The organism is Chitinophaga sp. W2I13 (assembly GCF_050434005.1).
In the GTDB taxonomy this organism is placed as follows: domain Bacteria; phylum Bacteroidota; class Bacteroidia; order Chitinophagales; family Chitinophagaceae; genus Chitinophaga.
The window spans coordinates 2,651,542-2,709,212 of the sequence record NZ_JBNPWD010000001.1; the positions used below are offsets into that span (position 1 = coordinate 2,651,542).

At 44.9% G+C, this 57,671-nt stretch carries 36 protein-coding genes, 1 tRNA gene and 1 pseudogene (2 of these 38 only partly in view); 24 read left to right on the forward strand and 14 right to left on the reverse strand.

Features of this window, described 5'->3' with window-relative positions; genetic code table 11:
• The 6 genes from gltB to QFZ48_RS10845 all read left to right on the forward strand — a co-directional run.
• Positions 1-4,491: the 3' portion of a glutamate synthase large subunit gene (gene gltB / locus QFZ48_RS10820; protein ID WP_370908884.1), read on the forward strand. It extends 39 nt beyond the left edge of the window; the window shows 4,491 of its 4,530 coding nt (coding positions 40-4,530); its start codon lies off the left edge, out of view; it ends in the stop codon at positions 4,489-4,491.
• Between the two features lie 63 nt (positions 4,492-4,554).
• Entirely contained in the window at positions 4,555-6,030 is a 1,476-nt protein-coding gene (locus QFZ48_RS10825; RefSeq protein WP_079471497.1) for a glutamate synthase subunit beta, read from the forward strand.
• Between the two features lie 266 nt (positions 6,031-6,296).
• Positions 6,297-6,908 carry a hypothetical protein gene (locus QFZ48_RS10830; protein WP_429043160.1) on the forward strand — a complete coding sequence of 204 codons (612 nt, stop codon included), beginning with the start codon at positions 6,297-6,299 and terminating at the stop codon, positions 6,906-6,908.
• Between the two features lie 199 nt (positions 6,909-7,107).
• The gene (dinD, locus tag QFZ48_RS10835; protein WP_429062251.1) at positions 7,108-7,848 is read left to right on the forward strand and encodes a DNA damage-inducible protein D; all 741 of its coding nucleotides are present in this window, start codon (positions 7,108-7,110) and stop codon (positions 7,846-7,848) included.
• A 267-nt stretch (positions 7,849-8,115) separates the two neighbouring features.
• Positions 8,116-13,194: a translocation/assembly module TamB domain-containing protein gene (locus tag QFZ48_RS10840; protein ID WP_429062252.1), complete on the forward strand. Its 5,079-nt coding sequence runs from the start codon at positions 8,116-8,118 to the stop codon at positions 13,192-13,194.
• On the forward strand, positions 13,178-15,664 hold the full coding sequence (locus tag QFZ48_RS10845; RefSeq protein WP_429043153.1) for a BamA/TamA family outer membrane protein: 2,487 nt from the start codon (positions 13,178-13,180) through the stop codon (positions 15,662-15,664). The genes QFZ48_RS10840 and QFZ48_RS10845 overlap by 17 nt, the downstream gene beginning before the upstream one ends.
• A 46-nt stretch (positions 15,665-15,710) precedes the next feature.
• Here QFZ48_RS10845 and QFZ48_RS10850 read toward each other — a convergent pair whose 3' ends face one another.
• Complete coding sequence (locus tag QFZ48_RS10850) at positions 15,711-17,447, reverse strand: thiamine pyrophosphate-dependent enzyme (protein ID WP_429062254.1); 1,737 nt, start codon at positions 17,445-17,447, stop codon at positions 15,711-15,713.
• Positions 17,448-17,598: 151 nt separating this feature from the next.
• On the opposite strand from QFZ48_RS10850, the gene QFZ48_RS10855 reads away from it, so the two are divergent.
• Positions 17,599-17,991, forward strand: a complete 393-nt coding sequence (locus tag QFZ48_RS10855; RefSeq protein WP_429043150.1) for a septal ring lytic transglycosylase RlpA family protein — start codon at positions 17,599-17,601, stop codon at positions 17,989-17,991.
• Positions 17,992-18,028: 37 nt separating this feature from the next.
• Here the strand turns inward: QFZ48_RS10855 and QFZ48_RS10860 are convergent, their stop codons facing one another.
• Positions 18,029-18,625, reverse strand: a complete 597-nt coding sequence (locus tag QFZ48_RS10860) for a type 1 glutamine amidotransferase domain-containing protein (protein WP_429062256.1) — start codon at positions 18,623-18,625, stop codon at positions 18,029-18,031.
• A gap of 271 nt (positions 18,626-18,896) precedes the next feature.
• Here QFZ48_RS10860 and QFZ48_RS10865 point away from each other — a divergent pair, with 271 nt between their 5' ends.
• Both QFZ48_RS10865 and corA read left to right on the forward strand, forming a co-directional pair.
• Positions 18,897-20,156: a DUF3472 domain-containing protein gene (locus tag QFZ48_RS10865; protein WP_429043142.1), complete on the forward strand. Its 1,260-nt coding sequence runs from the start codon at positions 18,897-18,899 to the stop codon at positions 20,154-20,156.
• 304 nt (positions 20,157-20,460) lie between these two features.
• Positions 20,461-21,567 (forward strand): magnesium/cobalt transporter CorA, encoded by a 1,107-nt coding sequence (gene corA / locus QFZ48_RS10870; RefSeq protein ID WP_429043139.1) that lies wholly within the window; start codon positions 20,461-20,463, stop codon positions 21,565-21,567.
• Here the strand turns inward: corA and QFZ48_RS10875 are convergent.
• Positions 21,564-22,070 carry a DUF2480 family protein gene (locus QFZ48_RS10875; protein WP_370908872.1) on the reverse strand — a complete coding sequence of 169 codons (507 nt, stop codon included), beginning with the start codon at positions 22,068-22,070 and terminating at the stop codon, positions 21,564-21,566. The two genes, corA and QFZ48_RS10875, sit on opposite strands and share 4 nt — an antisense overlap.
• Positions 22,071-22,210: 140 nt before the next feature.
• Positions 22,211-24,301 carry a peptidylprolyl isomerase gene (locus tag QFZ48_RS10880; RefSeq protein ID WP_429043136.1) on the reverse strand — a complete coding sequence of 697 codons (2,091 nt, stop codon included), beginning with the start codon at positions 24,299-24,301 and terminating at the stop codon, positions 22,211-22,213.
• A 771-nt stretch (positions 24,302-25,072) separates the two neighbouring features.
• On the opposite strand from QFZ48_RS10880, the gene nadA reads away from it, so the two are divergent.
• Positions 25,073-26,074: a quinolinate synthase NadA gene (nadA, locus tag QFZ48_RS10885; protein WP_370908870.1), complete on the forward strand. Its 1,002-nt coding sequence runs from the start codon at positions 25,073-25,075 to the stop codon at positions 26,072-26,074.
• Between the two features lie 1,613 nt (positions 26,075-27,687).
• Here the strand turns inward: nadA and QFZ48_RS10890 are convergent.
• The gene (locus QFZ48_RS10890; RefSeq protein ID WP_429043131.1) at positions 27,688-27,924 is read right to left on the reverse strand and encodes a FeoA family protein; all 237 of its coding nucleotides are present in this window, start codon (positions 27,922-27,924) and stop codon (positions 27,688-27,690) included.
• Positions 27,925-28,086: 162 nt separating this feature from the next.
• On the opposite strand from QFZ48_RS10890, the gene ybeY reads away from it, so the two are divergent.
• From ybeY to QFZ48_RS10915, 5 genes are all read left to right on the forward strand, one after another.
• On the forward strand, positions 28,087-28,515 hold the full coding sequence (gene ybeY, locus QFZ48_RS10895; protein WP_429043128.1) for an rRNA maturation RNase YbeY: 429 nt from the start codon (positions 28,087-28,089) through the stop codon (positions 28,513-28,515).
• Between the two features lie 2,279 nt (positions 28,516-30,794).
• Entirely contained in the window at positions 30,795-32,663 is a 1,869-nt protein-coding gene (mnmG, locus tag QFZ48_RS10900) for a tRNA uridine-5-carboxymethylaminomethyl(34) synthesis enzyme MnmG (protein ID WP_429062258.1), read from the forward strand.
• Between the two features lie 351 nt (positions 32,664-33,014).
• A complete protein-coding gene (locus tag QFZ48_RS10905) occupies positions 33,015-33,602 on the forward strand; it encodes an RNA polymerase sigma factor (RefSeq protein WP_370908866.1) in 588 nt (195 codons plus the stop codon).
• Positions 33,595-34,956: an outer membrane beta-barrel protein gene (locus tag QFZ48_RS10910; RefSeq protein ID WP_429062260.1), complete on the forward strand. Its 1,362-nt coding sequence runs from the start codon at positions 33,595-33,597 to the stop codon at positions 34,954-34,956. Before QFZ48_RS10905 ends, QFZ48_RS10910 begins: the two co-directional genes overlap by 8 nt.
• Before the next feature lie 109 nt (positions 34,957-35,065).
• A complete protein-coding gene (locus QFZ48_RS10915) occupies positions 35,066-35,479 on the forward strand; it encodes a hypothetical protein (RefSeq protein ID WP_429043120.1) in 414 nt (137 codons plus the stop codon).
• Positions 35,480-35,482: 3 nt separating this feature from the next.
• Here QFZ48_RS10915 and cls read toward each other — a convergent pair whose 3' ends face one another.
• The 3 genes from cls to QFZ48_RS10930 all read right to left on the reverse strand — a co-directional run bounded on the left by cls (position 35,483) and on the right by QFZ48_RS10930 (position 40,204).
• Positions 35,483-36,961, reverse strand: coding sequence for a cardiolipin synthase (gene cls, locus QFZ48_RS10920; RefSeq protein WP_429043117.1), 1,479 nt, complete (start codon positions 36,959-36,961; stop codon positions 35,483-35,485).
• Between the two features lie 26 nt (positions 36,962-36,987).
• A complete protein-coding gene (locus QFZ48_RS10925; RefSeq protein ID WP_429043115.1) occupies positions 36,988-37,872 on the reverse strand; it encodes a carotenoid biosynthesis protein in 885 nt (294 codons plus the stop codon).
• Positions 37,873-38,056: 184 nt separating this feature from the next.
• Entirely contained in the window at positions 38,057-40,204 is a 2,148-nt protein-coding gene (locus QFZ48_RS10930) for an alpha-galactosidase (protein ID WP_429062262.1), read from the reverse strand.
• A 229-nt stretch (positions 40,205-40,433) separates the two neighbouring features.
• Here QFZ48_RS10930 and QFZ48_RS10935 point away from each other — a divergent pair, with 229 nt between their 5' ends.
• The 6 genes and pseudogenes from QFZ48_RS10935 (at position 40,434) to QFZ48_RS10960 (ending at position 47,877) form a co-directional block, all read left to right on the forward strand.
• Positions 40,434-42,839 (forward strand): ABC transporter permease, encoded by a 2,406-nt coding sequence (locus QFZ48_RS10935; protein ID WP_429062264.1) that lies wholly within the window; start codon positions 40,434-40,436, stop codon positions 42,837-42,839.
• A gap of 35 nt (positions 42,840-42,874) precedes the next feature.
• On the forward strand, positions 42,875-43,675 hold the full coding sequence (locus QFZ48_RS10940) for a lipid II flippase Amj family protein (protein WP_429062266.1): 801 nt from the start codon (positions 42,875-42,877) through the stop codon (positions 43,673-43,675).
• 181 nt (positions 43,676-43,856) lie between these two features.
• Positions 43,857-44,273 (forward strand): hypothetical protein, encoded by a 417-nt coding sequence (locus QFZ48_RS10945; protein ID WP_429062267.1) that lies wholly within the window; start codon positions 43,857-43,859, stop codon positions 44,271-44,273.
• Between the two features lie 91 nt (positions 44,274-44,364).
• Positions 44,365-45,519 carry an epoxide hydrolase family protein gene (locus tag QFZ48_RS10950; protein ID WP_429043101.1) on the forward strand — a complete coding sequence of 385 codons (1,155 nt, stop codon included), beginning with the start codon at positions 44,365-44,367 and terminating at the stop codon, positions 45,517-45,519.
• 204 nt (positions 45,520-45,723) lie between these two features.
• On the forward strand, positions 45,724-47,265 hold the full coding sequence (locus QFZ48_RS10955) for a Fic family protein (protein WP_429062268.1): 1,542 nt from the start codon (positions 45,724-45,726) through the stop codon (positions 47,263-47,265).
• 30 nt (positions 47,266-47,295) lie between these two features.
• Positions 47,296-47,877: pseudogene (locus QFZ48_RS10960) on the forward strand (plasmid pRiA4b ORF-3 family protein).
• Between the two features lie 247 nt (positions 47,878-48,124).
• Here QFZ48_RS10960 and QFZ48_RS10965 read toward each other — a convergent pair.
• The 3 genes from QFZ48_RS10965 to recQ form a co-directional block, all read right to left on the reverse strand.
• Positions 48,125-48,197 (reverse strand) — tRNA-Phe (locus QFZ48_RS10965).
• An 83-nt stretch (positions 48,198-48,280) separates the two neighbouring features.
• Complete coding sequence (locus tag QFZ48_RS10970) at positions 48,281-49,048, reverse strand: DUF3050 domain-containing protein (protein WP_429043095.1); 768 nt, start codon at positions 49,046-49,048, stop codon at positions 48,281-48,283.
• Positions 49,049-49,068: 20 nt separating this feature from the next.
• Entirely contained in the window at positions 49,069-51,270 is a 2,202-nt protein-coding gene (recQ, locus tag QFZ48_RS10975) for a DNA helicase RecQ (RefSeq protein WP_370908855.1), read from the reverse strand.
• Positions 51,271-51,426: 156 nt separating this feature from the next.
• On the opposite strand from recQ, the gene QFZ48_RS10980 reads away from it, so the two are divergent.
• The 3 genes from QFZ48_RS10980 to QFZ48_RS10990 all read left to right on the forward strand — a co-directional run bounded on the left by QFZ48_RS10980 (position 51,427) and on the right by QFZ48_RS10990 (position 54,731).
• Positions 51,427-52,401: a KpsF/GutQ family sugar-phosphate isomerase gene (locus tag QFZ48_RS10980; protein WP_429043091.1), complete on the forward strand. Its 975-nt coding sequence runs from the start codon at positions 51,427-51,429 to the stop codon at positions 52,399-52,401.
• Positions 52,402-52,403: 2 nt separating this feature from the next.
• A complete protein-coding gene (locus QFZ48_RS10985) occupies positions 52,404-53,495 on the forward strand; it encodes a mannose-1-phosphate guanylyltransferase (protein WP_370908853.1) in 1,092 nt (363 codons plus the stop codon).
• A 99-nt stretch (positions 53,496-53,594) separates the two neighbouring features.
• Positions 53,595-54,731, forward strand: a complete 1,137-nt coding sequence (locus tag QFZ48_RS10990; RefSeq protein WP_429062269.1) for a methionine aminotransferase — start codon at positions 53,595-53,597, stop codon at positions 54,729-54,731.
• Positions 54,732-54,853: 122 nt separating this feature from the next.
• On the opposite strand, the gene QFZ48_RS10995 is transcribed toward QFZ48_RS10990, so the two are convergent.
• From QFZ48_RS10995 to QFZ48_RS11005, 3 genes are all read right to left on the reverse strand, one after another.
• Positions 54,854-55,531 (reverse strand): carbonic anhydrase family protein, encoded by a 678-nt coding sequence (locus QFZ48_RS10995; RefSeq protein ID WP_429043085.1) that lies wholly within the window; start codon positions 55,529-55,531, stop codon positions 54,854-54,856.
• Between the two features lie 82 nt (positions 55,532-55,613).
• Entirely contained in the window at positions 55,614-57,263 is a 1,650-nt protein-coding gene (locus QFZ48_RS11000) for a SulP family inorganic anion transporter (RefSeq protein WP_429043083.1), read from the reverse strand.
• A 208-nt stretch (positions 57,264-57,471) separates the two neighbouring features.
• On the reverse strand, positions 57,472-57,671 hold the 3' portion of the coding sequence (locus tag QFZ48_RS11005) for a hypothetical protein (RefSeq protein ID WP_370908849.1). 94 nt of this gene lie beyond the right edge of the window; the window shows 200 of its 294 coding nt (coding positions 95-294); its start codon lies off the right edge, out of view; it ends in the stop codon at positions 57,472-57,474.

Below are 57,671 nucleotides of genomic sequence, written 5' to 3' on the forward strand. Positions count from 1 at the left end.
GAATTTGAACATGATGCCTGCGGAACAGGTTTTACTGCCCACATCAAGGGTCGTAAATCCCACCATATTATACGTGATGCCTTAACCATGCTGGAAAACATGGAACACCGCGGAGCCTGCGGTTGTGAGCAGAACACGGGAGATGGTGCAGGAATACTGTTTCAAACGCCCCATGAGTTCCTGTATGATGAATGCCTGAAACTGGGCATCGCCTTACCGGAGTTTGGAAAATACGGTGTAGGCATGGTCTTCTTTCCGAAAGAGCCACGCTGGCGTGAAGAATGCCGTGAAATATTTCAACGCAGCGCAGAGAAACTGGGCCTGGAAATTCTGGGTTACCGTAAAGTACCGGTACGCCCGGATGGTATTGGTGAATCAGCCCTTTCTGTAGAACCGGAAATTGAACAGGTATTTATTGCCTGCCCTTATCATATCAGCGATCCGGAAATTTTTGAGCGCAAACTGTTTGTGCTCCGTAACTACGTTTCCAAAACCGTTCGCAATACCGTTCCTAAAGAGAAATCGCTGTTTTACATTGCGTCCCTCTCTTATAAAACAATTGTATATAAAGGTCAGCTGACCACCTACCAGGTGCGTCATTATTATACAGACCTCAGCGATGAGAAAATGGTGTCGGCTTTTGCCCTCATCCACTCCCGGTTTGCCACCAACACCTTCCCCAGCTGGAGATTGGCCCACCCTTACAGGTACATTGCCCACAACGGGGAAATCAATACGCTGAAAGGTAACCTTAACTGGCTCCGCGCCGGCGAAAGGGACTTTATTTCCAAATATTTCAGCAAAGAAGAGATGGAAATGCTGCTTCCCATCGTGGAAGAAGGCCAGTCCGACTCTGCCAGCCTGGATAATGTGATTGAGCTGCTCACCATGACAGGCCGCTCCCTGCCGCATGTAATGATGATGCTGGTACCGGAAGCCTGGGACGGCAACGAAGACATGGGCGAAGAAAAGAAAGCGTTCTATGAATATCATGCCTCCCTCATGGAGCCATGGGATGGTCCTGCTTCCATTTCTTTCACTGATGGTAAAATTATTGGCGCTACCCTGGATCGTAACGGTTTACGTCCGAGCCGCTTCGTGGTAACAAAAGACGATCGCGTAATCATGGCTTCTGAAGCCGGTGTATTGCCCATCGATCCAAAAAATATTAAAGAGAAAGGCCGCCTGCAACCTGGTAAAATGTTTATCGTAGACATGGACCAGGGCCGCATCATAGGTGATGAAGAGCTGAAACAACAGATCTGCTCCCAGCAACCTTATGGCGAATGGCTGAATAAATATAAGATCCGCCTGGAAGAACTGCCGGAACCAAGAGTAACCTTTACTCACCTGGAACACGACCAGATCTTTAAATACCAGCGCGCTTTCGGTTACAGCACAGAAGACCTGGATCACATCATTGCCCCAATGGCAATTGATGGCAAGGAACCTGTTGGCTCTATGGGTACAGATACCCCGCTGGCAGTACTGAGCAATCAGCCACAACATCTCTGTAACTATTTCAAACAATTATTTGCACAGGTAACCAACCCGCCGATTGATCCTATCAGGGAAAGACTGGTGATGTCGCTGGCTACTTTTGTAGGCAACAACGGTAACCTGCTGGATGAAGATCCGCTGCACTGCCATGGTTTGGCGCTGCGCCACCCGATCCTCAACAACCACGAACTGGAAAAGATCCGCAGTATCGATACCGGCTTATTCCAGGCCAAAACATTGCATACCTATTTCAAGGCAGACGGTAAGCCCGGCTCCCTGGAAAAAGGATTGGCCCGCTTATGCCGCTACGCGGTAGACGCCGTGGAAGACGGTTTTGAAGTGATCATCCTTTCTGACCGTGCTATCGACTCAGAACACGCCGCCATTCCATCTATCCTGGCTGCATCCGCCGTTCACCACCACCTGATCCGCAAGGGTTACCGTGGTCAGGTAGGACTGATCGTGGAAGCCGGTGATGTTTGGGAAGTACACCACTTTGCCTGCCTGCTGGGCTTTGGCGTAACCGCCATCAACCCATACCTGGCCCTCAGCACCATCCGCGATATGAAGCTGAATGGCAAACTGGACACCGCGCTCGACGTAGATAAACTGAAGAAAAATTATATCAAAGCTATCTGTGACGGCCTTCTGAAAGTGTTCTCAAAGATGGGCATCTCCACCCTGCAATCATATCAGGGTGCACAGATCTTCGAAATATTGGGTATCAACCAGGCAACTGTTGATAAATATTTCACCGGCGCCGTTTCCCGTATCCAGGGATTGGGACTCGATGAAATTGCCCGTGAAACACTGGCTAAACACTGGATGGGCTACGGTCGTAAAGAAACACCGGTGCAGCGTTTAACAGAAGGTGGCGTATATCAGTGGAAACGTAAAGGAGAATTCCATCTCTTTAACCCCACTACTATTCACTACCTGCAACTGGCTACCCGTATGGGCGACTATGCTGCTTTCAAAAAGTATTCAAAAGCAGTAAACGATCAAAGCGAAAAAGCAGCCACTTTACGGAGCCTGTTTACGTTTAAAAAGAATCGTCCTTCTATTTCCATTGATGAAGTAGAACCAGCATCCAGCATCTTCAAGCGTTTTGCTACCGGTGCTATGAGCTTTGGATCTATTTCCCATGAGGCACACTCTACACTGGCCATTGCCATGAACCGTATCGGCGCAAAAAGCAATACCGGTGAGGGTGGGGAAGATGAGCTGCGTTATGAATTGCTGGAAAACGGCGACTCTATGCGTTCTGCCATCAAACAGGTTGCCAGCGCCCGTTTCGGGGTTACCAGCTACTACCTGACCAATGCCGACGAATTACAGATTAAAATGGCGCAGGGTGCAAAACCCGGCGAAGGCGGGCAGTTGCCCGGCCATAAAGTGGATGAGTGGATCGCAAAAGTAAGGCACTCCACACCCGGTGTGGGCCTCATTTCTCCGCCTCCTCACCACGATATTTATTCTATTGAGGATCTGGCACAGCTGATCTATGACCTGAAAAATGCTAACCGTGCCGCCCGTATCAGCGTGAAGCTGGTATCCAAGGCTGGTGTTGGTACTATCGCTGCCGGTGTTGCAAAAGCACACGCCGATGTGGTACTGGTTTCAGGTTTCGATGGCGGTACCGGCGCATCTCCTGAAAGCTCCATCAAACACGCAGGTTTGCCATGGGAGCTCGGTTTGGCCGAATCACACCAGACCCTCGTAAAAAATAAGCTCCGCAGCAGGGTAGTACTGCAAACAGATGGCCAGCTGAAAACCGGCCGCGACATTGCGATTGCTACCTTATTAGGTGCTGAAGAATGGGGTGTTGCTACCGCTGCCCTCGTGGTAGAAGGTTGTATCATGATGCGTAAATGCCATGTAAACACCTGTCCTGTTGGTGTGGCTACACAGGATCCTGAACTGCGCAAACGCTTCACCGGCGATCCGCAGCACGTGGTAAACCTGTTCACCTATCTCGTGGAAGAACTCCGCGAAATCATGGCTGACCTGGGCTTCCGCACCATCAATGAAATGGTGGGTCAGGTAGAATGCCTCCAGATGCGTGATAACATCACCAACTGGAAAACACAAAAACTGGATCTGTCACCGATCTTATATAAAGAAGAAGCTTCTGCCGAAACCGGCCTGTACAAACAGGAAGAACAGGATCACGGCATCAGCGAAGTAATCGACTGGCAACTGCTGAAGGCTGCACAGCCTGCACTGGAAAAGAAAGCCAGGGTATATCAGCAGTTCCCTGTAAAAAATACAGATCGTACCATCGGCACCATCTTGTCTAACGAAATATCCAAACGCTACAAGAGCGAAGGATTACCGGAAGACACCCTGCATTTCAAATTTATCGGATCTGCAGGCCAGAGCTTCGGCGCTTTCACCACCAAAGGGTTAACGCTGGAACTGGAAGGGGAAGCCAATGACTACTTCGGTAAAGGCTTGTCTGGCTCCAAACTGATCCTCTATCCACACGGAGAAGCAGGATTCAAGGCGGAAGAAAATATCATCGCAGGTAACGTTTGCTTCTATGGAGCAACTTCCGGTGAAGCTTTCATCCGCGGTAAGGCTGGCGAGCGTTTCTGTGTACGTAACTCCGGCGCTACCGTAGTAGTAGAAGGAGTGGGTGATCACGGATGTGAATACATGACCGGTGGTAAAGCGGTGATACTGGGTGAAACCGGCCGCAACTTCGGAGCAGGTATGAGCGGTGGTATTGCCTTTGTATACGATGTGAAAGGCACTTTCGCCAACTACTGCAACCGGGATATGATTGACCTCGATCCGCTGGATCAGGCAGATGTAGCCATGTTGCAGGATCTGATCACAAAACATCACGCCTACACAAACAGCACCGTGGCGAAGTTTATCCTGAAAGACTGGGAAAACCAACTGCGTCATTTTGTGAAAGTGTTCCCGAAAGAATACAAGGCAGCGTTGAAATCAGACAAAGTACAGGGTCAGAAAGTAGGTCACTAATTGAACAATTAACATTCATCATCAAAATATCCCTTGCAGGTAAGGGACTTGTGGAGGAAAATTATGGGTAAACCTACAGGATTCCTGGAATTTACACGCGAGCTGCCCGGGAAAGCGGATCCCCGGGAAAGGGTTGGTCACTATAATGAATTTGTAGAACGCTTCCCCGATAATAAATTAAATCAGCAAGCAGCCCGCTGTATGAACTGCGGCGTGCCTTTTTGCCACAGCGGATGCCCGCTGGGTAATGTGATACCGGAATTTAACGATGCCGTATACCGCCAGGATTGGAAAGAAGCGTATGATATACTGTCCTCGACCAATAACTTCCCGGAATTTACCGGACGTATTTGCCCGGCTCCCTGCGAAAGCGCCTGTGTGCTCGGTATTAACCAGCCCCCGGTAGCTATCGAGGAAATAGAAAAACACATCATTGAAGTAGCTTTCGATAAAGGTCTGGTACAGGCAAAAGCGCCCCGTATGCGTACCGGCAAAAAAATAGCTGTTATTGGTTCCGGCCCCGCCGGTTTAGCCGCAGCAGCACAGTTGAACTATGCCGGCCATACCGTTACCGTGTTTGAACGCGATGATGCACCTGGCGGACTTTTACGCTACGGTATTCCGGACTTCAAACTGGAAAAATGGGTAGTAGACCGCCGTGTGAAACTGATGGAAGAAGAAGGCGTGGTGTTTCAATGCAATGCCAATGTAGGCGTTAACGTTAGTACCAATGATCTGCTGAGAGAATACAACGCAATTGTACTGGCTGGTGGTTCCACCATTCCACGCGACCTCCCTATCCAGGGCCGTGAGCTGAAAGGCGTACACTATGCGATGGACTTCCTGAAGCAGCAGAATAAAAGAGTAAGCAATATTGCAGTAGAAGGCAGCGATATACTGGCAACCGGCAAAAATGTAATTGTAATTGGTGGTGGTGATACCGGCTCCGATTGTGTGGGAACCAGTAACCGTCATGGCGCCAACAGCGTTACACAGCTGGAGTTATTACCAAAACCTCCGGGCGAACGTACGCCGTATATGCCATGGCCTACCTACCCGATGGTCTTAAAAACATCGTCTTCCCACGAAGAGGGAGCAGACCGTAAATGGGCCATCGCTACCAAATCCTTTATCGGGGATGATAACGGCCACCTGAAAGCCCTGCGCCTGGTAGACCTGCAATGGACCGCCAGCGCCGACGGCAGACCGGCAAAATTCACGGAAGTACCCGGATCAGAAAGAGATGTACCCTGCGAACTGGCCTTACTGGCTATGGGCTTCGTACATCCGCAGCATACCGGCTTACTGGATCAGCTGGAAGTGGAAAGAGATGAACGCGGTAATGTAAAAGCTACCGAAAAAGACTACCTGACATCTATTCCTAAAGTGTTCACTGCCGGCGATATGCGCCGCGGACAGTCACTGGTGGTATGGGCAATAAGTGAAGGTCGTGAGTGCGCAAGAAAAGTGGACGAATTCCTGATGGGCAGCTCCCAACTGGAAAGCAAAGACCATTCACTACAGGCAATGGCTTTATAATTCAATTATGTAAATCAAATTTTTTCTCATAAGCAGGTTTAGATTTTGTTGTAACCTTCAGCCGGGCCGGGTTTTTACCCGGCCTATATTTTTTTTAAAAAGACAGGATTCCCTCCCGGAAAGCAACCTGCTTCTGCTTAATGCCTGCCATTAATGCCACCCCTCTCGTGATTTTAAAGACATAATTCAAACATCAGCAGAAACAAAGCCGGTGTTCAGCTATTTCCGGCTAACCTCACTCCCTAAACCCAATACATTTGTTTATTATGAAACAACTGTTGTGTTTTTGGAACCTGCTGTTGCTCGGTATTTCCGTAGCAGCGCAAAATGTGCTGATTACAGACGCACCTCAACTAAAGAAAGGCCTGTATAAAACCTTTGAGGAATTTCAATCAAATAATCCTTCGGAAGAGGGAGACCTGGTAATAAAAAACCGCAGCTCCGCCGCGCAGATCTATCTGCTGGCCAACAGGAATGAATTGGTGCTCCGGGATGGCGCCGGCCAGGAACACAAACTGAAAAACTACTGGGGCTTTTGCGACGGAAGGAACATCTACATCAAAGACAACGGTCTTAATAAACTACAGGAAATCGGCTACTACTGCATATATGCCTTACACGGCATCCAGCCCTCCCGGGGATATTTAAACCAGGCGGATATGACAACAAACAGCATCAGCACACCGGTAGTGCTCAAAAAAGTGCTGAATGTGGTGACAGGCCAGATACTGGAACTATCTGCCTACAATCTCAAAAAATATATTCTCCCCCAGGACAGCGTATTGCTCGATGAATTCAGGGGCGACAGGGAAAAGAAAGATCAGCTGGAGTATTATATCTTCCGGTTTAATCAACGGAATAAACCCGGAATAAAGTAATTATTCTTCTTTCAAAATGATACTGTTTAAGTTTCGTTAACCCACTGCTGTTATGGCTTTGGTATATTGTGCCTATCACAATATTGTAAGATAAATAAACATTTTTTTCATGAAAAAAGAATTGATCAAAGCGTTGTTTAAACAATTTGAACAGGCTTGTTATGAACACAAAGGTATCGAATGCTGAAGCGCCAGGGAATTGCAGCAAATTCTTGGCTATTTAAGATGGGAAAATTTTTTCAAAGTCATTGAAAAGGCAAAGAATTCCTGCGAAAACAGTGGGATTATTGTTTCCGATCATTTTCGTGATATCACGAAAACGATCGCTGTTCCCAAAGGAGGCCAAAGGCAACTTCAGGACATCGCACTTACCCGCTACGCCTGCTACCTGATCGCTCAAAGTGGCGACACCCAAAAAGATCCGATTGCATTTGCACAAACCTACTTTGCCGTGCAAACCCGCAAACAGGAAATTGTTGAAAAAAGATTGCTGGATATTGACCGTATTAATGCCCGGGAAAAGCTATCGAAGTCAGAAAAGGCATTATCCGGTATTATTTACGAAAGAGGGGTGGACGATAAAGGATTTGCCCGGATCCGTTCGAAGGGCGATGAGGCTCTTTTCGGAGGATTTACCACCCGCGATATGAAGAGAAAACTGGTCATTCCCGAAAACAGGGCATTGGCCGACTTCCTTCCCACTATTACCATTAAAGCAAAAGACCTCGCCACAGAACTCACCAGTCATAATGTACTGGAAAAAGACCTGAAAGGAGAAGAGGATATTACCGAAGAACATGTTGACAACAATACCGCCGTTAGAAATGTGCTCCTGGAAAGAGGTGTAAAACCAGAAAGCCGTCCTCCGGCAGAAGATGTGGATAAAGTAAAAAGAAGAATTGAAAAAGAAGATAAAAATGCCCTGAATCAGGATAACTAAGTAATAAAAAACAACCCGTCCGGTCCATTTCCTTTTCGCCAATCTGTGCATATTACTACTCACCCCATTCTGTTTCCATCGCCAAAAAAAGTATGTCCGTTACCGTATTTGATGTATTCTTGCAATAACGATTCGTTGCCGGTACCTGAGGTATGGATTTTGTTGTACCCGCAGGCATGCGCCCGGTTGCACTATCCTGCCGGCAAAGTAAACCATAAACGTGCTTTTGCGTTTATATTCAGTAATTTACTTTTGTAATACATCATAGTGACAGAACCAGCAGAAACCGGAGAAAAACACGGCCGCCCCTGGTGGCGATGGCTTATATGGATTATTGTTGCGGTGCTCCTATTGCCCGTAATGGCTGTTTTATTATTACAACTGAACGGCGTCCAGAATTACTTAAGAGAACAGGGAGAATTATACCTCCGGAAAAAACTGCACACCAAAGTGCAGATCGGATACCTGCGCGCACGTGGCTGGCAGTACCTGGAATTACGGAATGTATATGTGGCCGACACCGCCAACCAGGCACTTTTTTACACCGGCTCCCTCAAAGTACATTACAACCTCCTGTCGCTGATCAGCAATGAACTGAAAATAGATAAACTCGAGTGGGACACCCTGCTGGTAAATGCCTACCGGCACCCCGGCGATTCCGCCTTTAATTACCAGTTTGCCATAGATGCCTTTGTAACCCCTTCCGGGGATAAGGATACCCTGGCGCCGGAAACCGGCACCACCTTGCAATTCCGGCTGAAAGACATTTCATTTCGTAAAGTGAAAGTAAGCTATGAAGATGCGCAGGGCGGCATGTCTGCAGTGCTCACCTGGGATAGTTTACACATTGATCCGGACGACCTCCTCATAGATGATGGCATTTACGCGTTCAGGGGCATCACCCTCGATGGACTGAAAGGCTTTTTCCGGCAAAAGTACATCGCCCCGGCTGTTACCTCTGCCGCCCCGCCGCCACCACCGGCCGATACCAGCAGCGCATCACTCCATCTGCTCCTGAAAAAACTACAGATCAACAACAGTCATTTCCTGTATGCAGATGAAGGCTCCGGTATTACCACCGCCTGGAAAATAGGCGCCCTGCAATTACGCAACAGCAACCTGGACCAGGACTCTACCCGTATACAGGTGGGCGATCTTTCCATCAGCAACACCGCTGGCCTGGTAATGATGGTTGCCGGAAAGGATTCCGTTCCCGCCGCGCCAAACGATACCACGCCAAATACCTGGCAGGTATTTGCCACCCAGGTAAATCTTGATAAACTTGCCCTGCGCTACGATAACGGTGGCCCCGCACCCAAAGCCGCGGGACCAGATCCTGACTATAATCACCTGCTGCTGACTCAATTCTCCAGTAAAATCAGCCATATCCGGTATAAGCCGGATAGCATTATGGTGGGAATAAAATCATTGACTGCCCGGGATAAGTCCGGTTTTACCATCCGCAAAGCCAATATGGACGTATTGTTCACGCCTTATACACTGGCGCTGCGCAACTTCCTGCTGCAAACCAATAAAAGCATTTTCCGCAAACAGATCATCGTAACAGTGCCTTCCTGGTCCGGCATTTCCGACCATCTGGACCAGCTCGGACTGGATGCCAATCTCGATTCTGTGCATGTAGCCCTGGGAGAATGGCTTCCTTTCGTTCCCAACGCACGCAAAAACAAATCATTCGACCAGCTATGGAATAAACAACTAACGCTGGCGGCTATATTAAAAGGAAACCTGGGAGAACTGAATATTAAACAACTCTACGTCAACGATCATGAAGGCAACCTGATCAAAACAGACAATGGCCAGGTGCTCCATGCTACAAACCCGGATCTGCTCAGCGCCGATCTTCCTGCGCTTTATATACAAACGGGCAACAAACCCTTGCGCGCCTGGCTACCCGCGGGTACCCTCCCGGATACGCCACGCCTGCCGGAAAACATGCTGATTACCGGTATGTTCAAAGGCGGCATGAAGGACCTCGTTACCCAATTACAACTGAAAAGCGAAACCGCCAACGCCAATATCAACGCACGCCTCGTCAATATTACCGACAGCATCCGCAGCAGCTACACCATCAGCATTCCATACTTCCGCATAAACCCGGGAGCAATGCTATACGATACTACCTACGGCTGGATGTCCGGCAAACTGAGCGCTACCGGTGAGGGCTATACGCTAAAACAAATGGTGGCCAAAGCCACCGCACAACTGGATGAAGCTACCTATAACGCCTATACGTACCACGACGTAAGCGTGATCGCCGGTATCAACAAAGGCGATTTTGAAGCACAGGGCGAAAGCGCAGATAGCAGCATCACCGCCACTTTCGATATCAGCGGGCAAATGGTGGATACTACCATCCAGGGGCTGAAAGTAAATATGGAACTGGCCAAAGCCGACCTTTATGCCACCCATTGGTATTCAGAACCGTTAACGATACAGGGCAATCTCCTGGCAGACTTCAACAGCATAGAACCACAGCGCATAGAAGGCAATGCCTTTTTAACAAAATGGCAGATAGCCACACAAGGACAGGTATTTCCGCTGGACAGCATCTCCCTGGTAGCCGAATACAAGGATCAGCAATACCTTACCCTTAAAAGTCCGTTCGGCCTGATCAGCGCCAACGGCCATATCGATTATACAAAAGTGGGGGCCGCCTTCGCCAATATTATCAATAAACCATTGATGCCGGCCGATTCTGGCGCTATTGTACAGGTCCCTCGCGGACAATCACTGCAGTGGAATGCTTCTTTACAGTGGCCAAAGAATTTACAGCAGATGATTCCAACACTACGCATGGAAGTGCCGCTGGTGATGAATGGCCGCCTCAACAGCGACAGCAGCCTGCTGATCGCAAACGCATATCTTCCGAAAATTAATTATGATTCCCTGCAGGTCGACAGCCTGCGCATAGGCGTATCTATCCAGGACACCTCTTTGCGGCTCGGGGCATCTTTGGCCCGCATGGCGCACCCTACATTCCCGCTGCAACATACCTATCTTACGGCTTATGCCAACACCGGTGTGGTTGACTTTGACGTAGTACTGGATGATGTTAAACGGCAACCCAAGTATAAACTGGGCGGCATTTTTACTTTCCTGAAAGATAATGCCATGCAGCTGTCACTCAAACCCGGACTGTTGTTAAACAAAAAGGAATGGACCGTGGCAGAGAACAATATTCTTCGGATGAAAAATGGCGCACCGGATACGGCGAATATCAAACTGTCGCAGGGCGATCAGTCCATCCAGGTGGCCACCAAGCCTGATACCAGCGCCACTCCTGCACTCCAGGCCAACATCGCCAATTTTAAATTGTCGACCATCACCGCCCTACTGGCAACAGACACCCTGCTGGCCAACGGCATCCTGAATGCAGAAGCGACTGTACGTAACTGGAACCAAACACCACTGATTCACGCCACGCTGAAAGTAGACAGTCTAACGGTGAAGAATACACGCATGGGAACATTGGACGCTAATGTGGAAAACAGCGGCCCTGGCCAATATAAACTTACAGCCGGATTAACCGGCAACGATAATGATGTAAAGGTGGATGGCACCTACGACACTACTATCAATGCCCAGCTGGATATCAATAAACTGAGCATCGCCTCGTTGGAACCATTCACGATGGGCAATGTTACCAAAATGTCCGGCAGTGCCTCCGGGCAATTCAATATTACAGGTACGCCGTCGGCCCCCAAAGTATTGGGAAGCCTGCATTTCGATAATGCTGCAGGCATGGTAACCATGATCGGCAGCACTTTCCATTTACCGGATGAAGATATCGTACTGGACGAAAGAGGAATACAACTGAATAACCTGGTAATAGCCGACAGCGCCAATAATGAACTGGTGGTAGATGGCCGCATTAATACCAGGAATTTCACCCGGTATAGCTTTAACCTCGATGTTACTGCCGATAACTTCATGGCTCTTGGCCGGCAGCAAAACCCGGACCAGTGGATTTATGGACCCGCTTATATAGATAGTAAAGTGAAGATCCGCGGCACACTCGACCTGCCGAGAATTGATGCCATCGTAAAGCTGCGCGACAAATCCAGCGTTACCATGACGCTGCCGCAAGAGGAGCCGGGACTCGCCAACAGGGAAGGCGTGATCGAATTTGTGGATAAATCCAATCCTGTCGATTCTGCACTGCTCGCCCGTGAAGATAGCCTTCGGTTTAAAACCACGCGGTTAAAAGGCATGTTCTTATCCGGTAACCTCGATATTACTCCGGAATCTGTCCTTAAAATTATCATCGATTCACAAAACGGTGATTATGTACAGGCAAAAGGTACCGCCAGCATTAATGCCACGCTGGATCCCAGCAGTAAGTTAAGTCTTACCGGCCGCTACGAAATAACGGAAGGTAAATACGAGATGTCACTGAACCAGCTCATTAAACGCTCTTTCGATATAGAAAAGGGCAGCTTCGTATCGTTCAATGGAGACGCTACCAGCGCCGACCTGGATATCACCGCCAAATACACGGTGAATGCGCCGGCCTACGACCTGGTGGCAGATCAGCTTCAAAGCATGTCTGCCGAACAACGAAATACCTATAAACAACGGATGCCCTTCCAGGTATACCTGATGATCAAGGGCAACCTCATGAAGCCCGATATCAGCTTCCGCCTGGACCTGGCAGAGAACGACAGGAATACCCTGAACGGAACACCATATAACCGCCTGAAACAAATTAACCAGGTGCCCTCTGAGCTGAATAAACAGGTAATGGGACTGCTGGTGCTGAACTCCTTTATCCCGGATGACCCTATGAGTACACTCGATGGCGGCTCCGGCGGTGGAGTAGGACAGGCAGCGAAAAACAGTGTAAGTAAAATACTTTCACAACAGCTCAATAACATGGCGGGCAACCTGATCAAAGGAGTGGATCTCAACTTCGACCTGCAGAACCAGGAAGATTATTCCTCCGGCTCCGCACAGGAATCCACCAACCTGAAAGTTGGCGCCTCCAAACAGTTATTTAATGATCGCTTAACCGTTTCCGTAGGTTCCAATATCATGTTGCAGGGAAGCCAGCAAAATGCCAGCTCCCTGATCGGTGATATCTCCGTAGAATATAAACTTACCCGCGACGGACGTTACCGGATAAGGGTATATCAGCGCAACGACAGTCAAACAGTGCTCGAAGGACAGGTAGTGGAAACAGGAGTTGCCTTTGCACTGATCATGGATTATGATGAATTCCGCGAAATTCTGCAGCGGTCTAAAACTAATACTAAAAAACAGCGGTTACGCGATACCAAAAAGAAGAACGATAAAAATACGACAACGCCTGATGCGAAAAGTAAGTAGCCATATCATTATTTGCTGTAGCCTGTTATGCCTGGTAATCCTGGCAGTCAGCTCCTGCAGTACCACACGTACCGTACCTGAAGGAGACCGGCTATATACTGGCAGCGACGTAAAATGGATCACTGACACCATTACTAAAAAAAGACCGAAAGATTATAGCTCGCTCATGGAAGGAATGGATAAAAGAATCCGTCCCAACAGGAACCGTAAATTTCTCGGTATGCCCATTAAGTTGTGGCTGTATAATTTAGGCAATGAACCCAAAGGGAAAGGATTGAACTACCTGCTGCGAAGAAAATGGGGGGAACCGCCCGTGTTGCTGAGCCAGGCAAAACCCGACTACACCTCACAGGTATTGGAAGAATACCTGGTGGATAACGGCTATTTCCAGGCCGGCGTTGTTTCTGCCATTAAGTTATCTGGCAAGAAAAAAGCTTCCATCAAATACACAGCCACTCCCAATCACCGGTATACCATTAAAAGTGTCACCTATTTGACAGATAGTAGTGCCATCGGTAAAACCGTTACTTATACCAAACCGGAAAGCTCTTTGATCATTGGCGCCAATTATTCGCTCGATTCAGTTAAAGCCGAACGGGAACGGATACACGCCGCGTTGAAAGAACAAGGTTATTATTATTTTACACCTGATTATTTACTGGTACAGGTAGATAGTACCAATAGCGGTACGGTTGACCTCTTTGTAAAGATAAAAGACAACACGCCACTGCTGGCGCTCCGGCCTTACAGGATGCATGACATCGTTCTGTTCCCGGACTATTCGCTGGATAACGACTCCGCTTCTACACAGGGAACTCCGGTAAGATATAAAGGCATTTACATTGTAGACTCCGCCCACCGGTTTAAATCATCCGCATTCGACCGCTCCGTGTTTTTGCGGCCGGACAGCCTGTATCGCCTGAGTTCACATAATATCACCCTGCAAAGACTGATTAACCTGGGCGTATTCAAATTTGTAAAGGGACAATTTTCGCCGGTAAGGGATACCTCTATTCACAACTTAGTGGGCGGCGGCCCCAATGTTACCGGCAACAGGGACAGCTCCAGGCGGCGCGATACCTCCGGCAGGAACCTGAACCGGCGCGATAGCACCTACGCCCGTGATACCTCCCAGGCCAACAACTACAGGGCCATGGTAAACAACCGGGTGGCACTCGACAGCGGGTGGCTGGATGCAAAACTTTTCCTTACGCCATATAAACGCCGTTCCCTTCAAACAGAACTACGTGGTACCTCTAAATCTAACGGGTTCATTGGATCACAAATACAGATTACCGCTAAAAATCGCAACTGGCTTCATTCTGCAGCATTGCTTGAAATTGGGTTGCGTGGCGGACTGGAATGGCAAACCGGTAATAAAAATGCAGGAGGCTCCAATTCGTATGGCCTCGGTGCAGAAGCTGCTGTTACTTTTCCGAGGTTCATCACACCCTTCCGTGGATTGAACATCCGTACACCCTATGTACCTAAAACAAGAATAAGCGCCAGCTATGAGTTATACAGCCGCGCCGATCTGTATAACCTTAACGCATATACGCTACAGCTGCAATACCTGTGGCAACGGACACAATACCTGAGTCATATCTTTGCACCCGTTGCGCTTACCTATGTGTTGCCTACCAAAACAACACCGGCATACGACAGTATCCTGGCAAACGATCCAAGTCAGCGCAACGCTATTGAAAAACAATTTATCCTCGGCGGCAACTATACGATCACCTACAATAACCAGCAAGCCAACCGGGTACACAGTTTCTACCTGAGCGGCAATATAGATATCTCAGGAAACATTGCCGGGTTGATCATTCCGAAAAATGATACCGGGCAAAAAACATTACTTGGGAATTCATTTGCGCAGTATGAAAGATTCACTGCAGAAGCGCGCCACTACTGGCAGCTGGGCAAAGGCAAACAATGGGTAAACCGCCTGTTGATTGGATACGGTTTACCATATGGCAACTCAGCCACCCTGCCTTTTGTAAAACAGTTTTTCACCGGTGGTAGCAGCAGCATCCGGGCATTCAGGGCGCGTACCCTCGGTCCGGGATCTTATCACAACCCCGCCGTGGATACTTCCGCCTTGCTGGCTAATGAAGCCGGCGATATCAAGCTGGAATTCAACTCTGAACTGCGGGTGCACGTGGCCAGTGTGTTTAATGTGGCAGCCTTTGTGGATGCCGGTAACATCTGGTTACAGAAAGATGTTCCGGACAAGCCGGGTAGTAAATTTGCCTTCAATACTTTTTATAAAGACATTGCCGTTGGCGGTGGGGTAGGTTTGCGCATTGATGCCTCTATTGTAGTAGTACGCCTCGATCTGGCTATTCCATTCCGTGTTCCTTACCTGCCGGAGAACGAACGCTGGGTGTTTGATAAAATAGATTTCAGCGATCCCGACTGGCGCAAAAAGAATCTCATTCTTAACATTGCCATCGGTTATCCGTTTTAATATTATGGGGAGATGGTCCTGAAATCATCTCCCCATAAATTCATATTTACAGCACATCTTTCAGGTGCTTGTAGTTCGACTTCACCGCATCAAATACATCTTCATATCTTCCGCTGAGGATCAGTTTCCCCATCCAGAGCGCAAATCCTTTCATCTGGGCAAATTCCACTTTTGGCGGCATAGCCAGGGACTCCGGATTAGTAAATACATTTACCAGCACGGGTCCTGCCGTTTTTGCTGCCTGGGCCAATATGCTTTCCACCTCTTCCGGTTTACGGATGGTAAACGCTGTGAAGCCCATGGCCACTGCTACCGCCCCAAAATCAGGATTCACCATGTCCGTTTGCCAATCGGGGAGCCCCGCCACTTCCATCTCCAGCTTCACCATGCCCAGGGCACGGTTATTAAACACGATTACTTTTACCGGCAGTTGATATTGTTTAATGGTCATCAGGTCGCCCAGCAACATTGTTAACCCGCCATCACCGCACAAGGCAAACACTTCCCGGCCCGGTTGCGCCAACGCAGCTCCTATTGCCTGCGGCATGGCATTCGCCATAGAGCCATGGTTAAAAGATCCCAGCAAGGTACGTTTGCCGGTGCCTTCCAGGTACCTGGCTGTCCAAACATTGGTCATGCCCGTATCTACAGTAAAAATAGCGTCATCTGCTGCAATTTTATTGAGGGTAGCCGCTACATACTCAGGGCTGATGGCGTTCTCCTTGCCGGTGTCTTCTACATAAGTCTGCATTTTCTTTTGCACTTCCCGGTAAAATGCTACCATTTCGTCCAGGAATTGCCGGTCGGTATTTTCCTTAAGCATTGGCAGAAGCGCTTTCAGTGTATCTGCAATATCCCCGCACAAACCTAACTCCAGTGTGGCCCTGCGGCCAAGCCTTTCCGGCTGGATATCTATCTGGATAATCTTCGCCTTCTCAGGAATAAATGGCGTGTACGGAAAATCTGTTCCCAGCAGTAACAACACATCGGCTTCATGCATGCTTTTATAAGCCGATGCCAATCCCAGCAAACCCGTCATGCCCACTTCGTTGGGATTATTGTACTGAATACCCATTTTTGCGCGGAACGAGTATGCAATAGGCGCTTTTAACAACTGCGACAAAGCCACTACTTCATCGTGTGCTTCTACGGCGCCCAGGCCGCAATAGATCGCAATTTTCTTCCCATCGCCGAGTAACCCGGCCAGCTGCTTTAATTCTGGTGCCGACGGACAAACAACGGGCTTAGGATGATACAGCTTCGTGGCAGTAGGGATCTCCTTTGCATCAGCGGCTGCTACATCCCCCGGCAATCCTAAAACGGCTACGCCGTGCTTATGCACCGCATGCTGTAAGGCAGCCTGCAACATGCGGGGTGCCTGCTCGGCTGTTGCCGCTACCTGGTTATAATGACTGCAATCGTCAAACAACTTAATGGTGTTGGTTTCCTGGAAATAGTCGCTGCCAAATTCATTGGTAGCGCAGGTAGACGCAATGGCTACCAGCGATGCGCCCGACCGGTGCGCATCATACAATCCATTGATCAGGTGAACATGCCCGGGTCCGCTGCTGCCGGCACAACAAGCCAGCCCGTTCAGCTGTGCTTCCGCTCCTGCAGCATAAGCCCCCACTTCTTCATGCCGAACATGAATCCATTGGATCCGTCCATCACGACGCACAGCATCGTTGATGTGATTCAAACTGTCGCCGGTTACCGCATAAATGCGCTTGATACCGGCATTTGCCAGCATATCTACTAATTGATCCGCTACAAGTGTTGCCATAAAGTAATTTGTTAGGATGAGTGCCAGATAAAAACAGCTGACCTCTCACATTGTTCAGCCGCCTGCCATTCATCAAATTCCCCGCCACGAGCTACTGAAAGCGTCGGGAAATTGACTTATTTTTAGGTCATTGTCTAAATCGCTATCCGTCATGTATATCCCTGCACCCTCACAACACAATTGGGTATTGCTGTTCATTATCCTGATAATGACAGGCGCCTCTTCCTGTAGCCGGAAAATTACCGAAACCGGGAAAGCATCCTATTATGCCAACTCATTCGATGGAAAACGTACCGCAAGCGGCGAAACCTTCCACCAGCGGTCGCTTACCGCCGCACATAAAACACTTCCTTTCGGAACGCGCGTTACTGTTATCAATATCGCAAATGGAAAAAGCGTAAAGGTTCGTATCAATGACCGCGGACCGTTTGTACCAGGGCGCATTATTGATCTGTCGCACAAAGCCGCCTCCAAAATAGGCATGCTGAACACTGGGGTGGCTAATGTAGAAGTGAAATACAAAAAGAAGAAAAAGAAAAAATAAAAGCAGGAGTGAGGTTGCTCACTCCTGCTCCCGGGTATTATCCCAATTGATGTACACCATCTTTACGTGCTTCATTGCCGCGCTGATCATGCGGGCCCTCTGCAATTTCTTCAATCATCTTCTTACAAAACGCAGGTAAATCCTTTGGCGTACGGCTGGTAACCAATCCCTTATCGGTCACCACTTCTTCATCCACCCATAATGCACCTGCGTTTTCAAGATCCGTTTTTAAAGACGGATAAGACGTTACCTTCCGGCCATCAAGTTCATCGGTTTCAATCAGCGTCCAGGGACCGTGGCAAATGGCGGCAATAGGTTTGCTTTCGTCGAAGAAACCGGTAACAAAAGCCACCACGCGGTCATTGGTACGCAAACGGTCTGGGTTCATTACACCACCGGGCAATACCAACGCGTCATACGAAGATGCCACCACTTCTTTTATGTCCTTGTCCACCGGGTAGTCCTTTCCCCAGTCTTTTTCTGCCCAGGCACGAACAGTTTTCCCTTCGGGAGAAATAATATCTACTGTAGCGCCTGCCTCCTTCAGCGCCTCCACGGGCTTTGTAAGCTCCACTTCTTCAAATCCGTTTGCTACCAAAACCGCTACTCTCTTATCTTTTAACTGGTTTGCCATAAAATAATATTTTATAGTTTTTGGAATATGCTGCCTCCGCAGATAAATACCGCGGCAGCATCCCATCTGCCACAAAAACAATTCCCTTTGCGTTCCCTTACGTGCACGGTACCTCTCACAAGATCAGCACGTTTGCGCCTGTATAAATTAATGCACATACCGTTGATTGCATGGGATATAAAAAGGAATCTCATTCGATTGTAATTTTTTTCCGGCAAAATTGCATTTGGAAGCAGATGCAGCTTTATTTGTTGACATACAATTAAGAACAATGAACAAGAAAACACTCCTTGCAGCATCGCTGGCTATTTGCTTTGCTGCCAACAGGGCCTTTGCTCAGGCGCCTGTGGCTGAGCTTCCCGGCTTTGCCGCCTATGCCGATCCGGTGGAAGAACATGTAGAAATCAGTGAACGCCGCGGCGTTGTAAACTGGACGGATAACAGCAATACCGTTAATTTTTATTTCCATGTGGCGAATCCCGGCACCCTCAAAGTGTCGTTACTGGCAAAAACCGATGCAGAAAGTAAGGTATCTGTTTCCGTAAATGGCGCTCAAAAAGTAGTAAGCATACCTAACAATACAGATTTTGTAACGGTACCCGTATTACAAACAACAATAAAAAAAGCAGGTTTTTACTGTGTGTCATTGAAAGGAGTGGAGAAGAAGGGAAGTATATATGCAGATGTAAAAAGCGTAAGCCTTTCCGGATCCGCGGTAAAAGATATGCAGTATAACGCCAAACCCTGGCGCCGTGCGGCTTCTGTACATTTAAACTATCCTGTTCCCGAAGGTAAAAATGTAGAATGGTTTTATGGAGAAATTAAGGTGCCGGAAGGAGAAGATAAACTGGGTACCTATTTCATGTCCTGTGGTTTTCACAGGGGCTATTTTGGTATGCAGGTAAATTCTCCCACAGAAAGAAGAATTATTTTTTCTGTATGGGACGCCGGTGGAGAACCAGAGGAACGCAGCAAGGTAAAGTATGAAGACCAGGTAGTAATGCTGGCAAAAGGAGACAGTGTAGACGCCAGCGGGTTTGGCGGCGAAGGCACCGGTGGACATAGCCATTGGGTGTACAACTGGAAAGCCGGGGACACCTATCGTTTCCTGATGCACAGCGTGCCAACGGGAAATACCACTACTTACACCGCATACTTTTATGTGCCGGAACACAAAGAGTGGAAACTGATTGCCAGCTTCAGGGCGCCAAAAGACGGAAAGTACATGGGACACCTTTATTCCTTCCTGGAAAATTTCTCTTTTGAAAATGGTCATCTTGGCCGCAAAGGATATTTCGGTAACCACTGGATTAAAACCAATACCGGCGAATGGATAGAACTTACCAAGGCCAAATTCTCCAATGATGCCACCGCTAAAGCAAAAGACAGGCTTGATTATGGCGGCGGCTCAGAAAACGGATGGTTCTATTTATGGAACAGCGGTTTCAAACCAGCCAATGCACAGTATGGCGATTTGTTTGAACGCCCTGCCACCGGCACTCCTCCGGTAATTGAGTTGCCAAAGTTCTAAGGATATTGTTATCCTTCACCGGATTTGAAAAAAAGTCGCCCGGCATATTTACAGCCGGGCGACTTTTTTTATCTCTCTAAAAAAATAATCTCATTTATCAAACATCTACAAATAGTCCACATGTCCTATAGGATTTAAATTACGCATATATTTTCGGCACCGTACGAGTGATTTCAAACAACCGCGGCACCTAATCCCTTTCCCTTCAAACAAATAGAATTAACCCGGTATGATAGTTCCGCTCACTACTATTAACGGATTTTTGCTTTAAATTCGGTAATCAATCCTGCTAACATCAGCATATATGGCCTTCAAAAATAAATTGCCTATTCCCGGCGTAGTACAAGTACTAAACCCGTTCAAGGTGAAGAAGCAACGCATCATGAACTTTAATCCGGCGGAAGGAGTCCCATCCCGCAAGCCGGTGGAAAAAACCAAGATCACCGTTTTTGATTATAATATTAATCTTTGCTCAGAGCTGGTGCTGAACAAAATAGAGGACACCTTTAAATATGCCAACGCTCCCCAATTAAGCTGGATCAACATTGATGGTATCAGGAAAGAAGAGGTGCATGCGGTATGTGAACAATTCATCATCCACCCGTTACTTGAGGAAGATATTCTGAGTGTGGGCCAACGGGCAAAGATGGATGAAATCAATGACCGGATGTTTTGTTTGCTTCCCATGATTTATTTCAATAGTGAAACCTCATCTATCGACCTGGAACAGGTGAGTATTGTACTGGGCAGAAACTTTGTGATCTCTTTCCAGGAGGACCCTGCACGGGATGTATTTGACCCTGTGCGGGCCAAGCTGCTGATAACCGGATCCAGGATCCGCAATGGTGGCGCCGATTACCTCTGTTACTCATTGCTGGATGTAATTATTGATAATTACTTCATTGTTATGGATAAGCTGGGGGAACGGATTGAAATGATGGAAGACCTGGTTCAACATCAACCCAACACCCGTACGTTGGCGCGGATTAATTATTTACGCCGCCAGGTTTTCCTGTTCAAGCGGGCTATTGCTCCGGTAAGGGAGTTGGTAAATGGCTTTCTGAAAAGTGAGAGCGATCTGCTGGATGATAAAGTAACTAAATACTACAAGGACATCTACGATCACATCATTCAATGTAATGATCTGGCGGATAACTACCGCGATATGGTGCTGAACTTACAGGAGATGTATCATACGCAGTTGAACCTGAAGATGAATGAAATCATGAAAGTGTTGGCGGTGGTAACTACATTAATGGCGCCGCCAACACTGCTTGCTGGTATCTACGGAATGAATTTTCAGCATATGCCTGAACTGGCATCCCCCAATGGATATTATTTTACATTGGGAGGTATGGGGATATTATTGGTGCTGATGGTATTATTTTTCCGGAAAAGAGGCTGGTTTTAGCTTTTCTTCTTATACACGGGCACGGTGGAGCAAGGCTCTCCATACATAATACTCTTTACTACCGGGCGCAACAGGCGTGTAATTTCCGCGTAAGCAATTTCTCCTACCCGTTTATCACCGCATCCTTTAATAACAATTCTTTTATCTGCAAAAGCGGAAAGGTCAATTTCTCCCAGGTTTCTGAGATATAATGTATTGTGTATAAATGCTGCGTCTCCGAAAGCAGCATAGGCCGCCACCGGTTCCAGGTTGGTCATCACCAGCATATAAGCCCATAAAGGAATAACGGCGTCTGCAGAGCAAATAAGCCCCACGTTCTTTCCGCGGTATTGCTCCCAGTCGTGCGACTGCATAGCCGCCCGGAAATCCTTTTCTTTCAGAATGAGCTCCATAAACAGGTAATCCTTCATATCAAAAACAACAATTTCCCCTTTTGGGTAAAACTGTTCTAAATCAATGGTTTCCAGTCCACTCTGCGCTACTTTATTTATGATTTCTTCCATTTTTGTCCCTATTTAAGAATACAAATTTACGAATATCGGCGCAGGAATAGGAATAAGGGCAGAAAGGCACTAAAAGGGGGAAATAAAAAAGGGAAGCAGTAGTGCTTCCCTTTTCTTATGTCAGTAAAAAATGTAGTGATTTAGAAGAATTTACCACGGGTATCCTTCACATCGCTCTTCTTTTTCAGCACTTCGAACAGCTGTTGATCCAGCATGGATTTAACACCTTGTTCGTAAGCCGCCTGTTGGGAAGCGATATCCTGGGCTGGTTGGGCAGACGGCTGGAAGCTGTCTACTTTAATCACATATACACCTGCATTACCTTCAATTGGAGCAGATACTTTTGCAGTACCCCAGTTCTTATTGAAAGATGCGCCGGCAACACGTGGCTCAAAGCCGAGGGAAGCGATGAATGGAGTAGCGAAAGAAACGCCTTCTGCATTCAGCACCGGTTGGTTAGTAGATTTAGCCGCTGCATCCAGGGTAGCCGGAGTTTGCAGTTTAGCGATGATCTGTTCTGCTTTCTTGTGTTTCTTAACTTCAGCTTCTACCTGGGGACGTACATCTGCGAGCGGAGCAGTACCTTCTTTACGTACATTGGTTAAAACAGCCACTACGTATTTATCATCGAAGGTAAATACCTTGCTTACATCACCTTGTTTGGATTCGTAAGCCCAGCGTACCAGTTCGCGTGATTGTCCGATACCGGGGATCACGAAATCCATTGGACGTACATTATCGGCGATTCTTTTATTCAGCTTTTCCTGTTGTACTGTTTTTTCAAAAGCAGCAGCAGTACCGCTTTTACCTGCGAAACCGCTGGCAGCGCTAAATGCGTTGTTGTTAGTTTCTTTGCTGGCCTCTACAGATTTACCGAGATACGCTACTTTAATAGCAGGACCAATATTTTTCTGATCCAGGATCTCAATAACATGGTAACCAAACTGTGTTCTTACTACTTTCACCTGGCCTTTTGAACCATCGAAGGCGAAGTCTTTGAATTCAGGAACAAATTGGGAAGATGGAGTCAACTCGTATTCACCACCGGTTTGTTTGCTACCCGGATCATCGGAAAACTGGTCAACCAGGGCTTTAAAGTCTGCGCCGCCTTTTACAGCCAGCTCAAGGCTATCTGCACGTTTTTTAGCGATGGAATCCGGTAAACCACCCTGAGCGCCGGAAGCGATAAGGATATGGCGTACTTTTACGCTGTCGGGCATATTTTTACGATCAATCATTTTCGCAAAAACGATCAGGTTATTATCGTAGTATGGTCCGAAAACAGTTCCTACAGGCAGATTCACGATAGAATCCTTCATCGGAACTTTTGCTTCATTTTTGGAAATATATCCGTCGTAATATTTAATATCTGAATTACGGTTGATAAAACCGGCGATATTGTCTTTTGTGGTATCCAGTTCCAGCTTCATCGCCATTATCTGCTGAATAGCAGCTGCTGAGTCGGCAGCAGAAGGGATAGCGTCAAAGGATACATATTCAATTTTACGGGACTCTTCCACTTTAAACAGTTGTTTGTGATCCTGGATAAAGCGATCGAGTTCTGCATCAGTTACTTTAATAGTGGAATCGGAGATGGTAGCATAGGGAACGCTTACATAAGATACAGTCGCTGTTTGGCTGTTATCTTTTTGCTGTTGCGCTGCCAGCCATTTTGGATAGTAGATACCTTGTTTAACAAGGGTCACGTATTTCAAACGCTCCTGGTATTTCGCAATATAGCTTTCCAGCTGGTGTAAGCCTTCACGGATCTGTGGATTGCTGCCTGCCTGTGAAATAGCCTGTTGCAAAGCATTACGGTCAAACTGGCCATCGCGGGTAAATTGCTGCACCACAACCGGGTTAGGGTTTTTACCTTTGATTTGGTCTACCACTTCTGCCTCAGTTACGTCGATACCCAATACTTTGTATTGAGCCTGCATAATTTGTTCATTCAGAAATTCGTTCCAAACCTGCTCGCGGATATACTGACGGGTCTGTTCGTCAATATTAGGCATTTGCTGACGCGCGTTGTTTTCTGCGTCCTGAATTCGACGTTGATACTCTGCCAAATCGAGATCTTCACCATTTACTTTACCCACGCTGGTATCGCGACGGGATAGAGAACTTTTGCCAAAAAAGGCATCCTGCAACAGGAAACTAACAATAGCCAGGCAAATCACTACAACGATCATGACGGCGTACTTGTCCCTGATTTTCTGAATTACTGACATATATTATATAGTCTACATTTTTAAGGATAGCAAAAATAGAATAAATAAACTGTAACTGCAAAAGAGTATTTTTTACTCTGAAACTCAATACAGTAAAGGGTTCCAGGTGCTTATAACACTTTTGTGGGCTATGTAACATTCACAGGTTTTCCACATGAAGGGCCAATTAACATCTTCCTTTTTTTTGTGGGCCCAATATTTTTAAACACTGATTACAGCAGGTATTTGGCCGAAATTAAGTGTCAAAACCTAAAAAAAGGTTATTCACAAATGTGAAAAAAGCAGATTTTCTAATTCACATAAATTTGTGAATAAAACGGGGCTAAATTAGCCCCGTATGCATTTTGACCATTTTTCATCCCCAAGAGATTCTTTTCCACAATTGATGTGTAAAAACCCCTGTAAAACGCAAAATAAGGTGGGAAAAGGTGCCTCTGTTCACAGGTAAAACTAATTTTGTTATTGTGGTTAAATTTACCCTTAAAAACCCGGAGGTGGAAATGTGGGTACGAAATGTCTTCTTTTAACATTTTCCTAATACACTACACACGAAAAAGATTTTAACCTTGGAGGATATCCACGTATGTGGATGAAAGTAGTAAAACCCAGTATTGGCGCGGAAATGGCATGTTAATTTCGTGTGGAAAGCGTAATAAAAAGGAATAACAACTACATTTGTACGTGAGCTGGAAATTAAATTTCCACATATTCACAGCCCTAATAGTAGTGGGCTTTTCTTTTAAATATTTAAAGAAGTATATAGCTATGATTATGGAAATCGCTGACGCGAAAAAAAATTTGCAACGCAACGGATTTTTGGATATATCAGTCGATCCTTCTCTGGATTTGTTTGAAGCGATAGAAAATTTGAAAAAGAAAAAAAACGCTATCGTCCTGGCTCACTATTACCAGGAACCCGATATTCAGGATATCGCCGATTACATCGGAGATAGTTTAGGCCTCAGTCAGCAGGCTGCCAAAACAGATGCCGACATGATTGTTTTCGCGGGTGTGCATTTTATGGCTGAAACCGCAAAAATTCTCAGTCCCCAGAAGAAAGTGCTGTTACCGGACCTGAAGGCGGGGTGTTCCTTGGCCGACAGTGCCCCTCCGGAGCTGTTTAAGAAGTTCCGGGACCGTTACCCGGACCATATTGTGATTTCATACATTAACTGCTCTGCGGGTATCAAGGCGCTCAGCGATATCATTTGCACGAGCTCCAATGCCGAGAAAATCATCGAAAGCGTGCCACACAACCAGCCGATCATATTTGCCCCCGACAGGAATTTAGGGGCCTATCTGATCAAAAAAACGGGTAGGGACATGGTTTTATGGAACGGCGCCTGCATGGTTCACGAGATTTTCTCACTGGAAAAGATCACAAAATTGAAAATCCGTCACCCCAAAGCTAAAGTGATAGCCCATCCGGAATGTGAACCGGCAGTTTTAGCTATTGCGGATTATATCGGATCCACCACTGGTTTACTGAAGTTTAGTCAGAAAGATGATGCGCAGGAATATATCGTTGTTACAGAAACCGGTATACTTCACCAGATGCAAAAGGAAAATCCGGGCAAAACTTTTATTCCTGCTCCGCCAAATAACGCGTGTGCCTGCAACGACTGTCCTCACATGAAATTGAATACACTGGAGAAATTGTATTTGTGCATGGAATACGAACAGCCGGAAATTACGATGGAAGAAAGTCTGAGAATAGCCGCTAAAAAGCCAATTGAGCGTATGCTGGAAATTAGCGCACAAGCCGGGCTTTAGTTTAACTGACTGATTAACAATACTATTTAAATTTTATTTTTTACATATAGGAAAGTAGCTATTTACCGAGGGCCGTGAGAATCTTGTATTCTGACGGCCTTCGTATTTATGTACGAACCGATTAATTCTCAGCGTGTTACAAAGGCTCTGAGAATCTCTTATCTGTGATTGGACTATACCATTCTCCATAAAAGCGCGATAATACGGGCAGCCCTGATTTGTTTGATGTTAAAAACCCTCTGAAATAGTTTTTTAGTGTCCTGAGAATTAAAAATAAAAAGGAGGTATTGGGTAAGTGAAGGATTTAAGGGAATATCTGATTCTCAGCGCGCTGATATTGGCGTGAGAATGGGATATTTCTTCTTTGGGTGGAATGGTGTGCGTAATTTTTCTTTTAAGGAAGTCTCAGTAGTTACTTTTTTAAGGCCCTGACAATTCAATATTTATTTAGATGACAGGGATACCCCATGGTTTTGATTTTCATTACAATGTCAACCCCTTATTTTTTTGCAACTACCTTGATCCATACAGTTTTTCTCTCGTTAGTGACTCTCTACTTCTGTTGTTAGGAGATTCTTCAGCCATGTTTTTTGAAACAAATAAATGCCTTCTGACGCGGCAGCTTATTGATTTTTAAAGAAGGCTATGAGGATTGATTCTTTTTCTTTTTACTGGGGTTACCCCGGGATTTTATATTTCATGCAATTCTCAGCTGACTTGTAGTTTGCTGAGAATAGAGTGTTGATTGGGGTAGCCTTGACAACACATATTTCATGCGATTCTCAGCGCTTTGTCGAGGCGCTGAGAATCTGATATTTAATAGCGCCTTGCACTTGTTCCTGTTTATTTAATTTACATCGCAATCTCACTTCACTTGTAGTGCCCTGAGAATTGAATATTTGTTTACCCGCTTTTAAAAATGCACGCTGGAAATTTTCAGGCGATTGTCAGGATGCAAGTAGTGATCTGAGAATCTAATATTCGACAGGATTTGTTGTATAAGTCCGGATATGATATTCCGGTGTAATTCTCAGCGGCTCAGGAGGGCGCTGAGAATTGAATATTTTTATTCTTCGTGGCTCGGATCAGGTTTTGTAAAACGGAGGCGCGCTCAGCTCATTGGGTACGCTTTGAGAATCGGGGATATTTTTATACCTGGGGAATTATACACTGGGGATGCATTGTAGGCGCTTTGAGAAGGTGCTGAGATTTGCGTGTTTTTCAATTGTGCAGGGGAACGCCGGAGAATTTTGGCAGGATTCATTCTAAACGCTCTGCAAATTGTTAATGTTTCACAACGGAATCTGGTCGGCGACAAGAAGAAGAATTTCCCTCAAAAATTTCTTGGTATAAAATGTCGGAATAGGGGTAAAAAAGGAGAAATTGTTAATAAATCAGGGAAAATTCGGCTAAGAAACTAAAGAGAAAGCTGAATTTCTTTTGGAAGATTTGTTAATAGATGGGGAGTCCATCAAAATTTCATTGAAGGAAGAAAAAAGCTCAAGAATGTGTGGAAAAATAGCGGTAAAAGTGTGTTTTTTCCGGAAAATGCTCTTTTTGTTATAAAATTTTCTTGGTTTTGGGGATAAAAACGAGAAAAAAGTAGAGGAAAACTAAATTTCCTCTACCCAAATATGATCTGCTTCTGTTTTTCTAAGTGACAAATTATAGCCAGCCACCATAATTGAAATCGGATCTCCCAACGGGGCAATTTTTTCAATTTTTACTGTTTCACCTGGTACGCAGCCCATTTCCATCAGTTTAATATGAAGATCGTCTTTTGCAAATTCTATAATGATCGCGCTTTTTCCTGTCGACAGGGACGATAGTTTTATAATGCCTTTTTTCATTTCCTGCTTGTTAATCTGTTTAAACTTAGTACCAGCACAATGGGGAGCATACTTATGAATGATAAGCAAAGTTACCGCTGTATAGCCAATATGCAAAAAGAAAGGTCATCCAATCCAAAATTTCACTTTACTTTTACATCCACATAAATTTTTTCAGTATAGATGGCTATTCAGTTTACATCGCACGAGGTAAAGGATTATTTAAAAGAAAAGAGGAAGCTAAAGGTGTTTTTAAGTGATCTTTTTTCTGCAGAAGGACAGGGATTGGAGAGTTTACACTACGTTTTTTGTTCAGATGCTTACTTGTTGGAGATCAACAAACAGTTTTTGCAGCACGACACGTATACGGATATCGTAACTTTTGAAATGGGGGAGAATCCGGCCATTACAGAAGGTGAAATATACATTAGCGTGGATAGGGTGCTGGAGAATGCAGATAAGTTTAAGGTACCGGTAGCCCAGGAGCTGCACAGGGTTATTTTTCACGGTGCACTACATTTATGTGGTTTTAAAGACAAAAGTAAAAAGGACGCTGTCCTTATGAGAAGTAAAGAGGATGAGTACCTGGTAAAGTATTTCGGTAGTAAATAGGCTTTTGAGCCTTACAATGTTTCACGTGGAACATTCATTGTTTGGAATCGTTGGAGATGATTAACCTGGGCGTTATAAAACCTGGGATCCTGCATATAGCGTTATTACCCGTGGTATACTTCTCGGATACTTCTCAGTTACTTAGGAGTAGCGTATGTGTCGCACTCCCCATATAGTCCCCATATAGTCCCCATATAGTTCCCATATAGTTCCCATACACTCACAATACACTCCTCATACACTCATAATACACTTCCCATACACTTACAATACACTATGCCCTGTTTTATACCGAAAAGAACCTTACAGCTCAGGGTGGTTATACTGGAATAACTTTACACCCCCAGCGTCGAACACAGATTTAGCTTACAATGTTGCTTTTCGGTGCAGTAATAGCTTTACAGTAACAAAGTAACCAAGGCTTTCGTTTTGATTTTCCATTTTTTATTCAAAGGTCCTTGAATTGGATTGCATTTTTGCTTGATGATCCTGTTTAAAGTTTACTGTTTAGGTTTTAAGTCCTGAAATAAGTTTACAGTGTGGGTTGTAAATCCTGTATTTGGTTTACAGCACTAGTTTTCGTTTGGCCTGGACCTTCGATATAGCGGGGAGAAGGAAGGGATATTGACTGGGGTAAGAGGCATTTGGTTATATGTTTGTACAGTACAGCCAGGACAACATTGTGTTACTGGATATTATCCACTAGGGAAGTGTTGTGCTTATAAATCTTTTCAATTTTTCTGCATGTAGCATTTTGGGAGGGGATTCCCATTTAGGGTTATGGGAATGAATAGGCTTGGAATCAAGTAAAACGATTTCCTGTTTAATATTGCGAATGGTGCCGTTAATCTTATTCCGGCAGATATTCTGTTATGGTGTTCATAAGCAAGGACAGAATTCTTTACATTTCATGAAGTGCCTCCAATAAAAGATTTACTATAAGAAAGAACAAATTTAGATGTTCCACGTGGAACATCTAAAAAGGGATTTATTTAAAAACCGAGCTTTGATTTGTAAGGTTTAAGAGGTGGGGCGTAATTCACAAGGGGGAACCGGCGTATAATAAGCATGATAATGCTGTTTCTTTCTTTATCTGGGCTTTTGATTTCTATCAAGTCATATGATGATCTATGCATGCCGTTTCAAGTGAATATGATATCGCCAGATTGGTTTTAGATTATGGCTATAGTGGTAATGCTCATGGGAGGTAGGCGCCGCTGCATTTTCTTCAGCCGTATTTGTTGATGGTGAGACATTTGGTACTCTTTACCGAATTTAGTGACACGGGACCTTCAATTCTTTTTCCAAAACAACCAAGTGATGTTAACAAGCTTTGGAAGAATAGGGACATTCTTCTTATACGCAGCTCTGCTGAATATCATTTGATATTCCATGCCTGTGAGCCAATTTAGGACTGCTATTCCAGCTTTACCTATAGATGTTGTTTGAGGAATCTGTTGATAATACCAGAAGCAAACTGAGGCTTTAGCATTTAGTTATGCAGATTGAAAAGGCATAGAATTTAGATAATGGAGAGAAACCTAGGATGCCCGGTTTCCTGGAGTTTATTTTCTGCCAGCCGGCTTGTTATCACAGAATTACTATTGAGCAACTTCTCCATGTTAAGAGTAGATTTATCTGCGTAATAAATGATGCAGGAGAGCAGCATTTACAGATTTATATAACTGAGTTTCTATGACAGTGGATGGACTTTGAGCCGGGGTGTCAAGTGTATTCTTAATTGCTTCTTGCATTTGTATCAAGAAACTGCAAGAGCTACAAACAATGATAGTGCTTTGGATTCACTATTTGTTGGAGTTTTCTTAAAGATATAGGTACCCATCACCCGGGAAGCAATTTTCATTTCCGGAGGAAGTGTTTTACAACTTAAAGAGATACTTCCCGCAGTGGGATTCTCCAGTGTATTATTATGCGAGGAGAGAGGATTTGAATAAGTGTCTAAAGGGAAAGACTAAAGAGATAATTAAAATCGATGAAAAAAAGAGCGTATTCGTCATCATACTTCTGATGTTTACCGGATCTTCTAATAGGTGATTCATAACTAATGAAAAGGTTTTGAATCAGGATAGCATCCTTTTCTAATGGAGAACTTTACATCTCTTGCCGGCTAATTATGTTCCACGTGAAACATTAACAGGATAAAAGAAGATGCTAAGAATGAGCTATTGAATCCTCTACGGAATGTTCCACGTGGAACATTCACATTGGCAACCACATTCTCCTTTCTTCTACGTAATTTTGCACTTTCTAAAGTTATTATGTTTCCATCATACGATATAATTGTTGTAGGCGCAGGACACGCAGGTTGTGAAGCCGCTGCCGCTGCTGCCAATATGGGGTCCAAGGTTTTGTTGGTAACCATGAATATGCAAACCATTGCTCAAATGAGCTGTAACCCCGCTATGGGGGGCATTGCCAAAGGACAAATTGTAAGAGAGATAGATGCGCTTGGAGGATATTCCGGGATAGTAACGGATCAGTCTATGATCCAGTTCCGTATGCTCAACCGGTCGAAAGGCCCCGCTATGTGGAGCCCCCGTACGCAAAATGACCGCATGCTTTTCGCTGCAAAATGGAGGGAAGCACTGGAAAAAACACCGAATGTGGACTTCTACCAGGATATGGTAAAAGGCCTTTTAGTGAAGGATGGAAGATGCCACGGCGTTGTTACCGGACTAGGCCATGAGATCCAGGCGAAGGCGGTGGTGCTCACCAACGGGACTTTCCTCAACGGTGTAATCCATATCGGGGATAAACAATTTGGCGGTGGCAGGGTAGCAGAAAAAGCGGCCACGGGCATTACAGAACAACTGGTTTCCCTGGGTTTTGAAAGCGACCGTTTGAAAACAGGTACACCTCCACGTATTGATGGAAGGAGCCTCGATTATTCAAAAATGGAAGAACAGAAAGGGGATGAAGAGATTGTTGGATTCTCCTATTTGGATGTCGAAAGAATTAAACCCGCAAAACAAAGAAGTTGCTGGATTACCTATACCAGCGATGCCGTACATGAAATGCTCCGTACTGGTTTTGACAGGTCGCCCATGTTCCAGGGACGTATCCAGGGAACAGGTCCCCGTTATTGCCCCAGCATTGAAGATAAAATAAACCGCTTCGCAGAAAGAGAACGCCACCAGTTATTTGTGGAACCAGAAGGCTGGGACACCGTGGAGATTTATGTAAACGGATTCTCTACCTCTTTGCCGGAAGATGTGCAAATGAAAGCGCTTCGCCTGGTACCAGGATTTGAAAACTGCCGGATGTTCCGGCCGGGATATGCCATTGAATACGATTTCTTTCCACCAACCCAGCTTCAGTTCTCCCTGGAAACCAAGCATGTTCAAAACCTCTTCTTTGCCGGGCAGATTAACGGCACTACCGGATATGAGGAAGCTGCATGCCAGGGTATCATGGCGGGCATAAATGCCCACCTGAAGGCCCGGGAAGAAGCACCTTTTGTGTTGAAAAGAAGTGAAGCATATATTGGAGTGCTGATCGATGATCTGATTAATAAAGGCACCGAAGAACCTTACCGTATGTTTACCTCCAGGGCAGAATTCCGCACCCTGTTACGCCAGGACAATGCCGACCTGCGCCTGACAGAAAGGAGCTATAAAATGGGGCTGGCCTCTGAAGAAAGAATGCAGAAGGTGCAGGAAAAAAGACAAGGCGTAGAACAAATTAAGCGCATCCTGAAAGAATTGTCCATAGAGCCGGACGAAATCAGCGGACTACTTGCAGAGAAATCATCTGCTCCGTTAACCCAAAAACAGAAAGCGCACCAGATTTTATTACGTCCGGGACTCGATATTTTTGCCATGAAAGACCAGGTGGAAAAAATAGGACAGGCACTCGCCGGATTTAGTAAGGATATTTTGGAACAGGCAGAAATCCAGATCAAGTATGATGTATACATTGAAAAGGAAAATGAACTGGTGCAGAAAATGAGCCAACTGGAAGATCTCGTGATACCTTCCAATTTCGATTATGCAAAACTGGTTTCATTGTCGAACGAAGCAAGACAGAAATTTAATAAAATTCGTCCGCATACCCTTGGCCAGGCAAGTCGCATTAGTGGAGTTAATCCAAGTGATGTACAAATCCTGATGGTTTATATGGGACGATAAAAATATAAAGCTTTTATAGCGGGTAGTGTTGTTCTTACAATCTGCCCGTTTTTTTTTGGTTTATCACCGGGCACAGACAAAAAATGAGCAAAAATGCCCGAAAATCGACCTTCAGAAACGCGGTAAATTTTAATGATCTCTTCTTTGATGGATATAAGTGTTAGAAAAGGGGTAAAAGGGATAAAAACGGCTAAAAATGCATGTTTTTGAACCAGAACTTTATTTTTCCGGAAAAAGCAACCTTTTTTGATTTTCCACCGTATCTATCTTCAGCCTGGAGTTTATTTAAACAATTATTCCCTGACAAAAAAATAATAGCACCTAATACCAAAAGCAGGTAAGAATATTTTTGTGCATGAGCTGAATAATATTAATGAAGTGATTGCCGGTTGCTGCAGAAAAGAACGCAGCAGTCAGGAAGCGTTATACCGGAACTTTTTCGGGTATGGACTCAGCATTTGTTTGCGATATGCACAGAACAGAGATGAGGCAGTTGAAATTATGAACGACGGATTTCTTAAAATATTCCAACACATTGAAACATTCGATACCTCCCGGCCTTTTAAAACATGGCTGGCCAGAATTATGGTGAATACCGCCATCGATTTTTTAAGAGGTAAAAAGAAACTGGTTTTTACTGATGATATTAACCAGGTACCGGAACCAGGAACGGATGAAAAAATTATTGACAAACTATCCTATGATGAATTGCTGAAACATGTACAGGCTTTGCCTCCGGCTTACAGAACTGTTTTCAACCTGTATATAATGGAAGGCTTCCAGCACCAGGAAATAGCAGGTATGTTGCGAATCTCAGAAGGAACTTCCAAATCGAATCTATTTAAAGCAAAGAAAATACTGAAAGAAAGAATTATTAAAGCATCCATGAGCACTGCTGATGGAATAGACATAAATATGCCCTTATACAAAAATGAATGACGCGTTTGAAAATAGTATCCGTAATAAGCTGAATGAAGCTGATATTCCTTTTGACCAGGATGCCTGGAAAAAAATGGAATCGAAGCTTGGTGCAGGAAATAATAAGAAACGACCAGCAGGCTGGTGGTGGCTGTTGTTATTGCCTGTGCTGGGTGGTTTATGCTGGTGGATCATGCAACCATCAGCAACGGATAAAGCAGTTTCACGTGCAACAGTAGATTCCACACAAGATCAACAAGCGCATACCATCACAACAAACGGACAGCGTATTGCCACGCCGGATAGCAGTGCAGTACAACTGCCCGGAACAAGAACAATTACGTCAACAGCAACAAAAACGCAGCAAAACAGCGACTTATCATCAGGTAAACAGCTACCAAAAACAAATACTACGACAGAAAATTCCGCCCAACAGCAAACAATTTCCCCGTCAGGAATCCATCTGCCAAAAACAAATACAACAGCCGTAAACACCGGCCGTCAGCAAACCTTTTCGCAGACAAACACCTATCTGCCGAAGGCAAATAAAACAACAGGTCAGGATATACCGGAAAAAACAACTACACCAGATATTACTGCTGATGCAGGAAAAGAAACAGGAAATGATAAAGGTGTACCCCCAACAATTAATCACGCCGCTTTTGATCTGCTGAAAACAAAGAACAGTAATAACTTTAACGTATATACGAAAATAGGAAGACCTGTTGAAATACCCGTAGATACTAAGTTACAGCCGGATCAGGATAAAAAACCCGTACGTCGGAAGATCAACTCAAAAGGATTGTATATAGGAGTAACTTTCGGACCAGATCTGAACGTTGCGCCCTCTTTTAAATATGGAAACGTCGGCTTTAACGCCGGTGTACTGGCGCATTATTATTTTAACCAGCACTGGTTTGTTACAAGCGGAGTTGTATACAGTAAGAAGCTATATGGCGCTACCAGCAGTGATTATAAAAGTCCTTACAACAGTTCATGGGATCCTCTTGTTAAGGTAAATGCGAATTGTGATGTGCTCGATATACCTGTGAATATAAATTATACTTTCTTGCAGGTAAAAAATAATACAGTGAGTGCTACGCTTGGTATCTCTAACTATTTTATGCTGAAAGAAAAGTATGAATATGTATACAAGTATTCTCCCGAAAAGGAAAGAACGGTAGATAATGAAAACCAGCATTATCTTGCCATACTGAATGTTGGCGCCCTTTACCAGCACCCTGCCGGAAGAAGGTTAATTGTTGGGCTACAGCCATATGCAAAAATTCCCCTGCATGGGGTCGGATTGGGACAGGTGAAACTGTACTCTGCCGGCTTATCAGTACAGTTAAACCTGGTAGGAAAAAAACGCTGATCCATCCTGTAAACAATCATTCTGCTGCGTTGTTATCATCCTGATACAATGCCTGCTGCTTTATGTGGCATGGCATTTTCTGCTTTCCTACTCAATAAAAGATTTGATTATGAGCAACAAAAAGAATAAAACCGGAAAGGAAGATCAACAACTACCTAAAAATGAAGATGATCAGTTTCCCGGATACCCCGAATATCCTGCCAGCGAAGATATCATGAATAAAAAGAACCGGGATAAAGAAGTAGACCTGGATATTAACGAGGTAACCGGCTCTTTCCGTAGAAACAGTGAATTATCGCCTGATAAAAAGAAGTCCAGGGAAAATAATGAACAGGAAGAAACCTGGCGCCAGGATAAAGTGGGAGATGACCTTGATATTCCCGGTGCTGAACTCGACGATGAAGCAGAAGCTATCGGAGAGGAGGATGAGGAAAACAATATTTACAGCATAGGAGGCGACAGACACGAAGATCTGGAAGAAGATAACGGTGAGTTCCTCGACCTGGATGAAGACAAGGATTAGGGCTTATAATAGCGGTGTAAGGAGGCGACAAACAGCGTCCATAAACCGCTTTAGAATATTGCGCCTGTTCCAGCGGGTTTCCTGAACGGGAACTGAATATAAAAGGTCTTCTTCAAACACCTTATTCAGCCGGGTAGCCACCTCTGTATCATAGATCAAAGCACCTATTTCACAATTCAGATAAAAGCTGCGGTTGTCAAAATTAACGGAACTTACCCAGGCAAGATTATCATCTATCACCATCGTTTTCGCGTGAATAAAACCACGCGTGTAAAAATATATTTTGATACCTGCCGCCAGCAAAGGTTTCAGATAGGAGAGGGCGGCATGTTGTACAATGTAGGAATCGCCTTTTAACGGCAACATCAGCTGTACATCTTTCCCCGCCAGCGCCGCCATTTGCAGCGCGGTGAGCAGCTCTTCAGTAGGAATAAAATAGGGATTAGAGATCCTGATTCTTCTCTTGGCAATATTAATAGCCATAAGAATACTCTGCATGGCAACAGGCCATTCTGAATCGGGCCCGCTGGCAACGATATCTACAAAGCAGGTACCCGTTAAATCTGACCGGCCAAAGAACGGTTCTGCAAAAGGAAATACTTCTTTACTGCAATAACGGTAACTCATCAGAAACTGCAGCTGCAGTATGTTTACCGCATCGCCTTCAATTTTCAGATGGGTATCCCGCCAGAAAGTAGGATGCTTGCCATTGTTGATGTACCGTTCATCGAGATTGATGCCGCCCACAAAGCCGACCTTACCATCTACCACGATAATTTTCCGGTGATTTCTGTAATTGGCGTTCAGATAAAAATCTACAAGCACAGGGGAAAAAGGGTATACACTGGCGCCATGTGCTTTTAACCGTTCGGGAATATCCCCGATCCGGTCGCTGCCCATATCATCGTACAGAAAACGTACCTGGACACCCTGGTTTAATTTTTCGATCAGGATGTTGGTTACTTCATTTCCCACATCATCATCTGCAATCATGTAGTACTCTATATGGATATGATGTTTCGCAGCACGCAGTGCGCTGAAAACCACCGGGAACTTTTCTTCTCCGTTGATCAGTAGTTGTACCCTGTTATTTTTGCTGAGGATAGACTGCCGCGTATTAAGCAGCATGGCTGAAATCTCCTGTTTGTTTCCTGCCAGCCGCCGGAGTTCTACCTGCATTTGTTCTATCAGTGGTTTTTGCGACTCCCAGTACCTGGAAAATAGTACTTCATCTTTACTGCCTTTCAGCGTAAACCTCCTTCTTTTGCGCAGATCACGTCCCAGGTAGTAGTAAACAATTAAACCAACAACGGGAATAAACACCAGCACCAGGATGTAACCGATAGCCTTTACCGGGTTGCGGTTTTCAAGCAGAATGGTAGCAATCAATCCGATGAAAATAAGGATCAGTAAGACGATACTGCCTATTTTGATGTAAATATGCCATTCTGCACCTGTTAGATAACCGATCAGTGTTTTCACCAGTAAAAATTATTTAAGTATTAATATTAACATGTTTCCGTTAAAATAGTTACAGGCTGCTTTTTTATCAACATGGGTACGTGTATCAATATACCAATCGTTGCATTTAACAGCGAGAAAGCCGTCATCCAGCTATTTTCGCGGGAGAACCCTCCCAGGAATAACCAGGCCAGGAAATACACGTGGAACCATAAAGGAACAATCCATGCGGCCAGCGGAAAGTAATGGCCACTGGTGCTATTTCTCCTGGCAAAACCCGTTGCTACCATTAACGACAGTAGTATTATCAAAGCAATGAGCCGATGCATACTGCTGATGCCAAATGCTTGTTTCAGTAAATCGGCCAATGGAAATAAGGATATCCACAGGGCAGCCTGTGAAAGGAGAATGGAAAGTAAAGGCAGCAATGCCTTCCATACCCGGGTGACGGCTACTTTTTCCAGCAGCCGGCCAAAGAGGGAATAGAAAAATACCACCAGCAACCAGCCATAGAAATTAGCGTATGGCACGCCGAACCATTGACCGGTAAGCGTTTCCGAAGGATAGCCCCTGCCCACCCAATCCCAGTGCCACATATGCAGGCGATAGGCTACCACATCCATACTTGCATCGATGTTCAATGCCAGCAAGCTGTCCAGCGCAGCTGCCGCCCATAACGGCAACCCAAAGTTATCTGTAAATAAACGCGACGAATAAATAATGACCGCCCAACCACAGCCAATACAAAACGGAATGTTATGCGGCGCCTTGCCCAACATGAGCCAGAATTGCCCGTACACATAGCCGCTGCTGGTGGCTACATTTACATATTCCAGCAACAACCCGAAACACAGTGCCCCCAGTAACCACGCCATATGTGCGGTTCCTTTTTTCAGGGCGTGCCAGCCGCAAATAAGCAAAAGGATATACATACAGATCTCCGTTAGCGGAAAGCAGTATCCAGGAGCATTACCATAAGGCATATTGGCGAAAGGAAGCATATCCCTGTAGTTTGAAGTATTGAAGATAATAAATCACCTGCGATTCATTTTCTTTCAAAAGAAAATGCCCTGTTTCCATCGTTACTGGAAACAGGGCATTTAAATATACGGTACTTTATTCGGCTGTTATTTCAAGGATGTTGCTGCTTAGTGATCTGCCATTGCCTGGTACCAGCTGAATGCCTTCTTTCATCAGGAAATCGCCGCTATAGAGCCTATCAAAATGATAGGAAGAATGTGTTCCCGGGAACAGGTTTATTTCGTTGATGCGGTAACGTTTCTGAGGATCCAGTCCTTGCAGTTTAACGAGTGTAAATACGTCGTTTTTTGCAATGTTCATCAGGTAGCTGAAAACAATACTTTTTTGCTGATCATCGCTGGTATACTGGAATACCGCCCTGTTTTCCTTATAGGGAGAAATAAGCCGGTAAAGATTGCCATACCACACAATATCACTGATACGCTTATACGTAGTTACTGCATCACGACTGAACTGTAATTCTTTCTCTGTAAAATCGTCCACTTTGATATCGTATCCCAGTTTGCCCATCATGGCTACATCGGTACGGAATTTCAGGGATTGGCTGCCCCAGTTGGTGATATGTGCGGCCATTGTATTGGCCGGGAAGAAGTGTGAGTATCCGTACTGGATATAAATTCTTTCCAGTCCGTCGGTATTGTCACTGGGCCAGAATTCGGTGAAGTATTTCATGGCGCCATAATCTGTGCGACCGCCGCCACCGGAGCAAAGCATGATTGGCAGGTGAGGATATTTCGTTCTTACCCTGTCGAGCACTTTGTATAAGCTACGGGTATAATCGATAAAAAGGTGCGACTGCTTTTCTTTCAGGTAAGGAGAATAGGTATTGGTTAGCATCCGGTTACAATCCCATTTGATATAAGCGATGCCCGGGTTTTCCGACATGGTTTTATCTACCACACCATACACGAAATCCTGTACTGCAGGGTTGGTAAGATCCAGCACCATCTGGTTGCGGTAATAGTTTTCAGCGCGGTTTGGCAGGCGAAGTATCCAGTCGGGATGCTTTGTATACAACTCACTTTTTGGATTTACCATTTCCGGTTCCAGCCATATACCGAACTTTATGTTTTGTTTTTCTGCTTCCTGTACGAGGTAGCCCAATCCATGCGGAAGTTTGGTGGTGTTGTGTTCCCAGTCGCCCAGGCCTGCGTTGTCTGCATTGCGTGGAAATTTATTGGCAAACCAGCCGTCGTCGAGTAGGAACAGATCTACCCCCAGTTTTTTGGCCCCGCTGAAAAGACCGGTTAGCCGTTGTTCGTTGAAGTCCATGCCGGTTGCTTCCCAGTTATTGAGCAGGGTTAAACGTGGGGAATGTCCATCAAGGATGCCGTAGTTGAGTGCCCAGTGATGAAAGTTTCTGCTGGCTTGTCCTGTGCCTTTGGCCGACAGGGTGAAGATGAATGCCGGCGTGGTGAAAACTTCGTTTGGTTTTAGCGTATAGTCGCTGGCGTAAGGATTAATACCGGAATTAATGTGGAGTGAGTTATGTTCATCTACCTCAAATCCAAACTTAAAATTTCCTGTCCAGGCTAATGTTCCGGCCAATACTTCTCCATTCTCTTCTTCAGCAGGATGATTTAATGACAGCAGGAACAGGGGCGATTGCAGCATATTGGCCCTTACGCCCAGTTTGCTGTCGAGGATTTTCATCCCGGTGGTAAGATATTGTTCCTGCATATCAGCTTCCTTTGCCCATTCGCCGTGGAATTGCGTTAACCAGTATTTATCTGCTTTCAGGTGCAACATGGAAGAGGCGTAGGCTGTTAGCTGTACCGGTTTTTTCTCGTTGTGCTTTACTTCCGTCCATGCTTTGATAATATCTTCTTTATAGTACGCTTCAAAGTGGAGGATAACGGTTACCGGGTATACGGGATCTTTAAGTGTAATGGTAGTTGCAATGATGTCATCGCTGGTTTTTGCGGATGTATAGGTATCATATTTTAGCTCCAGGGAAGGATTTCCGTCGGTGTGAACGATACGGATAGCCGGGTCTAGCAGGCTTTCCATGCCGGCGGTTATATAGGCCTCCTGTTTCCCTTTTGCAAGGGTATCCGCCATATCGGGCTGTAACTGTTGTCCAAAGTATTGTTGTATTAACCGGCCTTCCGGGTTAATGCTGTACACCAGGCTAATGTTGTGGGTAGCAATGCGGATATTTTTTTCTTGTGCAGATACCCAGTGGGTTAACAATAGAAAGCTTATGCAAAACAGTGTTCTCATGTTTTAATATTTACTAACGAGGAATAAGCGTACAAAATACAAATAAAAAGAAAGGATGTATATGGTAATTTACGGGAGACAGGTATCATTCCGGTCAGGATGTGCCCGTACAAAAGTGAACAAAAGTTGTCCGGTACCGGACAAAAATCTTTTATAAGGTTATTGATCATCAATACGTTGGGGTGCGGCATTTTTTTCGCGGGAAGAAGAAACCACTATTCATTTGTTTATGATAAAGAACTACTTTCTGATTGCCTGGAGAAATATGGCGAAGAACCGTTTTTTTGCTATCGTGAATATCTGGGGATTAGCTATCGGGATCACATTTGTATTGTTGATCGGTGCATATACCTGGGAAGAATACCAGGTAAACCACTTTGTGAAGAATAGTGACCGCATTTTTCTACTGAGAAGCAAATGGACAAATCCGGAAACAGGAACAGAGTTAACAACATTAGGACCACTAACCAAGGCACTGCAGGATAATTATCCCTCGCTGGTGGAAAAAGCTTATGCCCACGATGGAATCAATGTTGTTATTTCAGTGGGAGATAAGCATTTCAGGGAAGGGGTACAGCCAGGGGATTCAACTTTTTTTGAGATGTTTAATTTTCCGGTTGCCTATGGTGATCCGCACACCGCAATGGATAAGCCAAATGCGGTGGTGCTTACGGAGAAGAAAGCAAAGCAGTATTTTGGCAAAACAGATGTGGTAGGGAAGTTAGTAAGGATACAATCCTTCGATGGAAGGAATGATAATTTTGAAGTAACAGCTGTAATAAAAGATCTTCCTTTTAATACCATCACCAACTTTTTTAAACCCGGAAATGAAATATTTCTTTCACCCGCCAGCATACGTTATTTTGGAAGGGAGTTTGGATTTAACAGCTGGTTATCGCCCTATATTGTGGGCTATGTAATGCTAAAACCGGGTGTTACTGCTGACCAGCTCCAGGGGCCAATAAAAACATTATTGGCTACCAATACGAACGCAGAAATTCAACGTACGCTGGAGGTAACGCCGGTATCTTTGAAGAACTGGTACCTCCTTATGAATAAAGGGCTGGCGAGAAAAATGATCACCGTATTTTCATTAGTGGCATTGTTTATCCTGCTGATGGCGATTATAAATTTTGTCAATATTTCTATCGGTAATTCTTTAACAAGATTAAAGGAGATCGGTGTACGAAAGGCGATGGGAGGGAAGCGGCTGCAGTTAATATTTCAGTTTATTACCGAGTCGGTGTTAGTCGTTACTTTTTCTTTTATTGTATCGCTGGGTTTGTATTTTATAGTAAGACCTTGGTTTGGAGAGATGATCGGGAAAGATATTCCAGCGTTATCTTATTTTCCTGCCAGGTTTGCCGTGTTACCATTGTTGGTAATCCTGTTTACTGGCTTACTGGCAGGTATTTATCCTGCGTTTGTATTATCTGCGCAACCTTCTGTAACCGCATTGAAAGGGAAGTTAAAGGATGTAAAGGAGAAATTATTATTCAGGCGGTCGCTTGTAACCGTACAATTTGTGACAGCCATCGTGGTATTTATTGCTGCGATTGTAATAGACCGGCAGGTGGCTTTCTTTTTCAATTCAGACCTTGGGTATAATAAGGAAAAGTTGGTGACTGTTGCCGTGCCGCGCGACTGGACCATAGCGGGAGTAGCACATATGGAACGAATGAGGGAGGAGTTCCGGGCAATGCCGGAAATAAAAGATGCCACCTTTGCCTATGTGATCCCCGACGGGGCAGCCAGTGGCGCCAGCAGGATTTACAGGCCGGAAAATGATTCCAGTACTGCTGTTTCGGCGGTGTCACTTATTACAGATGAGCGCTACCTGGCCACTTACGATATCAAACTGGATGCAGGAAGCTTTTATAATGGCGCCCCGGAAGATTCTACCAAAATTATTATTAATGAAGCGGCGGTAAAGGCATTAGGTTGGAGGAGTGCGGAAGAAGCCATCAATAAGCCGCTGCGGCTGCATAATTTTAACCAGGTGCTGTATGTGAGTGGTGTTACCCGGGATTTTCATTTTGGGAGTCTGCATGATGCCATAGGCCCGGTTTATTTTCAGCCGGTACGGGGAATAAATATATACCGGTATTTATCGTTCCGCTTTAATCCTGGAAATACGGCGACACAAGTAACTGCATTGCAACGAAAATGGCAGCAGGTTTTCCCGGATGCTCCTTTTGATTTCAAATTTTTGGATGATAGTATAGCGCAGTTATACGATACGGAAACACAAATGCGGAAGGCTGCAAAGGCTGCCACTGCAGTATCACTGATGATTGTGTTGCTGGGGGTGCTGGGAATTGTTACTATGAGTATTGCAAAGAGGAATAAAGAGATGGGAATAAGAAAAGTACTCGGTGCATCGGGCTTACACGTCCTCCTGCTTTTTACAAAAGAGTTTTCAGGAATCATTGTTGTGTCCAATATCATTGCCTGGCCATTATCGTGGTATCTCTTACATGGCTGGCTGATGGACTATGCCTACCGGATCAACATTGGGGTATTGCCTTTCCTGATTGTGGGCTTAACCCTGGCAATACTGGTAGGGGTGATCATTGTGTGGATGACTCACCGGTTAGCGGCTATTAACCCGGTAAAGAGCCTGAGAACGGAATAATGATTATTTTAGTAATCCTTTAAAGGATTACTAAAATGGCCACTCAGATTATTATTGTGCTTATCCTTACGATGTTTATTAACGGGATAACTACGTTGTCTTATGCTGTAAGACTGGTAGGTGTAAAAACCGGTAGAATTGCCATTACCTTTTCTTTATTTAATATCCTTGCTCTTTTATCCCGCACCGCCAATACGTTGCAGGCGCCGTTACTGGCCAAAACGGTAGAACGGGACCTGAAACAGGGGCTTTCCTCCAATATGGAGATATTCAGGTATATTATTCTGTCGTGTACTATTGGCGCTATAATTGGCGCACTGTTGATCCCAACTTTTCAGCGGTTATTGTCTAAGGCAGTGGTGCATTTTAGTGTACATAAATCTATTCCCAGGTTATTTTATGTTGGCTTATCCGGCGCCGGTATGCAGTTCATGAAAGAAAGCATGCGGATGCCCACAAAAGAGCAATTCCTGGAATTGCCTGCTAACAGGGATATGCCCTGGCGTATTTTTATCTACAATGTATTGGCCAGCGCAGTAATAACAATTTCGGTTTTATCGTGTGTGTATGCTGCATATCTGAATCCTGAGTACAGAACAACAGCCAGCAATTTATCGGGTGTTATAAACGGTATGGCCACGGTGCTGATGGTATTGTTTATTGATCCGCATTTATCTATACTCACGGATGATGTGGTATTAGGGAAGCTTTCACAGGGCGCTTTCAGAAGATTTGTTGCCTATATGGTAATTGCCCGTATTGCCGGAACGATACTTGCACAGCTGTTACTTTTACCCTGTGCGCAATTGATTGCCTGGCTGGCAGAAAAAGTATAGCCCGTTCACAATTGGTTAACATTTTTTTGATGTTTTCCGTGTTTTTTTGAGAATGAATTTTAACCCACGAAAATTATTTGTCATTGTTGGTGATCCTCACTCAGGCAAAACAAGAACGATACAAAACTTGTTTCAGCGAAAGCGGTTTTATCTCTTCAAACAACCCATAAAACTGGATGCTTTGTGGAAGGAGAAATTTATTGTCGTAAATACTCCGGACCCGTACTGCCGGTCAGACGACCAGCTCAGCCGCATTAAATCGGTTATAGAGTATCATGCAGTATCGGATACCTCTTTTCTTTTTAGCCTCAGCCTGGTAATAGATAACAGCGCATTTGACATCGGGCAAATCGTGTCTTATTTTAACCAGTCTGCTTTTGAGGTTCACTACCTTGTTTTATACTCGAGCTGGTATGATAAAAAAGTAACAAGCGGGGAGAACATATTCCGGCTGCAACAGCTGGTTGAAAACGGGAGCATCCATATATTTGAAAGGTTGGTAGCCCAATCGGGGTTGCGGTTTAATGAACGGGTGGAGGAGGTGAAAGAGGCCATAGGACGAATACTTGGAATAACCGTTAACATAGAAGGGCAATGAAGAAACGTTGTATTTGGGCATTCATATGATAAATCGGAACCAGCCAATTCAAGGTGTCACAATTTTTGTTGGGAGAGTATAAACATAAATTATGAAACAGCCTTATGTTATAAACATCGACGTATCTCTACTCGACGATTTACGTCACCGCCTGGCGATGACACGCTGGACCAATGACATTAACAACGACAACTGGAAAACGGGCACAAACACAACATATTTGAAAGAGTTATGCTATTATTGGTTGCATAACTTCGATTGGAAAAAGAATGAAGCCTTCCTTAATTCGTTTTCGCATTTTAAAACTGCTATCGACAACGAAGGTATTCATTTTATCCATGAAAAAGGAAAAGGCAAAACAAGCGTGCCTCTTTTGTTGATACATGGTTACCCAGATTCGTTTATGCGGTTCCTGAAAGTAATTCCGCTGTTGGTTGCTCCTGATGATGGGTTTTCCTTTGATGTAGTGATTCCGTCCATACCAGGCTATGGTTTTTCGGATATTCCGACATCGCCGGGTATGAATCCAAAACGCATAGCATCCTTGTTTGCAAAATTGATGACAGAGGAGTTGGGTTATTCCTCCTTTATAGTGCATGGTGGGGATTGGGGTAGCACCATTGCGGAGCAAATTGCGGTTAATAATTCTCAAATTCTTAAAGGTATTCATCTTACCGATATCCCCTGGCGTCATCTGTTCTCTATCTCCCCGGATGCGTTGACGGCATCTGAAAAGAAATACGTGCAAACCGGTCAGCAATGGAGTCAAACCGAAGGAGGTTACGCCGTAATACAATCTACGAAGCCGCAATCGCTGGCATATGGATTGAATGATTCGCCTGTGGGGCTTGCTGCATGGCTGATAGAAAAGTTCTTTAGTTGGAGTGGTTGTGATGGCAAGCTTGAAAATACTTTTACCAAAGATGAATTACTTACGAATCTTACTATCTACTGGGCTACGCAAACAATAACTTCAGCAGTGCGCCTCTATTATGAGGCGGCCGTTTCAATACAACAGGAGGAGAAAAATATGGAAATTAAGAAAGTGGAAGTTCCTACGGGTGTGGCTATATTCCCCCAAGACGTTGTACCGGCTCCCAGGGAATTCGCGGAACGACTCTTTAATGTGCAGCAATGGACTGAAATGCCCAGGGGAGGACACTTTACGGCAATGGAACAACCAGATCTATTTGCAGGGGATGTTCGAAAATTTGCAAAATCATTGAGTGGGGTAAGCTTGCGGTGAATGAGTGGGAGCGAATGAGATATTAAAGATTACCCGGAATACAAGTTGGGCTTTTCATATGAGTGAGCCATTCACTCAGAAATTTGTGAATATATTAGATATACTAAATAACTAGTTTTCACAAATAGCGTCGATTTTTAATCACATTTCATGCTTTCTAAATAATTTTCATAAATTAGATATAACTATATTTCATGAAATAAGATGGAAATTAACAGCTTTTCACAATTAATAACGGTATTTCAGGAGAGAACTTCGCCTGAAAAAGGTTATTTAGTAGGATATGGGGCGATATTAAAGGCCTATAATTTACAGGCTCCGCTTCCTGATATCCTGGCTCTTATAAGCCAAAAGCACAAGCAATACAAAACGGATGAATGGATTGTTTTTACACCCAGACATATGCCTGAAGATACTCTCATGGGGCACCTGACTTTTGCATTAAAGTATGAAGGAATTGAACTTGGGCTACTAAAAAAATTATTTGAAAAGCTGGATGCAGAAGAGATTAGTAAGGTGATCAGCAATGAACCAACGGGCCAATACAGCAGGAAAATATGGTTCTTGTACGAGTGGTTGATGGGTTTTCAACTGGAAATTCCTGATCTGATAGCTGGTAATTATATTAACCTGGTTGATGAAGACATTCAATATGCTTGTCGTGATAGACTGGAGACTTCTAAAAGGCATCGGATAAGAAATAACCTTCCCGGCGTTAAAGATTTTTGTCCTATGATCAGAAAGACTGCTTTATTAGAGCAATATATCAGTCTTGATTTATCCCAACAGATAAAAAGGATCATCGGAAAAATTCACCCGGATGTTATGGCGAGAACATCGGCTTTTTTGTTATTAAAAGATTCAAAAGCATCTTATGCCATTGAAGGAGAAAGACCACCGCAGAACCGGGCACAGCGTTGGGGACGGGCTATCGGTCAGGCAGGTCAAACACCAATCTCGAAAGACGAACTAATCCGGTTACAACAGATAGTAATAGATAACCCGCGATTCACCAAGATGGGATTCCGCGATCACGAAGGGTTTATTGGTGAACATGACAGACGACATGGGACACCCATTCCAGATCATATTTCAGCCAAATGGCAGGACCTTGATGCATTAATAGATGGTTGGATCGCTGCCAACCAAAAATTGGAAAAGGATGGCTCCTTTGATGCCGTATTAGCTGCAGCATTGATTGCTTTTGGATTTGTATTTATACATCCCTTCGCGGATGGAAACGGTAGGATTCACCGGTACCTGATCCATCATGTGCTTTTAAGAAAAGAATATATTTCAAAAGGAATAATCTTTCCTGTTTCTGCCATCATTTTGGAGCGATTGGATGAGTACCGCCGGGTGTTAGAGGGTTTTTCAAGGCCGCGTCTTAATTTGGTGGAATGGAAACCCACTGAAAATAATAACGTTGAAGTACTGAATGATACAATTGATTTTTACCGGTATTTTGATGCAACCAAGCAGGTGGAGTTTTTATATAGTTGCGTTCAGCAAACCATCGAGCAAACCATTCCTGAAGAAGTTGATTATCTCGAAAAGTATGATCTTATGAAAGATTATCTGGACAACTACTTTGAGATGCCAGATAAAACAGTTGCTTTGCTTGTCCGTTTTCTGGAACAAGGAAGAGGACAACTATCTGAAAGAGCGAGAGCAAAAGAGTTCGAAGCTTTGACAGATAAAGAGGTTATTGAAATCGAAAATAAATACCAGGAAATATTCCAATAAAGATGTCTACCGTTTATAATTGCTTACACTATGAAAAGTAAAGCGTTCCAGTTACATATAAGCCTGAAAGATTCTTCTCCATTAATATGGCGCAGTATTATAGTGCCGGAAGATTATTCATTTTACAACTTACACATGACCATCCAGGCAGCTTTCGGTTAGGAGAATGGTCATCTTTTCCGGTTTAATAAATCAGGAATGATGGATGACGAAGGAATAGGCATTCCATATGAAGAATCAGGTATCCTTCTGCACGATGCAAGATCTGTTTTAATCAAAACTATTTTTAAAAAGAAAGGAAATGAATATGTGTATACTTATGATTTTGGTGATAACTGGGTACACCAGATCAAATTAGAATCTATTATAAGTAGAGAACTTTATTGCGCTGTTTGTATAGACGGGGAAAATGAATGCCCGCCTGAAGATGTGGGAGGAATATATGGTTATGCAGCCATGCTGCAATGTTTTGCCTCTGGTACAAAAAAGGAAAAAAAGGAGTTTATTGATTGGATTGGCTTAGATTCCAAAGAAACCTGGAACGCATCCTATTTTAATCTCCGGGAAATAAATAAGCGACTTTCTCTTGTTTCGCCGGCTGATTTCTTTTAAACTTTCAGCAAATAATACATCCAATGTTCCATTATTTAAAAGTCGTAAAAAAAGTCTGCCAGACTTATTAGTAGATAGCAAAACCAATAAGGTTTAATTTTTTTTAACCCAATTCTATATAATAGGAAAATGAACAGTGTCGAACCCACGGGTGAATGAAGTATTCCGTTAATGACGGGCCTGGTCCGGGTTTTAGGGGAAATAAAAAACGGGAACAATACTTTTTACAGTAATGTTCCCGTTTCTGTGGTGTGAGCCGGGATCGAACCGGCGACACAAGGATTTTCAGTCCTTTGCTCTACCAACTGAGCTACCGCACCATCCGTTTTTTATTGCCCTCTCTCGTGAGGGGATTGCAAAAGTAATACATTCTTTCGAATTGCAAAATTTTTTTGAGAAAATTTTACGAAATCACTTTTTCACTGAGAATACTGCTCCAAAGTTCATGCCGCCAATACAGCGACTGGCGGGCGTATTCAGCAGCTTCATCCCATTTATTTTTGTCCGTGCCACATAATTCATTGACCATTTGCATGGCCAGTTGACTATGGTGGTCACCGTCTACTTCTATGTGTCTTTCCAGGTAATAAATGAAGGTATCCAGCTTGCCCGGAAACTTCTGATCGAGGTCTTTTACCAGTGCGAGGAACATGTCGGGAATCAGGTCTTCCCTGCCAAAGGTGAACACCGCTGCCATAATATGTGCCTTACCGGTAGCAATCACTTCAAATGTAAAGCTAAGAAAACCCTTTATGGCCTCAGGAAGGTCGGCGGTGGCCAGCATCCTTTCAATAGGCTTTCCAGCCTTTATATCAGCTATAATCGCCTCTATCGGGCTGGTATCGGCGCCAGCCTGTTGCATGGCGCGTTCATACAGTTCAAAATGGCTGCAGCGGTTACCTTCTTTATCTACGTCGCTTTCTTCCCCGGTAACAATTTCATTGATCAGGTAACGGGTAGCGGCATTGCCCACGGGTACCCAGGGCACGCTTACACAGGTGAGTTGTTGCTGCAGTCCTTTCAATAAAGACATGAAGTCCCATACAGCATATACATGATACTGCATAAAAGTGCGAACATCATCCAATGTTTGCAGCTCCGCGTATAACGGGTGTGATACTACTTTCTCCCTCCCGGAAGCAATCGTTTCCTGTATTTGTTTAATGCTCATCTGTTGTACTTATAGCCGGACTAGTTGCCGTATACCACCAGGAATTTTATACGCATCAGCTTCAGTTGCTCCAGCGAATAATCATTTTCAATCAGTTCTTCCCTGGCCAGGGCGAGACTGGAAGTTTCGCAGCCTTTGAAATACTCCATGATTTCATCCTGTGCATAATCATCCAGTTCTTCATCCAGGCAGTAATCGATGTTCAGTTTGGTACCACTGGCAACAATGGTTTCCATTTCGTCGAGTAACTGGGAGAGGGAGAGTTCCTTATTTTTAGCAATGGTTTCGAGCGGTATTTTCTTATCGATATTCTGGATAATAAATACTTTCATCCCGCTTTTATTCACCACGCTTTTCATAACGAAATCGTCCGGCTTGGTGATATTATTTTCCTCTACGTATTTGGTGATTACATCCAGGAACTGTTTGCCGTAGCGAACAGCTTTCCCTTTGCTCACGCCCTGGATTTTTTCCAGTTCCTGAACGGTAGTAGGGTATTGGGTGGCCATATCTTCCAGGGAAGTTTCCAGGAAGATAACAAATGGGGGAAGGTTCTTTTCCTTGGATACTTTCTTGCGCAGTTCCTTCAGCATTTCAAACAATGCGGGGTCTGCAGATGCCTGTGCTTCCGCGGCGGCTTCCTCTTCCTCATCCAGGGTGTCTTCATCAAACTGGTGATTCAGTGCAACCATGATGGAGTAGGGCTTTTTGAGGAATTTGGCGCCCTTATCGGTTACTTTAAGCAGGCCGTATTCCTCAATATCTTTTTCTATCAGTCCTTCCAGCATCATCTGGCGCATCAGGGAGTTCCAGAAGTGCGCGTCAAATTCTTTTCCTTCTCCAAACACCTCCAGTTTATCATGACGGTAGGTGCTGATCTGGGGGCTGGTTTTCCCGGTGATGATATTGATCACATATTCGCTGCCAAAGCGCTCTTCGAGGGAGCGGATGGCTTTCAGCATGATCACCACGCGGTTTCTGACTTCTATTTTTTCTTTCGGGTTACGGCAGTTATCGCACTGGCCGCAATTCTCCGTTTCGTAATGTTCTCCGAAGTAGTGAAGGATAACCCGGCGGCGGCATACGGCGCTTTCGGCGTATGCAACGGTTTCGTTAATGAGCTGTGCGCCCATTTCACGTTCGCTGAGCGACTTATCGCGCATAAGGTGTTCGAGTTTCTGCACATCCTTATGGGAGTAGTAGCAGATACAATGTCCTTCCAGTCCGTCCCTGCCGGCACGGCCGGTTTCCTGGTAGTAGTTTTCCAGGCTTTTAGGAATGTTGTAGTGGATCACGAACCGTACGTCGGGCTTGTCGATTCCCATTCCGAATGCAATGGTGGCTACAATTACCTCAGTATCTTCATGCAGGAACATATCCTGGCGTTGTGCCCGGGTAGTAGGGTCCAGGCCGGCATGGTAGGCTACCGCTTTAACGCCGTTGGCTACCAGCATATCCGCCAGTTCCTCGGTGGTTTTACGGTTCAGCGTGTAAATGATACCGCTTTTGCCTTTATGCTGATGAATGAACTTAACAATATCCTTGATGGTTTGATCCTTTTTGCGTTTGGGCCTGATTTCGTAATACAGGTTTGGGCGGTTAAAGGAAGAAATAAAGATATTGGCCTTGTTCAGACACAGGTTCTTTACGATGTCGCTTTGCACCTTCGGGGTAGCAGTAGCGGTCAGGGCAATAATGGGCAGGTTATCGCTGATCTGGTCGATCATTTCCTTCAGGCGGCGGTATTCCGGCCGGAAGTCATGTCCCCATTCAGAAATACAGTGTGCCTCATCTACTGCGATAAAAGAGATTTCCAATTCCTTGAAGAAATCGAGGTTTTCCTGTTTGGTGAGGGTTTCCGGAGCTACATAGAGCAGCTTGGTTTTTCCCGCCGTCAGGTCGGCCCGCACTTTCTTGATCTGCGCCTTAGATAAGGTGGAGTTTAGAAAATGTGCCACATTGTCCTTACTGCTATAGCCTCTAACCAGGTCTACCTGGTTTTTCATCAGCGCAATAAGGGGTGAAACGATTAGCGCACAACCCGGCCTCATCAGCGCCGGTAGTTGATAGCATAATGATTTACCTCCGCCGGTTGGCATTATCACAAAAGTATCTTTGCCTGAGAGGATGCTATTTATAATTTTTTCCTGATTTCCCTTAAAGGAATCGAACCCGAAGTGTTCGCGTAATGCATCCATCAAACGTTCCTTAACAACAGCCATTGCATTCAAATTTTAACTCTAAAGAACCAACAAATGACGAAATATATTTATATGTTTTTTAGGGGACACGAAGTTACTTAAAAAAGCGCGGAGTATCAATATAAATTACTTGACCGCTCCAGTGCTGGTTAAAAAATGATAAATTTGTAAATCGACATGAAAAGGAATCAAACTATCAATATAGGACAGGTAGCCAGGCGCACAATTGCGATGGAGGCATCAGCTATTAATGATTTGCAGCATTTTATAGATGCAGATTTTGAAAGAGTTGTTGAAAAGATCGCTCAATGCCAGGGGAGACTGGTGGTGACAGGCATTGGTAAAAGCGCCATTATTGCCCAGAAAATAGTGGCTACATTTAATTCTACCGGTACGCCGGCCCTTTTCATGCATGCAGCAGATGCCATCCACGGAGATCTGGGCATGATCCGCGAGGAAGATGTGGTAATGTGCATCTCCAAAAGCGGTACTTCCGCCGAAATAAAGGTGCTTGTTCCCCTGGTGAAGAACTTTGGCAACACTTTAATTGCCATGGTGGGGAATACCAGCTCGTTTTTAGCCCAGGAAGCCGATTTTGTACTTAATACCACGGTTAGTAAGGAAGCCTGCCCAAATAACCTGGCGCCCACTACCAGTACGGCGGCACAGCTGGTGATGGGAGACGCCCTGGCCGTTTGCCTGATAGAATGGCACGGATTTACTGCTGCAGATTTTGCCAAGTTCCATCCCGGAGGCGCTTTAGGAAAGAAATTGTACCTTAAGGTCGGGGATCTCAGCAAACAGCACAAAGCCCCGCAGGTATCAGCAAACAGCTCATTGAGAGAGGTGATTGTGGAAATTTCATCCAAAATGCTGGGTGTTACTGCCGTAGTGGATGAAAATGGATTACTTCAGGGTATCATTACAGATGGCGACCTGCGCAGAATGCTGGAGAAAGATGTTCCTACAGCAGCTGTAACGGCAAAAGATATAATGTCGCTTCACCCGAAAATGATCCAGCAGGATCAACTGGCCATCAACGCTTTAGAGATGATGCGCCAGCACGATATTACCCAACTGCTGGTAATGGACGGTGAACGGTATCAAGGTATTATTCACTTACATGATTTAATCAGAGAAGGAATTATTTAGAAATGACACAGCTGAACAGCCATTTTTACGTGGCAATAATGGCAGGGGGAATAGGCAGCCGGTTCTGGCCCCATAGCCGCACAGACAATCCCAAGCAGTTCCTGGATATCCTGAACACAGGAAAAACCCTGCTCCAATGGACTTATGAACGCTTCGCGCAGTTCATCCCAAAGGAAAATATATTCGTGGTAACCCACCATCAATATAACAGCAAGGTGAGTGATCAGTTGCCGGAATTGCCCACAGCCAATATTGTGAGCGAACCATCCCGTAAAAATACAGCTCCCTGTGTTGCTTACATTTCCCATAAAATCCATAAACAGGACCCGCTGGCCAACATTATTTGTGCCCCGGCAGATCACCTGATCATGGATGGACCGGCGTTTACCAATTCCTGTTTAAATGCACTGCTGTTTGTGCAGAAAAACAGCGCCCTGGTTACACTGGGAATCAAACCTACCCGCCCGGATACCGGTTACGGCTATATCCAGTTTGAACCACAACACGTGGCGGATAACGTATACCAGGTGAAAACCTTCACAGAAAAGCCCAACCTGGAACTGGCCAAAACGTTCCTGCAAAGCGGTGATTTCCTCTGGAACGCCGGCATCTTTGTATGGAATGTAAAAACTATCCTGGCAGCTTTTAAACAATATCTTCCGGAGATAGATGAACTGTTTGAACAGGCTACACCCGCACTCAATACCCCCCAGGAAAAAGAGGTAATGGAGAAAGTATATCCGCAGTGTACCAATATCTCTATCGATTACGGTATCATGGAAAAAGCCAGCAACGTATATGTGATCCCCGCCAATTTCGGATGGAGTGATCTGGGTACCTGGGCTTCCGCCTATGAGAACCTCGAAAAGGATTACCTCGGCAATGCAGTACAGGGTAAAAACGTGGTGGTGATAGACGCGACCAAATGCATGGTGAAAGTACCTAACGATAAACTGGTGCTGTTACAGGGCCTGGATGAGTTCATCGTAATCGATACAAACGATGTACTGCTCATCTGCAAAAAAGAAAATGAACAACAGATCAAAGAATATGTAGGGGAAATCAAGCGCAACAAAGGCGAGAAGTTCCTGTAAATATTTTTGTGATTTTTGATATTGAAATTCAGATATTTAGTGGCTGAAAAGACTTTATCACCAGCAGATGTCTGAATTTCAATATCAAAAAATCCGGCAATGATCTCAAAACTGCCCAACGTAGGCACCACCATATTTACCGTCATGTCCGCACTGGCGGCTTCCCACCAGGCAATTAACCTCTCCCAGGGATTTCCCGATTACGACTGCAGTGATGAACTGAAAGCTATGGTAAATGAAGCCATGCAGCAAGGGCATAACCAATATGCACCTATGCCGGGCCTTCCGCAGTTGCGTAATGCTATTGCCACAAAAATCAGTAGTCTTTACCAGCAGCAGGTACATCCCGATTCGGAAATTACCATTACACCCGGGGGCACCTATGCTATTTTTACGGCCATTGCTACGTGTATACATCCGGGTGATGAAGTGATCATTTTTGAACCGGCATACGACAGCTATATTCCCAATGTATTAGTAAACGGTGGAGTACCTGTGCTCATTTCCCTTTCATTTCCGGGCTACCGGATCAATTGGGACGAGGTAAGAAGTAAAATCACACCCCGCACCAGGATGATTATGCTGAACACCCCGCATAATCCAACAGGGAGCATCTTACAGGAAAATGATATGCAGGAACTGGAAAAACTGGTGGATGAGTTTAACCTGATCGTATTATCAGACGAAGTATATGAACACCTGGTTTTCGACGGCGCACAGCATCACAGCGTATTGCGTTATCCCGCTATTTTCAGGAATAGCTTTGTTACCTTCTCTTTTGGAAAAGTGTTTCATAATACCGGCTGGAAAATGGGCTATTGTGTAGCGCCGGAGCACCTGATGAAGGAGTACCGGAAGGTGCACCAATACCTTTGTTTTTCTGTAAATACCCCCATGCAGTACGGACTGGCAAAATTCCTGGAAATGCCATCTCATTACCTGGAGTTGCCGGCGTTTTACCAGCAGAAAAGAGACTATTTCCTTGAATTAATGAAAGGTACCCGTTTTACCCCGCTGGCCAGCCAGGGAAGCTATTTCCAGCTGATGAAATACGACCGTATATCAGATGAAGGGGATAAGGATTTTGCGATCCGTATGACCAAAGAATTTGGAGTGGCGGTGATCCCTGTATCTGCGTTTTACCAGGATGGGAAAGATGATCATGTCATCCGGTTTTGCTTTGCGAAGAAACAGGCTACGCTGGAACAGGCTGCCGCGCGGTTGCAACAGATATAAAAAAAGGAGACCGCTGATAACAGCCAGATCAATGCCTTTAAATAATTGATCTAACGTGTTATCAGAGTCTCCCTCTTTTTATGAAAAAGCAAATTTATTCTCTTCTATAAAAGGCGGACAGCTTAAACAGCTACTGCTGTTGCTCCTTCCGGTATGTTATTTTCCAGGATCAGCGTTTGCTCCATAAAGCTTACGATCCCGGTTTCTACGTCGTAAATCGCGCCTATAATACCTACTTCTCCTTTCTGGATCATTTCACGGAGAATGTTGCTTTGTTCCATAATGGCCTGCACAGAGCGTTGTACATGGATCGCGTTTACCGCTTCCACAAACTCGCCGTTATGGGAGTTGCGGTCCTGTTTAATAGTTTTCTCTGCAAATACAGCCGGGGCTATTTTGTTTAACAGCCCGGTGAGGTTACCCATTTCAATGGAATCGCAGGCACCCTTGATCGCGCCGCATTTTGTATGGCCCAACACCACGATGAATTTGGAGCCAGCTACCTTACAGGCATATTCGAGGCTGCCCAGTACATTATCGGAAATAACGGCGCCGGCTAAACGGATACTGAAGATGTCGCCCAATCCCTGATCAAAGATCAGCTCTGCAGAGGTACGGGAGTCCATACAGCTGACGATAGCCGCCATGGGCCATTGTCCGTCGGAAGTATCGTTCACCATTTGCAGCAGGTTGCGGTTCAGGCGAAGGTTTTCCACAAACCGGGTGTTACCGGCCTGCAGCAATTCCAGTGCTTTTTTAGGAGATATATTGGCTTGAGATATTTTATTCAGTGTCTTCATAATTGTCATTTTTTGAAATTGAAAAATGAACGGATGTAAGCATGGTTTCCGTTACGTTTTTACATTAAAGAGGTACCTGCCTTTAATTTAACTGCAGCTCTTTCAGTAACTCTTTATGGTTACCGGAAGAAATAGTGTGTACCTGCGGGGAATTCAGCCTCGACTGTTCTTCAACAGAAAGGTCTGGTGTATTTTGAATGTTGTACACGGATTTAAATCCCGTCAGGATTACTTTGATATTTTTTTGTGGCGCTTTGATGTCTTTGAATTCGCGGATGGTCTGCAATACATCAAAATCGATATAAGCAGTTTTGTGTGCATCAATCACCAGTGTAATATTTTCAGGCATATGATCCAGCGTAAGCAGGATGCTGGCCTTGTTCAGGAAAGAAACTTCCTGTGCCAGTTCCAGGCGGATGCTGTCGCCACTGTGGTATTTTTCCTTGCGGAAATAGTAAGAGCTTTTCATATTACCACGTAAAATGGCGAGCACACTTACAACCATACCCAATGCAATACCTACCAGCAGATCGGTAAACACGATGGCTAATACGGTTACAACAAAAGGCACCCATTGGTACTTACCATTTTTGAACATTTCCTTGAAAATGGAAATTTTGCACAATTTGTAACCAGTTACTAGCAATACTGCCGCCAGGGTAGCCAGCGGAATTTTATTTAATAATGCAGGGATCAGGGCCGTACAAACCAGTAATAATGCACCATGCGTCATTGTTGCCAGTTTGGTTTTACCACCGGCATTGATATTAGCGCTGGAGCGTACAATTACAGAGGTGATTGGTAAACCGCCAATTAAGCCACTGATCATGTTACCAATACCTTGTGCTTTCAACTCCCGGTTAGGAGAAGTATGGCGTTTCAGGGGATCCAGTTTTTCGGTGGCTTCCACATTCAGCAGGGTTTCCACGGAAGCTACTATTGCTATAGTAGCGCCGGTAATCCAAACATCTTTGTTAGTGATGGCGTTGAAATTCGGGAGCGTGAACTGGTTCACGAAATCACCAAAACTACCGGCTACCGGTAAAGTTACCAGGTGATTAGATCCCAGTGCCAGCAGCTCACTGCCGGAAAATGCTGTATTCAGCAATATGCCGGTAATTACTGCTACCAGTGGCGCTGGCACTACATTGAGCTTCGGGATCTTACTCCAGTACAGAATAATGAGAATGGAGATAATGGTGATCAATGTTGCGCCAAGATTAATGTGGTTAATCGTGGAAAGCAGGGCACTGAAAGTATTTTCGCCATCTACCTGAATAAAGTTGAAATCACCTTCCGAATCGGCATCATAGCCAAATGCGTGCGGTAACTGTTTCAGGATAATGATGATACCAATAGCGGTAAGCATACCTGTGATTACATTGGAAGGGAAGTAGTTGGCTACCGTTCCTGCTTTAATTAATCCCAGTATAAGCTGAATGGCGCCGCCTATTACCACGCTCAGGAGGAATACATCGAAGGCGCCAAGTTTGGTGATAGCCACCAGTACAACAGCGGTAAGACCTGCTGCAGGACCACTTACACTCAATTGCGAGCCGCTTAAAAAGCCGATTACCAGGCCACCGATGATACCGGAAATCATACCGGCAAACAAGGGCGCTCCTGAGGCCAGGGCAATTCCCAGGCACAATGGCACCGCAATGAGGAAAACAACAAGGCCGGCTGAAAAATCGCCTTTTATATTGGAGAATATTGATATTTGCTTGTTCATAAAATTTGCTTTTCCGTTGAGGGATCACACTTCCGGATAGCAGCCAATGCTGCAACCGTGGAAGCTACAATGATATAATAGTACTCCCCGTTAACGGCTACATACAGGTATCGCCTTAATGGATACACGTAGCACGGGCAGTGTTTGAAAAAATCAGTAATAAATAAAATAGAAAAACAGCTGTTGTAATGACAACTGCAAAACGAAATTACGCGATGTGCGTATTGGGAGGAGGGGCGTGTATTTCCTGAGCAGGGTTGCTGGGAATATCTTCCATTAAATGATATTGTAAAATACCAAGAATGAGCAATGGATTAAACTGGATCTCGTCAAACTGCTTACAAAATTTCAGCTCTTTCGCAATCTTTATATGATCGCCACCACAATCAACCGGGTGTTCTTCCACAA

Bases quoted from the DNA above. Each gene is read 5' to 3' on its own strand.
- QFZ48_RS10825 (WP_079471497.1), top strand. From the start codon at position 4,555: ATGGGTAAACCTACAGGATTCCTGGAATTTACACGCGAGCTGCCCGGG.
- QFZ48_RS10830 (WP_429043160.1), top strand. From the start codon at position 6,297: ATGAAACAACTGTTGTGTTTTTGGAACCTGCTGTTGCTCGGTATTTCC.
- QFZ48_RS10845 (WP_429043153.1), top strand. From the start codon at position 13,178: ATGCGAAAAGTAAGTAGCCATATCATTATTTGCTGTAGCCTGTTATGC.
- QFZ48_RS10850 (WP_429062254.1), bottom strand. From the start codon at position 17,447: ATGGCAACACTTGTAGCGGATCAATTAGTAGATATGCTGGCAAATGCC.
- QFZ48_RS10855 (WP_429043150.1), top strand. From the start codon at position 17,599: ATGTATATCCCTGCACCCTCACAACACAATTGGGTATTGCTGTTCATT.
- QFZ48_RS10860 (WP_429062256.1), bottom strand. From the start codon at position 18,625: ATGGCAAACCAGTTAAAAGATAAGAGAGTAGCGGTTTTGGTAGCAAAC.
- QFZ48_RS10865 (WP_429043142.1), top strand. From the start codon at position 18,897: ATGAACAAGAAAACACTCCTTGCAGCATCGCTGGCTATTTGCTTTGCT.
- corA (WP_429043139.1), top strand. From the start codon at position 20,461: ATGGCCTTCAAAAATAAATTGCCTATTCCCGGCGTAGTACAAGTACTA.
- QFZ48_RS10875 (WP_370908872.1), bottom strand. From the start codon at position 22,070: ATGGAAGAAATCATAAATAAAGTAGCGCAGAGTGGACTGGAAACCATT.
- QFZ48_RS10880 (WP_429043136.1), bottom strand. From the start codon at position 24,301: ATGTCAGTAATTCAGAAAATCAGGGACAAGTACGCCGTCATGATCGTT.
- nadA (WP_370908870.1), top strand. From the start codon at position 25,073: ATGGAAATCGCTGACGCGAAAAAAAATTTGCAACGCAACGGATTTTTG.
- QFZ48_RS10890 (WP_429043131.1), bottom strand. From the start codon at position 27,924: ATGAAAAAAGGCATTATAAAACTATCGTCCCTGTCGACAGGAAAAAGC.
- ybeY (WP_429043128.1), top strand. From the start codon at position 28,087: ATGGCTATTCAGTTTACATCGCACGAGGTAAAGGATTATTTAAAAGAA.
- mnmG (WP_429062258.1), top strand. From the start codon at position 30,795: ATGTTTCCATCATACGATATAATTGTTGTAGGCGCAGGACACGCAGGT.
- QFZ48_RS10910 (WP_429062260.1), top strand. From the start codon at position 33,595: ATGAATGACGCGTTTGAAAATAGTATCCGTAATAAGCTGAATGAAGCT.
- QFZ48_RS10915 (WP_429043120.1), top strand. From the start codon at position 35,066: ATGAGCAACAAAAAGAATAAAACCGGAAAGGAAGATCAACAACTACCT.
- QFZ48_RS10925 (WP_429043115.1), bottom strand. From the start codon at position 37,872: ATGTATATCCTTTTGCTTATTTGCGGCTGGCACGCCCTGAAAAAAGGA.
- QFZ48_RS10930 (WP_429062262.1), bottom strand. From the start codon at position 40,204: ATGAGAACACTGTTTTGCATAAGCTTTCTATTGTTAACCCACTGGGTA.
- QFZ48_RS10935 (WP_429062264.1), top strand. From the start codon at position 40,434: ATGATAAAGAACTACTTTCTGATTGCCTGGAGAAATATGGCGAAGAAC.
- QFZ48_RS10940 (WP_429062266.1), top strand. From the start codon at position 42,875: ATGGCCACTCAGATTATTATTGTGCTTATCCTTACGATGTTTATTAAC.
- QFZ48_RS10950 (WP_429043101.1), top strand. From the start codon at position 44,365: ATGAAACAGCCTTATGTTATAAACATCGACGTATCTCTACTCGACGAT.
- QFZ48_RS10955 (WP_429062268.1), top strand. From the start codon at position 45,724: ATGGAAATTAACAGCTTTTCACAATTAATAACGGTATTTCAGGAGAGA.
- QFZ48_RS10970 (WP_429043095.1), bottom strand. From the start codon at position 49,048: ATGAGCATTAAACAAATACAGGAAACGATTGCTTCCGGGAGGGAGAAA.
- recQ (WP_370908855.1), bottom strand. From the start codon at position 51,270: ATGGCTGTTGTTAAGGAACGTTTGATGGATGCATTACGCGAACACTTC.
- QFZ48_RS10980 (WP_429043091.1), top strand. From the start codon at position 51,427: ATGAAAAGGAATCAAACTATCAATATAGGACAGGTAGCCAGGCGCACA.
- QFZ48_RS10985 (WP_370908853.1), top strand. From the start codon at position 52,404: ATGACACAGCTGAACAGCCATTTTTACGTGGCAATAATGGCAGGGGGA.
- QFZ48_RS10990 (WP_429062269.1), top strand. From the start codon at position 53,595: ATGATCTCAAAACTGCCCAACGTAGGCACCACCATATTTACCGTCATG.
- QFZ48_RS10995 (WP_429043085.1), bottom strand. From the start codon at position 55,531: ATGAAGACACTGAATAAAATATCTCAAGCCAATATATCTCCTAAAAAA.
- QFZ48_RS11000 (WP_429043083.1), bottom strand. From the start codon at position 57,263: ATGAACAAGCAAATATCAATATTCTCCAATATAAAAGGCGATTTTTCA.